The sequence below is a fragment of the Xylanimonas ulmi genome, from assembly GCF_004216535.1.
GTDB classification, from domain to species: domain Bacteria; phylum Actinomycetota; class Actinomycetes; order Actinomycetales; family Cellulomonadaceae; genus Xylanimonas; species Xylanimonas ulmi.
On record NZ_SGWX01000001.1, the window covers coordinates 3724372 to 3782042 of the forward strand.

Here is a 57671-nt window from a genome sequence, read left to right on the forward strand (position 1 = left end):
CGTCGCCTCGTAGGCGATCGCGAGCCGGCGCAGCACCCAGCGCGGGTCGAGCGGCGCCTGCGTGGTCGCGACGACGTCGCGCGCGAGCACCACCTTGTCGAGGTCGCCCGCCTGGATGCGCCCCACGGCGTCGGCGACGATGCCGGGCCAGTCGGCGGCGGCGATCGCGCCGTCGGCCTCGACGACCGCGCCGGGCGAGGTGATCGGCGTGCGGGCCGACGGGTCGAGCAGCGCCGTCGTCGGGGCGGCGTCGAGGCCCTGGGAGATCGTGGTGATCCACGCCTGGCCGCCCCGGCGCCCGACGACGACGCGCGGCGCCACGAGAACGCCGCCGTCCTGTGACGCGTCGTCGAAGGCGAAGGAGCCGAACGCGACCGGTCCCGTGCCGGGCAGGCGCACGTCGTCGCGCACGACCGCGCGTTCGAGCGCCGACTGCCAGGCGGCCGCGGCGTCCGCGAACCGGCGTCGCCCACGCACCGTGACGCGCAGCGCCTCGCCCCACCCGACGATGCCGTCGCCGCGGCGCACCCACGCCAGCGGGCGCGCGTCGGGCAACAGGCCCATCAGCGTCGCCAGGCCGTCGTCGGGCAGGTCGAGGGCGGCGGTCCTGACCACCAGCGGTCGGGCGTCGAGGCCCGGCGCGGTGGCGTCCGGCCGACCCGCGGGGTGGCCCGCAGGCTGGGGGAGTGCGGTTGCTGACATCGCCGTCCAGGGTAGCCCCGCGCGGAAGCGCTCCCGGCCCACGCCCGCGTGCGACGATGGGCGCCATGCCGCGCGCCAGTCTCGAGAAGCACCCCCGTGAGGTCGCGTCGATGTTCGACGGGATCGCCGAGCGCTACGACCTCGTCAACGACCTCGTCTCCCTCGGGCAGGACCGCCGCTGGCGTCGCCTGGTGCGCGCCGCCGTGGCCGCGCTGCCGGGGGAGAAGGTGCTCGACCTCGCCGCCGGCACCGGCACGTCGAGTGAGCCGTTCGAGCTCGACGGCGCCTGGGTGGTGCCCTCCGACATCTCGCTCGGCATGCTCACGGTCGGCAAGCGCCGCCGCCCGGACCTGCCGTTCGTCGCGGGCGACGCGACGGCCCTGCCCTTCGCCGACGGCGCCTTCGACGCCGTGACCATCAGCTTCGGCCTGCGCAACGTGGTCGACACCGCGGGCGCGCTGCGCGAGATGCTGCGCGTCGTGCGCCCCGGCGGGCGGCTGGTGGTGTGCGAGTTCTCCACACCGACCTGGGGTCCGTTCCGGACCGTGTACCTGGAGTACCTGATGCGCGCGCTGCCGGTGGTCGCGGGCGCAGTGACGCGCGACAAGGGGTCCTACGACTACCTCGCCGAGTCGATCCGCTCCTGGCCCGATCAGGCGGGTCTGGGGCGGCTCATGCTCGACGCCGGCTGGGAGCGCGTCGCCTACCGCAACCTCACGGGCGGGATCGTGGCGCTGCACCGGGCGAGCCGACCCGCCTGAGCCCGTCCCGCGACGCTCAGCGCGCGGCGGGCGTCGAGCGCGCGGCGACAGTTCAGGACCTTCGACCCCCGATCTCGGGCCCTGTGGCGTGCCCGGAATGTACGATCCAGCACGGCGCGCGGGCGAGGATTCTCCCAGGCCACTACGGGTGCGGTCCCGGCGTGGCGGTGTCCGCTATCCATGTGGGCGTCGAATGACTATGGTGGCCGAAAGGTTGTGACCCCGTTCACAAACACGTGTCGGCGTGCCACCGGCGCGTCGGGCGGGGCCCCACAGGCGATGATGCGGTCAGGAGGTGGAGCGGTGCGCGCAGGAGCGAACGACGACGCTGACGTGATCGTGGTCGGCGCCGGGCCCGCCGGGTCCTCGACGGCCCACTGGTGCGCCTGCGCCGGCCTCGACGTGCTGCTCCTGGAGAAGGCCGCCTTTCCGCGGGACAAGATCTGCGGCGACGGGCTGACGCCGCGCGCGGTCGCCGAACTGGTGCGCATGGGCGTCGACATCGACCCCGCCGACGGCTGGATCCGCAACGAGGGCCTGCGCGTCTTCGCCGGGCGGCGCTCGTGGGAGCTGCCCTGGCCCGAGGTCGCGGCCTTCCCCGGCTACGGCATGGCCCGCTCACGCATGACGTTCGACCACCTGCTCGCGCAGCACGCCCAGCGCAGCGGGGCCAAGCTGCTGGAGCGCACCAAGGTCACCGGCCCGCTCACCGACGAGCGCACCGGCCGCGTCGTGGGCGTGCGCGCCCAGGCCGCCGACCGGCGCGAGGTCGTCTACCGCGCCCCCGTCGTCGTCGCGGCCGACGGCGTCTCCTCCCGGTTCGCGACGTCGCTGGGCATCGCGCGCCGCGACGACCGCCCGCTCGGCACGGCCTACCGCACCTACTTCCGCACCGACGGCCCGAGCGGTCCGACGGCGCGGCATGCGGACTCCTGGATGGAGTCGCACCTTGAGCTGTGGTCGGGGCAGCCCGGCAAGAGCGACCTGCTGCCCGGCTACGGCTGGATCTTCGCGCTCGGCGACGGCACGGTGAACGTGGGGCTGGGCTCGGTGAGCTCGACCCCGCAGCGCCAGTCCGCCGTCGGGCACGACTACCGGGCGCTGCTGCAGCGGTGGGTCGAGGGCGCGCCCGAGGCCTGGGGCCTGAGCCCCGAGAGCCAGCTCGGCCCGATCCGCGGCGCCGCGCTGCCCATGGGCTTCAACCGTGCGCCGATGTACCGCGACGGGACGATCCTGGTCGGCGACGCCGCCGGAATGGTCAGCCCGTTCAACGGGGAGGGCATCGCCTACGCGCTCCAGGCGGGCCGAGTCGCGGCCGACGCGATCGCCCAGGCCCGCACCCGCACCAGCGACGCGGCCCGCGAGGCGGTGCTCGGGGGGTACGCCGAGCGCATGCGAGCGGACCTCGGCGGCTACTACACGTTGGGCCGGGCGTTCGTCCGGCTCATCGAGCACCCGGCGATCATGCGGTTCGGGACCCGGTACGCGTTGCCGGTCCCGGTCGTCATGCAGTTCGTCGTCAAGCTGCTGTCGGACTGTTACGAGCCGCGTGGAGGGGACTGGGTCGACCGGCTCATCTCCGCGCTGACCCGCGTGGTTCCGGCGGCCTAGGCCCGGCGACGGGCACGAGCACGATCTCAAGGAAGTGATCGAAGCGATGAGGCAGGAGCAGGGATGACCAACCCATATGTTCCGGTACTGGTGCTCATGGGCGTGGCCGCCGTGCTCGCGCTCGGCGGCGTGGCGGCCTCCGCGGTGATCGGCCCCAAGCGCTACAACCGGGCCAAGCTCGAGGCCTACGAGTGCGGCATCATGCCCACCCCGCACGCGGTCGGCGGAGGGCGCATGCCCATCAAGTACTACCTCGTGGCCATGACCTTCATCGTGTTCGACATCGAGGTCGTCTTCCTCTACCCGTGGGCCGTGAGCTTCGCGTGGCTGGCCGGCTTCGGGCTCGTCGCCATGCTCGTCTTCCTCGCGCTGATCACCGTGCCCTTCGTGTACGAGTGGCGGCGCGGCGGGTTCGACTGGGTCTGACGGGGGCGACGGAGAGGGACGGGCACATGGGACTGGAAGAGGCGCCGTCGGGCTTTCTCCTGACGACGATCGAGGACATCGCGGGGTATCTGCGCAAGGCCTCGCTGTGGCCGGTGACGTTCGGCCTGGCGTGCTGCGCCATCGAGATGATGGCGGCGGGCGCCTCGCGGTTCGACCTGTCGCGGTTCGGCATGGAGGTGTTCCGCGCGTCGCCGCGCCAGGCCGACCTGATGATCGTGGCCGGGCGCGTGAGCCAGAAGATGGCGCCCGTGGTGCGTCAGGTCTACGACCAGATGAGCGAGCCCAAGTGGGTGCTGTCGATGGGCGTGTGCGCCTCGTCGGGCGGCATGTTCAACAACTACGCGATCGTCCAGGGCGTCGACCACGTCGTGCCCGTGGACATCTACCTGCCGGGCTGCCCGCCGCGGCCCGAGATGCTCATCAACGCGATCCTCGCGCTGCACCAGCAGATCCAGGACACCCCGCTGGGCGTCAACCGGCGTGAGGCCGCGCAGGCCGCCGAGGCGGCGGCGCTGGAGGCCACGCCGACGTTCGAGATGAAGGGTCTGCTGCGGTGAGCGACGAGGTTTCGACAGGCTCGGTTGCGTCAGGCTCGGTTTCGACAGGCTCAACCTCCGGCGGTCGCCCGCAGGGCGAGGTCGTCGGCGCCCGCCACGGCTTGTTCGGCAGCGCCGGGTCGGGCGACACCTCGGGCTACGGCGGCACGGTGACGCCCATCCGGTTCCCGGGCGCGGCCGAGCGGCCGTACGGCGGCTGGTTCGACGAGGCGGTCGACGTGCTCGCCGAGGTGCTGTCCGCCGAGGGCATCGCGTTCGACGAGGCGATCGAGCGCGTCGTCGTCGACCGCCCCGGCCCGTACGCCGAGCTGACCCTGTGGGTCGCGCGCGAGCGCCTGCTGCCCGTGGCGCGCGCGCTGCGCGACGACCAGGACCTGCGGTTCGAGCTGAGCCTGGGCGTCAGCGGCGTGCACTACCCCGACGACGCCGGGCGCGAGCTGCACGCGGTCTACCACCTGACGTCGGTGACGCACGGGCGCCGGCTGCGCCTGGAGGTCGCGTGCCCCGACGCCGACCCGCACATCCCGTCGACGACGTCGGTCTACCCGACCAACGACTGGCACGAGCGCGAGACGTTCGACTTCTTCGGCGTCGTGTTCGACGGCCATCCCGGCCTGGCCCGCATCGAGATGCCCGACGACTGGCCCGGGCACCCGCAGCGTAAGGACTATCCGCTCGGCGGCATCCCCGTGGAGTACAAGGGCGCCACGGTGCCGCCGCCCGACACGCGCAGGAGCTACTCGTGACCGGCACGACCTTCCACGCCACCCGCGCCGCCGACGAGGACCTGCCCGAGGGCGCGACGCTGTACGAGGCCTCGGGCGGCGACTGGGACGAGATCGCTCGCGAGGTCGTGGGCGAGGAGCGCATCGTCGTCAACATGGGGCCCCAGCACCCCTCGACCCACGGCGTGCTGCGCCTCATGCTCGAGATCGACGGGGAGACGGTCACCGAGGCCCGCGCGGGCGTCGGCTACCTGCACACCGGCATCGAGAAGAACATGGAGTTCCGCACCTGGACGCAGGGCACCACGTTCTGCACCCGGATGGACTACCTGGCGCCGCTGTTCCAGGAGGCGGCGTTCTGCCTGGGCGTCGAGCGGCTGCTGGGCGTCACGGACGACGTGCCCGAGCGCGCGAGCGTCATCCGCGTGCTGATGATGGAGCTCAACCGCGTCGGCTCGCACCTGGTGTGCCTGGGCACCGCGGGCAACGAGATGGGCGCGACGACGGTCATGACCATCGCGTTCACCGCGCGTGAGGAGATCCTGCGGGTCTTCGAGGCGGTCACGGGCCTACGCATGAACCACGCGTACATCCGCCCGGGAGGCGTGGCGCAGGACGTGCCGGCGGACATCGGGGACCTGGTGCGCAAAGCGCTGCCCGAGGTGCGCAAGTACCTGGGCCAGCTCGGCGACCTCATGCTCGCCAACCCGATCTTCAAGGCGCGCCTGGTCGGCACAGGCTCGCTCGACCTGGCCGGGTGCATGGCCCTGGGCATCACGGGTCCTGTGCTGCGCTCGGCGGGCCTGCCGTACGACGTGCGCAAGGCGTTCCCCTACAGCGGGTACGAGACCTACGACTTCGACGTCCCCGTCTCGGACAACGCCGACTGCTACGACCGTGTCGTGCTGCGCCTGGAGGAGTGCTACCAGTCGCTCGCCATCGTCGAGCAGGCGCTCGCGCGCCTGGAGGCGACCGTGGGCGCGCCGACGATGGTCGCCGACAAGAAGATCGCCTGGCCCGCCCAGCTCGCCGTCGGCGGCGACGGGCAGGGCAACTCGCTCGAGCACATCCGGAAGATCATGGGCACGTCGATGGAGGCCCTGATCCACCACTTCAAACTCGTGACCGAGGGCTTCCGTGTCCCGGTCGGGCAGGCGTGGGCGACCGTGGAGCATCCGCGCGGCGAGCTCGGTGTGCACGTGGTGTCCGACGGCGGCACGCGCCCCTACCGGGCGCACTTCCGCGACCCGTCCTTCAACAACCTCCAGGCCGTGTCGGTCATGTGCGAGGGCGGCCAGGTGGCCGACGTCGTCGTGTCCGTCGCGTCGCTGGACCCCGTGCTGGGAGGTGTCGACCGATGACCTACGACGAGCAGACCCTGACGTCGCTGCGCGCCGACGCCGACGACGTCGTCGCCCGCTACCCCGACCCGCGCTCGGGGCTGCTGCCGCTGCTGCATCTGGTCCAGTCGGTCGACGGGTACGTCAGCAGCGACGGCATCCGGTTCTGCGCAGAGCGCCTGGGCCTGACCCCCGCCGAGGTCAGCGCGGTGGCGACCTTCTACTCGCAGTACAAGCGCCACCCCAACGGCGCCTACACCGTGGGCGTGTGCACCAACACGCTGTGCGCCGTCATGGGCGGCGACGCGATCTTCGACGAGCTCAGCGAGCACCTGGGCGTGGGGCACGACGAGACGACCGAGGACGGCGCCATCACGCTCGAGCGCGTCGAGTGCAACGCGGCGTGCGACTACGCGCCGGTCATGATGGTCAACTGGGAGTTCTTCGACAACCAGACGCCCGAGTCGGCCAAGGCCGTCGCCGACGACCTTCGTGCGGGCAGGCCCGTGGCGCCCACGCGCGGCGCCGCGCAGGTGTGCACGTTCAAGCAGATGAGCCGCGTGCTGGCCGGGTTCCCCGACGGGCGGGCGGACGAGGGCGGGATCGCGGGCGAGCCGACGCTCGCCGGCCTGCGCCTGGCGCGCGAGCGCGGCTGGACCGCGCCCCCACCCCCGCCTGTCGACCCCCCGCCGGTTGACCCCCCGCTGGTTGAGCCCGTCGAAACCCCGGCGGTCGAGCCTGTCGAGACCAAGGGGGACCCGAAGTGACCACCCTGACCCCCGTCCTGACCGACACCTGGGACGCCGAGCGCTCCTGGACGCTAGAGACCTACCTCGCCCACGACGGCTACGCCGCACTGCGCAAGGCGCTGACCATGACCCCGGCCGACCTGGTCCAGACGGTCAAGGACTCAGGCCTGCGCGGGCGCGGCGGCGCGGGATTCCCCACGGGGATGAAGTGGGGATTCCTGCCGCCCGACGACGGCAAGCCGCGCTATCTGGTCGTCAACGCCGACGAGTCCGAGCCGGGCACGTGCAAGGACATCCCGCTCATGATGGCCAGCCCCCAGCACCTGGTCGAGGGTGTGGCGATCACGAGCGTCGCGATCAACTGCCACCACGCGTTCATCTACGTGCGCGGCGAGGTGCTGCACGTCTACCGCCGGCTGCTGGCCGCGGTGCGCGAGGCGTACGACGCCGGATACCTGGGCAAGGACATCCTGGGCAGCGGCTTCGACCTCGACGTCACGGTGCACGCGGGCGCGGGCGCCTATATCTGCGGCGAGGAGACGGCGCTGCTCGACTCGCTCGAGGGTCGGCGTGGGCAGCCGCGCCTCAAGCCGCCGTTCCCGGCCGTCGAGGGCCTGTACGCGCGCCCCACGGTGGTCAACAACGTCGAGTCGATCGCGTCGGTGCCGGCGATCGTGCGCCTCGGCGCCGACTGGTTCGCCTCGATGGGCGTCGGGCGCTCCACGGGCCACGGGCTGTTCTCGCTGTCGGGGCACGTCACACGTCCGGGCCAGTACGAGGCGCCGCTGGGCGTCACGCTGCGCGAGCTGCTCGACATGGCGGGCGGCGTGCGGGCGGGGCACGAGCTGAAGTTCTGGACCCCGGGCGGCTCCTCGACGCCCATGTTCACCAGCGCCCACCTCGACGTGCCGCTCGACTACGAGTCGGTGGGCGCCGCCAAGTCGATGCTCGGCACGCGCGCGCTGCAGCTCTTCGACGAGACGACCTGCGTGGTGCGCGCGGTGAGCCGCTGGACCGACTTCTACGCGCACGAGTCGTGCGGCAAGTGCACCCCGTGCCGCGAGGGCACCTACTGGATGAAGCAGGTGCTGCGGCGCATCGAGGCGGGCGGGGGCGCCGACGGCGACATCGACCTGCTGCTCGACCTGTGCGACAACATCCTCGGCCGCGCGTTCTGCGCGCTGGGCGACGGCGCGACCTCGCCCGTGACCAGCTCGATCGAGCTGTTCCGCGACGAGTACCAGGCGCATATCGACGGCCATGGCTGCCCGTTCGACCCGGCCGCCTCGGCCCTGTTCGAGTACACCCCGAAGACCCCGAGCAACCAGCCCGGCGTGCTCGCCGGCGCAGGAGGTCACTGATGACCGCGACTGCGGACAAGACGGCGGCGGGTGGCGGCGTCGCCAGGGCCGACGGCGCGACGCCCGCCGAGCCGATCCCCGACGGCGTGACCGTCACGATCGACGACGTCCAGGTCACCGTGCCGAAGGGCACCTTGGTGATCCGGGCGGCCGAGCAGATCGGCGTCCAGATCCCGCGCTTCTGCGACCACCCGCTGCTCGAGCCCGTCGGCGCGTGCCGGCAGTGCCTGGTCGAGGTCGCCGTGCCCGACCGTGAGGGCAACGTGCGGCCCATGCCCAAGCCGCAGGCGTCGTGCACGCTCGAGGCCACGGCGGGCATGGTGGTGCGCACCGCGCACACCTCTCCGGTCGCGGACAAGGCGCAGGCCGGGGTCATGGAGCTGCTGCTCATGAACCACCCGCTCGACTGCCCCGTGTGCGACAAGGGCGGCGAGTGCCCGCTGCAGAACCAGGCGATGACCAACGGCGCGCCCGACACGCGGTTCGTCGACGTCAAGCGGGTGTTCCCCAAGCCGATCGGCGTCTCGACGCAGATCCTCCTGGACCGCGAGCGGTGCGTGCTGTGCCAGCGCTGCACGCGCTTCAGCGACGAGATCGCGGGCGACGCGTTCATCGCGCTGCAGGAGCGCGGCGCGCGCCAGCAGATCGGGGCGTTCGACGTCGACGTGCTGGGCTACGCGGCCTCGGGGGCGTCGCCCGACGGGGTGGTTTCGACAGGCTCAACCACCGGGGGGGTTTCGGCGGGCTCGACCACCGGGGACGCTCCCGTCGGGGGCGCGGCGCCCACGGAGGACGGGACCCCGTTCGCCTCGTACTTCTCGGGCAACACCATCCAGATCTGCCCGGTCGGCGCGCTGACCAGTGCGACCTATCGGTTCCGCGCCCGCCCGTTCGACCTGGTCTCGACGCCGGCCATCGCCGAGCACGACTCCAGCTGCGCCGCGATCCGCGTCGACCACCGCCGCGGCACGGTGATGCGCCGCCTGGCGGGCGACGACCCCGCGGTCAACGAGGAGTGGATCACCGACAAGGACCGCTTCGCGTTCGCGTGGCAGTCCGCGCCCGACCGCATCACCACGCCGCTGGTGCGCGACCGGGTCACGACCGCCGCGGGCGTCGAGCGAGGCGAGCTGCGCCCCGCGAGCTGGGTCGAGGCGCTTGAGCTCGCCGCCGAGGGGCTGGAGCGCGCACGGGCCGCGGGCGGCGTCGGGGTGCTGCCCGGCGGCCGGCTGACGGTGGAGGACGCGTTCGCGTGGTCGCGCTACGCGCGCACCGTGCTCGGCTCCGACGACGTCGACCAGCGCGCGCGGGCGCACTCGGCCGAGGAGACGGCCTTCCTCGCCCACGCCGTGGCCGGCACGGGCGTCGGCGTCACGTTCGGCGACCTGGAGAGGGCGCCTGTCGTGCTGCTCGCGGGCCTGGAGGCCGAGGAGGAGGGCGGCTACCTGTTCCTGCGGCTGCGCAAGGCCGTGCGCAAGCACGGGCTGCGCGTGCTGGGCCTGGCGCCCTTCGCCACACTCGGCCTGCGGCGACTGGACGGCGACCTGCTGCCCGCCGCGCCCGGCATGGAGGGCGAGTGGTTGGGCGCCGTGGCGGCGCAGGCCAGCGGCGTGGCGCTGCCCGCCGACCTCGCCCCCGCCGAGTCGGCGGCCATCACCGCGGCCGCGGCCGCGCTGGCCGAGCCCGGCGCCGTCGTCCTGGTGGGCGAGCGGCTGGCCGGGTCGCCGGGCGCGCTCGGCGCCGCGCTGCGGCTCGCCGAGGCCACCGGGGCGCGCCTGGCCTGGGTGCCGCGGCGCGTGGGCGAGCGCGGCGGCGTCGAGGCGGGCCTGCTGCCCGGCCTGCTGCCCGGCGGCCGGCCGATCACCGACCCCGCGGCCCGGGCCGAGGTCGCCCGCGCGTGGGGCGTCGCGGAGGCGGCGCTGCCGACGGCGCCGGGCCGCGACCTGAGCGGCGTCATCGCGGCGCTCGCGGACGGGACGCTCGGCGGAGCGCTGGTCGGCGGCGTCGAGCTCGCCGACCTGCCCGACCCGGCCGCCGCGCGTGCGGCGCTGGCGAGCGCGGGATTCGTCGTGAGCCTGGAGGTCCGCGCCAGCGAGGTGACCGCGCTGGCCGACGTCGTGCTTCCCGTCGCCCCGCCTGTCGAGCGCGCCGGATCGTATGTGAGCTGGGAGGGGCGGGTGCGCCCGTTCGGGCAGGCGCTCGAGTCCGCGGCGCTGCCCGACCACCGGGTGCTGCACGCCCTGGCCGCGCAGGCCGGCGTCAATCTGGGCGCCGACGACGTGCGCGCGGCCCACCGCGCGGTGGGCGCGCTGCCCGCCTGGACGGGAGAGCGCGTGCCCGCCCCCGCGCCGGTCGCCGTCGAGGCGCCGTCGGTGGACGCGGGCGCGGCGGTGCTCGCCTCGTGGCATCTGCTGCTCGACGACGGCGCGCTGCAGGACGGCGAGCCGCACCTGGCGGGCACGGCCAAGCGGCCCGTGGCCCGCCTGAGCGCGACCACGGCCGCCGCGGCCGGGGTGCGCGACGGCGAGCGGGTCACCGTGTCGACCGGCCGCGGGGCGATCACCCTGCCCGTGCGCGTCACGGAGATGGTCGACCACGTCGTGTGGCTGCCGCTGGCCAGCAAGGGGTCGCGCGTGCACGACGCGCTCGGCGCCTCACCCGGCGACGTCGTGAGCCTCGCACCCGCTCCTGTGGCCGCGCAGACCACCCCGAGCGGTGACGGAGGTGCCGCATGATCCCCGGAGTCGTCGCCGACTTCTCGCGCGACAACGGCTGGACGTTCCTGGTCAAGGCCGTGCTGATCCTCGTGTTCCTGCTGACCAGCGTGCTCATCGCGATCTGGTTCGAGCGCAAGGTCGTCGGCCGCATGCAGGTGCGCCCCGGCCCCAACGTGCACGGCCCCTTCGGCCTGCTCCAGTCGCTCTCAGACGCCATGAAGCTGCTGCTCAAGGAGGACGTCAGCGTCACCGCGGCCGATCGCGTCATCTACCTGCTGGCGCCGATGATCTCGGTGTTCTGCTCGCTGCTGGTCTTCGCCGTGGTGCCGTTCGGCCCCGAGGTGCGCCTGCCGTTCACCGACTGGTCGACGCCCGCGCAGCTGACCGACTTCCCCGTGGCGGTGCTCTACGTGCTGGCGTGCGCGTCGGTGGGCGTCTACGGCATCGTGCTGGGCGGCTGGTCGTCGGGCTCGACGTACCCGCTGCTGGGCTCGGTGCGCTCGACGGCGCAGGTCATCAGCTACGAGTTGGCGATGGGCCTGTCGCTGGTCAGCGTGTTCATCCTGTCGGGCTCGATGTCGACGTCGACGATCGTGGAGCAGCAGACCAGCCAGTGGTTCCTCATCCCGCTGCTGCCGGCGTTCATCGTCTACGTCATCTCGATGATCGGCGAGACCAACCGCCTGCCGTTCGACCTGCCCGAGGCCGAGGGTGAGCTCGTCTCGGGGTACATGACCGAGTACTCGTCGATGAAGTTCGCCTGGTTCTTCCTGGCCGAGTACATCAACATGCTCAACGTCTCCGCCGTGGCCACGACGCTGTTCCTCGGCGGCTGGCGCGCCCCGGCGCCGTTGTCGCTCATCGCGGACGGCGCCCTCAACACCGGATGGTGGCCGCTGCTGTGGTTCCTGGCCAAGGTGTGGATCCTCATGTTCGTGTTCGTCTGGGTGCGCGGCACGCTGCTGCGCCTGCGCTACGACCAGTTCATGGTGTTCGGCTGGAAGGTGCTCATCCCGGTCGCGCTCGGCTGGCTCGTGCTGCTGTCGGTCGTGCAGTGGGTGCGGCTCGACGGCCAGGTGCCGCGCGGCACGCTCGTCGCGGTGCTGGTCGGCATCGGCGTCATCGCGGTGGCGCTGCTGACCTTCTGGCCCGAGCGCCGCGAGCAGCCCCCCGCGCCCATAGCCCCGTTCGACGCGTTCGCGGGCGGCTACCCCGTGCCGCCGTTGCCCGGGCAGACGCTGCCACCGTCGCCGCGCGCGGCCCGCCGCCCCGTCACGGTCGACGCGACCCCCGCCTCCGGCGGGCCCGACGCCGAGGAGGACGCCCGATGAGCGAGTACCAGCCGCTGCGGCCCACCAAGGGTCCGGTCGGGCGCCTGTTCGCGCCCGTCGCGGGGTTCGGGGTGACGCTCGGGGCCATGTTCCGGCCCACCGTGACCGAGCAGTACCCGTTCGAGAAGGTCCCGCCCGCGCGCCGCTACCACGGCCGCCACCAGCTCAACCGCTACGCCGACGGGCTGGAGAAGTGCATCGGCTGCGAGCTGTGCGCGTGGGCGTGCCCGGCCGACGCCATCTACGTCGAGGGCGCCGACAACGCCGAGGTCGTGGCCGAGACCGGGGGCGGGCAGGTCAGCCCCGGCGAGCGCTACGGGCGCGTCTACCAGATCAACTACCTGCGGTGCGTCTTCTGCGGGCTGTGCGTCGAGGCGTGCCCCACCCGCGCGCTGACGATGTCCAACGACTACGAGCTCACCGGTCCCACGCGTGCGGGGATGATCTACGAGAAGCAGGACCTGCTGGCCCCACCCGCCGCGGGCGCGCTCGCCGGACCGCACCCGATGGTCGAGGGCACGACCGACACCGACTACTACCAGGGCAAGGTCACCGCCCCGACGGCCGAGCAGGTGGCGTGGGTGCGTGAGCACCGCCCCGACGACCCGACGCTCGCGGAAGCGGCCGACGTCGTCGACGGCCGGGCCGCGCCGCCGCAGCCGACGCAGCACACGCTGCGCCCGTCGGCCACCAAGGCCGACTACACCCGGGTCGCGGCCGAGGGCGGGCACGCGGGCGACCGCCGCGCAGGCGAGGCTCCCGAGGCGGCTGCGCTCGTGCCCGGCGCCGCCGCGCCCAGGAACGGAGGCGTGCGATGACGACGTCGGCAGGTGAGGCGGCCCTGTTCGGGATCCTCGCCCCGCTCATGGTCCTGGCCGCGCTCGGACTGCTGTTCGCCCGGCGCGCCGTGCACGCGGCCGTGTGCGTGGTCTTCGTGATGATCGCCCTGGCCGTGCTGTACGTGGCCAACGAGGCGCCGTTCCTGGGCGTCGTCCAGGTGGTCGTCTACACCGGCGCGGTCATGATGCTGTTCCTGTTCGTGCTCATGCTCGTGGGCGTCGACGCCGCGGACTCGCTCACCGAGACCATCCGCGGCCAGCGGTGGATCGGGGTCCTGTTCGGCGCCGGGCTGCTCGTCGTGCTGCTCGGTGTGCTCGGGCGCACCGACCTGCCGCCCGCGATCGGGCTCGACCTGGCCAACGCGCAGACCAACCCGACGGGCCTGGCCGCGATCCTGTTCGGCGACTACGTCCTGGCCATGGAGGTCATCGGCGTGCTGCTGGTGACCGCGGCGCTCGCGGGGCTCGTGCTCACCCACCGGCGCCGGCTCGGCGAGCGGCGCACCCAGCACACCCGGATGCGAGAGCGGGTGGCCGCGGTGGCCCAGGGCGCGCCGCTGACGCCGCTGCCCGCACCGGGCGTCTACGCGCAGAACAACGCCATGGACACTCCGGCGCTCGGCCCCGACGGGCAGCCGCTCGAGCACTCCGTGCCGCGCGTGCTGCGCATCCGCGGCCAGCAGCGCACGGCGGCCGACGTGCTCACGGCCGAGGAGACGCTGCGCGCCCGCCTCGGCCTGCCCGCGGCGGTCGATTCTCCGGTTGAGCCTGTCGAAACCACCACCCCGTCCACCCCCACCCCCACCGACGACGCGGAGGCGAGGAGCTGATGGCCGTCACCAACTACCTGGTGCTCGCCGTGATCCTGTTCTCGATCGGGGCCACCACGGTGCTGCTGCGCCGCAACGCCATCGTCGTGTTCATGGGCGTCGAGCTCATGCTCAACGCGACCAACCTCGCGTTCGTCACCTTCGCCCGCATCCACGGCGACCTCACGGGGCAGGTGCTCGCCTTCTTCGTCATGGTCGTGGCCGCCGCCGAGGTCGTCGTCGGGCTGGCGATCATCGTGACGATCTTCCGGACCCGCCGCTCGGCCTCGGTCGACGACGTCAACCTTCTCAACGGCTAGGGGGCCCTCGGATGGACACACTCGGCCTCGCGCCGTGGCTCGTCGGGTTCCCGCTGCTGGGCGCCGCGATCCTGCTGCTGGGCGGACGGCGCACCGACCGCTGGGGGCACTGGCTCGGCGTGCTGACCTCGACGGCGAGCTTCGCCGCCGGGCTCGCGCTGCTGCTCGACGTGCTCGCCCAGCCGGCCACCGACCGTGTGGGCATCGCCTCGCTCGGCACGTGGATCGACGCCGGGGCGCTGCACGTCGACGCGGCGCTGCGGATCGACCCGCTGTCGCTGACCTTCGTGCTGCTCGTGACGTTCGTCGGCACGCTCATCCACGTCTACTCCGTGGCCTACATGGAGCACGACGGCTCGCGGCGCCGGTTCTTCGGGTACCTCAACCTGTTCGTCGCCGCGATGCTGCTGCTGGTGCTCGCCGACTCCTACCTGCTGTTGTTCGTCGGCTGGGAGGGCGTGGGCCTGGCCTCGTTCCTGCTCATCGGGTTCTGGGACCACAAGGTCGAGAACGCGGTGGCGGGCAAGAAGGCCTTCGTGATGAACCGCGTGGGCGACATGGGCCTCATCGTCGCGATGATGATCATGGTCTGGCAGGTCGGGTCGGTGAGCTTCGACGACGTGCTGGGCGCCGCGGACGGCCTGGGCGCCGGCGTCGCCACCGCCATCGGGCTCATGCTGCTGCTGGCCGCGTGCGGCAAGTCGGCGCAGTTCCCGCTGCAGGCCTGGCTGGGCGACGCGATGGCGGGCCCGACGCCGGTCTCCGCGCTCATCCACGCGGCCACCATGGTCACCGCGGGGGTGTACCTGCTGGTGCGCAGCGCCCCGGTGCTGGAGGCCGCGCCGACCGCGCAGCTGGTGATCGTCATCGTCGGCGCCGTGACGCTGCTGTTCGGCGCCGTCGTCGGCTGTGCGAAGGACGACATCAAAAAGGCGCTCGCGGCCTCGACCATGTCGCAGATCGGCTACATGATGCTCGCGGCGGGCCTGGGGCCGATCGGCTACGCGTTCGCGATCTTCCACCTGGTCACGCACGGCTTCTTCAAGGCCGGGCTGTTCCTCGGCGCGGGCAGCGTCATGCACGCCATGGACGACAGCGTCGACATGCGGCGGTTCGGTGGGCTGTCTCGCGTGCTGCCCGTCACGGCGATCACGATGGGGCTGGGCTGGCTCGCGATCCTCGGCGTCCCGCCGTTCTCGGGCTTCTGGTCCAAGGACAAGATCATCGAGGCGGCGTTCGTCGGCGAAGGCTGGCGACCATGGGTCTTCGGCCTGGTCGCGCTGCTCGGCGCGGGCATCACGGCGTTCTACATGTCGCGCCTGTTCTTCATGACGTTCGCGGGCCGGCGGCGCTGGCCCCGCCACGGCGGGCAGGAGACGCACCCGCACGAGTCCCCGGCGCTCATGCGCTGGCCCATGATCGTGCTCGCGCTCGGCTCGGTGGCCCTCGGGTTCCTGCTGCAGCTCGGCGGCCGGTTCACCACGTGGCTGGAGCCGGTGACCGGGCACGCCGAGCACGGCGAGCCCGTCCTGCCGGTGTGGCTCATCATGACGGCGACGCTGCTGCTCGTGCTGGCGGGCGCGTGGCTCGCGTTCCGCCTGTACGCGATCGGGCCCGTGCCCGTCGAGGCGCCCACGTCGAACGTCCTGGTGCGCGCGGCCCGCCGCGACCTGTACCAAGACCCGCTCAACGAGACCGTCGTCATGCTGCCCGGCCAGGTGGTCACGCGCACGCTCGTGTACGCCGACCGCACCGCCGTCGACGCAGCGTTCCTGCAGCTCGCCTCGGGCGTGCGCAGATCGGGCGACGGGCTGCGGCGGCTCCAGAACGGCTACGTCCGGACCTATGCGGCCACGTCGCTCGGAGGCCTGCTCGTGGTCGCCGGCGTCGTGTGGGCCCTGGCCGGCTGAGGAAGGACACGAGACATGAGCTTCCCCTGGCTGACCGTCCTCATCGCGTGGCCGCTCGTGGCCGCGCTCGCGACCGCGCTCACCGGCCGTGGCCGGGGCCGCCCCGCCCCGGGCGGGGTGGCCTCCTACGGTCCGGGCTCGGGCGCGTTCGGCGCCCCGGCCGCGCGCTGGGTCGCGCTCGTCGGCTCGCTCGTCGAGGTGGCGCTGCTGGTCGGCGCGTTCCTCGCGTTCGACACCGCACGCGCCGCCGAGCACCAGCTCGTCGAGGCCCACTCGTGGATCCCGAGCATCGGGGCCAGCTACGCCGTCGGCGTCGATGGCGTCGGCCTGCTGCTGATCGCGCTCTCGGTGGGACTGGTGCCGCTGGTGATCCTCGCGGCGTGGCGGGAGCAGGGCGGCGACCACCCACGGCTGCGCTCCTACCTCGCCACGGTGCTGGTGCTCGAGGCGTTCATGGTCGCGGTGTTCGCGGCGCGCGACGTCTTCCTGTTCTACGTGCTGTTCGAGGCCATGCTGATCCCGGCCTACTTCCTCATCGGCGGGTTCGGGCAGGGCGCGCAGCGCCGCTACGCCGCGGTCAAGTTCCTGCTGTTCTCGCTCGCGGGCGGCCTGGTCATGCTCGTGGCGGTCATCGCGCTGTACCTGCAGGTGCCCGCGGCCGAGCGCGGACCCGAGACGTTCCTGACCGCGAACCTCGCGGCCACCGCGGGCGGCCTCGACACGACCGCCGGGCGCCTGATGTTCTGCGCGTTCTTCCTCGCGTTCGCCATCAAGGCGCCCATGGTCCCCGTGCACACCTGGCTGCCCGACGTCAGCGAGAACGCGACCCCGGGCACGTCGACGTTGCTGATCTGCGTGCTCGACAAGGTGGGCACCTTCGGGATGCTCACGCTGTGCCTGCCGCTCTTCCCCGAGGCCGCGCGCTGGGCGGCGCCCGTGATCGTGGCGCTCGCGGTCGTCTCGATCCTGTACGGCGCGATCCTCGCCATCGGGCAGAGCGACCTGCTCCGGCTGGTGGGCTACACCTCGGTGTCCCACTTCGGGTTCATCATCCTGGGCATCTTCACCTTCACCGCTACCGGCACGGCCGGGGCGAGCCTCATGATGCTCAACCACGGCATCTCGACGGGCGCGCTGTTCCTCATCGCGGGCTTCGCGATCGCGCGGCACCCCCAGCGCAGCCAGCGCATCGCCGACTACGGCGGCCTGCGCACGGTCGCCCCCATCCTGGGCGGCAGCTTCCTCGTCGCGGGCCTGTCGGCGGCGGCGCTGCCGGGCCTGGCCACGTTCGTCTCCGAGATCCTGGTGTTCCTGGGGGCGTTCGCGGCCCACCACGCCGCGGCCCTGGTCGCGGCGCCCGCCGTGGTGCTCGCCGCGGTCTACGTGCTGCTGACCTATCAGCGCATGTTCACCGGGCAGGTCCCGGCCACGCTCACGGCCGACGGGCCGGTCCGCGACCTCGACGCGCGCGAGCGCACCGTCGCCGGCGTGTTCGTCGCGGCCCTGCTGGTGTTGGGGTTCATCCCCAGCCTCGGCCTGCGCTACGTCGACCCCCCGGCGGCGACGACCGTCGAGCAGGTCGGCGTGAGCGATCCCCTCAGCGTCCACACGGAGGTGGCGGCGTGAACGACTTCATCCCTCCGCTCATCGACTGGGCGGCCATCTCGCCGGTGCTCGTGGTGCTCGGCGCGGGCGTCGTCGGCGTGCTGGTCGAGGCGTTCGTGCCCGCGCGGGCGCGGCGCGCCGTCCAGCTGACGCTGACACTGGGCGCGCTCGCGGGCGCCGTCGTCGCCGTCGGGCTGCTGTGGGACAGCGTGCACGCCGGTCCGCGCCTGGCCGTCGGCGACAGCTACGACCTGACGCCGTTCGGCCTGGCCATCCAGGGCATCGTCGCGGTGCTCGCGTTCCTGGCCGTGCTGGTCATGGCCGATCGCAGCGGCGGGCAGGACGCCTTCGCGCCCACGGCCGCGGCCGTGCCGGGCAGCCGGTACGAGGAGGAGGCGCGCCGCGCGGGCCTGCAGCAGACCGAGGTGTACCCGCTCGCGCTGTTCTCCACGGGCGGCATGCTGCTGTTCGCCGCGACCGACGACCTCGTGGTGCTCTTCATCGCGCTCGAGGTGCTCAGCCTGCCGCTGTACGTGCTGTGCGCGACCGCGCGCCGCCGCCGACTGCTGAGCCAGGAGGCCGCGTTCAAGTACTTCCTGCTCGGCGCGTTCGCCTCGGCGCTGACGGTGTTCGGCATCGCGCTGCTGTACGGCTTCGCGGGCTCGGTGCACCTGCCGGCCATCGCCGACGCGCTCGCGGGCCGCGGCGACTCCCCGCTGCAGGGCCTGCACGTCCTGGCGGTCGCGGGCATCGTGCTCGTCGCGGGCGGCCTGCTGTTCAAGATCGGCGCGGCGCCGTTCCACACGTGGACGCCCGACGTGTACACCGGCGCTCCCACGCCGATCACCGGGTTCATGGCGGCGTGCACCAAGGCGGCCGCCGTCGGCGCGCTCGTGCGTGTGCTGTTCTACCTGGGCGAGGGATTCGACGCCGCCACCCGGCACGAGGTCCAGGTGCTGCTGTGGTCGGTGGCGATCGCGACCATGGCGATCGGCACCATCGTCGGCGTCGTGCAGACCGACATCAAGCGACTGCTGGCCTACTCCTCGATCGCGCACGCGGGCTTCATCCTGGTCGCGCTCGTCGGGTTCGGCGCCGCCGCCGCCAGCGCCGTGCTGTTCTACCTGTTGGCCTACGGTCTGGCGACGGTCGGCGCGTTCGCCGTCGTGACGCTGGTGCGCGAGCGCCTGACGACCGGCGGCGGCGACGAGCACGACGCCGTCATCCTCGGTGAGGCGACGCACCTGGCGCAGTGGGCGGGCCTGGGGCGCAAGGCCCCGTGGCTCACGGCGGCCTTCGCGGTGTTCCTGCTGTCGATGGCGGGCATCCCGCTCACGGCGGGCTTCGTGGCGAAGTTCGGGGTCTTCTCCGCGGCGGTCGACGCCGGGGCGTGGCCGCTCGCGCTCATCGGCGTGCTCGCCTCGGCCGTCTCGGTGTTCTTCTACGTGCGCGTCATCGTGCTCATGGTGCTGACGCCGGCGCCCGACGCCGGGCTCGGCGATGGCGCCGCGAGGCAGGCCGACTCGGGCGCCGCGACCAGCGCGCGGGCAGGTGAGGCAGGTGGGACGGGTGGTGCGGCGGGCGCGACGGCGACGCTCGCGCGCCCCGCGGCGCGCGCCGTCGTCACGGTCATGACCGGGTGGGGTCCCGCGGCCGTCGTGGTCGCGCTGTGCGCGATCGGCGTCGTCCTGCTGGGCGTGCTGCCCGCCTCGGTTCTCGATCTTGCCGCTGGGGCGGCTAAGTTCGTGCCGTGAGCCTGCCCCCCGAGCCCAGCGTCGCGCCCGACTCCCGCTCCCGTGAGCCCGCGCCGTACGACGCGGACGCCCTGGGGGCGAACGTGGCCACCGTCATCCCGATGTCCGACTCCGCGCTCGCGGCGCGCCTGACGGAGCGGATGGGCCTGGTCGAGCAGGCGCTGGCCGACGCCGTCGCGAGCGCCGACCGGCTCGCCGACGACGTCTCGCACCACCTTGTCGCCGCGGGGGGCAAGCGGCTGCGTCCCTTTCTGACCCTCCTGGCGGGCGAGCTCGGCGACGGGTCGCGCCGCGAGCTCGTCGACGCCGCCATCGTCGTCGAGCTCACGCACCTGGCCTCGCTGTATCACGACGACGTCATGGACTCGGCGCCGCTGCGACGGGGCGCGCCCAGCGTGCACTCGGTGTGGGGCAACTCGGTCGCGATCCTCGTCGGCGACCTGCTGTTCGCCCGGGCGTCGGCGCGCGTGGCGGGGCTCGGACCGCAGGCGGTGCGCATCCAGGCCGAGACGTTCGAGCGGCTGTGCCTGGGCCAGCTTCACGAGACCACCGGACCGTCCGCGGCCGAGGACCCGGTGGCGCACTACCTCCAGGTTCTCGCCGACAAGACGGCCTCGCTGCTGGCGACCTCCGCGCGGCTGGGGGCGATGTTCGGCGGGGCGCCGCAGCAGGCGGTCGAGATCGTCGCCGCGTACGGAGAGAAGGTCGGGGTCGCGTTCCAGCTCGCCGACGACGTGCTCGACCTGACGTCGTCGGGCGCCGAGTCGGGCAAGACGCCCGGCACCGACCTGCGCGAGGGCATTGCCACCATGCCGGTGCTGTTGCTGCGCCAACGCGCCGCGCGCGCGGGGGCTGCGGCGCAGGACGTGGCGCTGGTCGCGGACCTGGACGGGGACCTGGAGTCGGACGCCGCGCTGGCCGACGTCGTCGAGCGGCTGCGGGCCCACGACGTGCTGCGCGAGACGCGCGACCTGGCGGTGCGGTACGCGCGTGAGGCGGCCGCCGAGCTGGCGCCGCTGCCCTCCGGGCCTGTCAAGGAGGCACTGGAGGCCTTCGCCGAGGCGCTGGCGGATCGCGCCGCCTGAGACGCTCGGGCGGATCAGTCCCTCAACGGCCGTCCGGGGTCCGCAAGCGCGACCGTGAGCCTGGCCCGCGCCGCCCGACCACCCCTAGCCTCCTGGGAGCAGGCCCGTGGGCGCGCCTCGCGCTCGGGGCGGAGGCTTCGGCGGTGGGAGGAGCGTGCGACCACGGGGGCGTGCAGCCGTCGCTCGCCCTGCGCCGCTCGGGTGCTCCTTGCGGACGCTCAGCTCGGCTCGCGGTCCGGGGCGGTCTGAACCGCGGACCCGCGGGTCAGGTCCCACCGGGCGAAACTGCCGGCGGGGGCCTCGAGCACCGCGGCCGCGCCACGCCGTCCGCGCGGGGCGGACCAGGGCCGCAGGACGATGACGTCGAGCACGGCTCCCTCGGGGGTGAGGAAGGCGACGTCGAGCGGGACGCGCATGCCGACGCCGTGGACCGAGGCGCAGGGGCGCAGGAGGAGCGCCGCGGGCAGGGCGCGGCGCGCGAGCATCCCGCGGGCGCGTCGCGCCCACGTGTCGGCGATCTCGACCATGGCGGTCGTCCGACCGTCGATCACGAGGCGATGCCGGGAGGGTCGCGGCATGTGACCTCCTTCACTAAGGACCTGCTAGCCTGCTAATCGCCTGAGAGTAACGTCGATCTGACCTGAGAAACATCTGTGACTCATGGGACCGAGCAACGGAGGCGCACCTGTGGACGGAACCGTCGTCGCGATCGGTGCGCCCGAGACGCTGCCGCCGACGGTGCGGGCCGTGCCGTGCGAGCCCCGGGACGTCGTGGACGCCGTGCGGTCCGTCCACGATGACGTGCTGCTCGCGGTCCGGGACGCCAAGTCTCGTCGGGTCGCTCGGTCGGTGCGTCTCGCGCTCGGCGCCGAGCGGATCGGCATCCTCCACACGCCGACGCCCTACACCGCGTGGATCGCGACGGTGCTGATGCTGGGCTCCATGCCCGCCGACGTGGCGCTGTCGAGGTCGGCCGGGGTGGCGCGCGCGGTGTCCGAGGTGCTGCGCACGCGGGTCGTCCTCTCCAATGTCGCCGCGCTCGCCAACCCGTCCCCCACGTTGCGCCAGCACCTGGCAGGGACGTTCTGGCGCACGCGATTCCTCGTGGACCTGACCGCGGGGTCGGTCACGGCCCTGTCGGGCGCGCTGGACGCCACCTCCCCGCTCGTCGTGGTCGCCCGGTCGGCGAAGCCGGTCGTCAGGGACCTGGAGGTCGGCTGGCCGGACCGGCGTGTGGATGTCGGCGTCGTCGAGGCCGGGTGGAAGGCCTCGCGGTGGGTCGAGGTGACGACCCTCGACGAGGTTCGATGGAACGAGGTCAGCGGCCAGTTGCGCCAGGAGCGCGCGCCGCAGTGCGTCTCCTGTGACCGGCCGGGATCGAGGCCGGCCTGTCTGTTCTGCGACATCCCGCTTCCGTCAGCCTCCACGACGCAGCCGGCGGGAGCCCACGCGTGAACCCTCGCAAGCGCCGAGGCGTGCTGCTGCTGACCCTGACGGGAGTCTGTGCGATCGCGGTGTTCCTGGGTGTCATGTCGTATGTCGGCTCCGTCAGCTCGCAGGTCGGCCCCATGACGAGCGTGGTGAGGCTCGCGCGGGACGTCGAGGCGTACCAGCCGATCGAACCCGACATGCTTGAGGAGGTCGACGTGCCCGAGCGATGGGTCGCCGACGGGACGGTGTCCGACGTCGCGGCGACGGCGGGCCTGGTCGCCGCAGCCCCTTATCGCAAGGGCGCGACGGTCCAGGCCGGGATGCTCATACCCCGCCCCGGCGTGCAGCCGGGGTACCGCGAGGTCGCGATCATCGTCGACGCCGAGACGGGCGTCGCAGGCAAGGTCAGCCCCGGTGACCACGTCGACATCATCGCCACGGTCGCCGGCAGCCAGCAGGAGGAGCGGCCGCGCTCCGAGCTGTGGGTCTCCAACGCCCTGGTGCTGGAGGTCGGCCTCCCGACAGACACGGAGCGGGAGGGCCTCGACGGCACGTTCACCTCAACCCAGGGAGTGCCGGTGACCTTCGCGCTGACCACACAGGACGCGCTGCGCCTCGCCTACGGCGAGAGCTTCTCGGTCAAGCTCCGCCTCGCTCTGCGGGGGGCGGGCGACGACGAGCCCACGCCCGAGGGCGAACGGGTGTTCACGGTGGAGGGGACCTGACATGAGCGCGCAGATCATCCTGGTCTCCAGCGACGCGCGGGTGCGCGAGTCCCTGACGCATGTGCTCGCCGAGGTCCGCTCGTTCGAGATCGCGGCCACCGTCGCCGACGCCCAGGGCGCGCTCGACGCGCTGGAGCGCCTTCCCGCCGCCGCGCTGGTGGTGGTCGACGCGCAGGCCGACGGCGGTCAGGGCCGCTCCGTCGCGCGCCGCGTGAGCGCGGCGGTCCCGCTCGTCGGCATCGTCATGCTGGTGCAGGACGCCGGGTCGGCGGCGCTCGCCGCGGCGATGGAGGTCGGCGCGCGCGGGGTCGTGCAGCGCACCGCGAGCCTGGACGAGATCGTCTCCCGTTTCGAGTCCGTGGCGCAGTGGACGTCCGCGGCGCGCTCGGCGGTCGAGGTCGGCCGGTCGACGGGTCGTGGCGGTCGCGTGATCGCCGTCGCCGGCGCCAAGGGCGGCGTCGGCGCCTCGGTGGTCGCGCTCCTGCTCGCGGGCGCGCAGGCGCCTGGCTCCACCGTGACGCTCGTCGACTTCGACCTCACCGCGGGTGACCTGACGGCGTTCGCGGGGGTGCACACGCGGCGCTCGATCGTCGACCTGACGGCGGTGGCGGGGGAGATCACCACGCGCATGCTGCGCGAGACGTCCTACGACGTGCCGGGCGGCCTGCGGCTGCTGCCGGCGCCGGGCCACGGCGAGCGTGGGGAGGCGATGCCCCCGGAGGTGGCGCGCGCGATCGTGACCGCGCTGCGCTTCGAGTCCGACCTCGCGGTGATCGACGTCGGCGACCACCTCGACGAGGCGGCCGCGTCGGTGCTCGAAGTCGCCGACGCGGCGTTGCTCGTGACCACTCCTGACCTGCCCGCGCTGCGCGCGGCCCGCCGCACGCTGGAGCAGTGGGACCGGCTCGCGGTGCGACGGCCTGGCGCCGTGGACCTCGTGCTCAACCGGCGCAGCAAGCGTGACCAGGTCTCGGTCCAACTGGTCGAGCGCGTCGTGGAGCGGTCAGTCGCCTTCACCGTGCCGGAGGGCGGGGAGGCCTTCGACACCGCGCTCAACACGGCCACGCTGCTGGAGGTGAGCACGCCCGTGCACGCGGCGGTCGCCGACGTCGCCGAGTCCGTGGCACACCGCCCCCTCACGACGCCCGGTCTGGAGGTCCGAGCAGACGACGAGCAGGAGTTGGAGCAGCTCCTGGGGCGAGGCTTGCGGCGAGCGTCCCGCAAGGCGCGCACGCGACGCGAGCGCCGGGTGACCGAGCAGGCCGCGGAGGCGGGCCAGGCGACGGTCGAGATGCCGGTGATCCTGACCTTGGGGCTCCTGGTGCTCCTGGTGTGCGGGCAGGCCATCTGCTGGGCTTCCGGGCTGATGGTGGCGCGGTCCGCGGCGCAGGACGGGGCGCGCACCGCCGGGATCGCGGTCGTGTACGACGCGCGCGTCGAGGCCGACGTCCTGCGTGACACGCGCGACGCGTTGCCCTCGTTCTGGCGGGGCAGGTCCCGTGTGAGCGCGGGACCGCACGAGGTGAGCGTCGAGGTGTCCGCGCCCACCGTCCTGCCCGGCGTCAGCCTGACCGCCACCTCGACCGCGAACGTCTACCGGGAGGGACGATGAGGACGGCGATGAGGGACCGGTCGCGCATGAGACGGCGGCCCGGCCAGGCCGGCCAGGCCGTGATCGAGTTGGTGGGGTTCGTCTTCCTCGTCGTGCTCGCCACGCTGCTGTGCGTCCAGGGCGTCTTCGCGGCGCAGGCCGCCTCCGCGGCGCAGGAGGCCGCGCGCAACGGGGCGCGGGCGCTGAGCCTCGGCCAGGACTGGCGCGCGGTGGTGGATGAGACGTTGCCCGACTGGGCGCGGGCCGACGTCGTCGAGGGCGGCGCCGACCGCGCGACCGCACGGGTGCGCGTCGCCGTGCGTGTGCCGATCGGGCTGCGCCAGATCACCTCGGGCGACCTGCGGTTCGAGTCCAGCGCTCAGATGCCCGTCCGGGGACGCTGATGGCGCTGCGGGACCGGCTCGCGCAGCAGCCGGGCGCGCAGGCCGAGGACCGGGACCTCGTCACGGTCTACCGCGAGCGGCTGCTCGAAGAGGTGGACGTCGACGACCTGGCGCGGCTCGCACCGCCCCAACGCAGGGTGCGCCTGGAGCGGCTGCTGTCGCGCATCCTGTCGCTCGACGGCCCGATCCTGTCGGCGGCGGAACGCGGTCAGCTCGTCCAGCGCATCGTCGACGACGCGCTCGGGCTGGGCGTCCTCGAGCCGCTGCTGGCGGACGCGTCCGTCACCGAGATCATGGTCAACGGGCCGTACGACGTGTTCGTCGAGCGCCGTGGGCGTGTGGATCGGGTGGCGACACGGTTTGCGTCGACGGAGCAGCTCTACCAGACCATCGACCGCATCGTCTCGACGGTCAACCGCCGCGTCGACGAGTCCTCGCCGATGGTGGACGCACGCCTGCCCACGGGCGAGCGCGTGAACGTGATCATCCCGCCGCTCGCGCTCGACGGGCCGTCGCTGACGATCCGCCGGTTCCCGGCGCCGTACCGGCTCCCCGAGCTGGTCGCCAAGGGCAGCCTCGACCGGCGCACGGCCGCGCTGCTGGGCGCGTGCGTGCGCGCCCGCCTCAACATCGTCGTCTCCGGCGGGACCGGATCGGGCAAGACGACGTTCCTCAACGCGCTGTCGGGCCTCCTGCCCGAGCGCGAGCGCATCGTCACGATCGAGGACGCCGCCGAGCTTCAGCTCCAGCAGCCGCACGTCGTCCGCCTGGAGTCGCGGCCGGCCAACGTCGAGGGGCGTGGCGCCGTCACGATCCGCGACCTGGTGCGCAACAGCCTGCGCATGCGCCCCGACCGCATCGTCGTCGGCGAGGTCCGTGGCGGTGAGGCGCTCGACATGCTGCAGGCGATGAGCACGGGCCACGACGGCTCCCTGGCCACCGTGCACGCCAACAGCGCGTTCGACGCGCTCGGTCGCCTCGAGACGCTGGCGTCGATGAGCGACATCGAGCTGCCCGCGAGCACGCTGCGCGACCAGGTGAACTCGGCGATCGACGTCGTCGTCCACCTGGAGCGCGCGGCGGACGGCAGCAGGCGCGTCGTGGAGGTCGCGGCGCTCGTCTCGCGGCGCCGCAGCGACTACGAGCTGACGCCGCTGGTCGAGTTCGTGCCCGATCGGCTGGGTCCGGAGCGGGTGGTGACCGGCAGGTTCGAGGGCCACCCGCTGCCCTCGACGCTGCGCGATCGACTGACGCTCGCCGGCGAAGCCCTCGGTGGCGAGGCGGCGCCATGAGCGTCGGACTGATCGCGCTGCTGCTGCTCACCACGCTCGTGGCGTGCCTCCTCGCGGTCGCCGCGCTGCAGGAGAACGCGGCGTTCGACCGTCAGGTGATCGCCTCCGCGGACCCCCTCGGCACGGCGCGTCCGGCGCTCGTGGCGAGGCTCGACGAGGCGCTGGCGCGGACCGACGCCGGTCGTCGTCTGGTCGCCTTGCTGGCAGGCGCCGGCTTGACCCGATGGTCACCGGCCGTCGTGGTGCTCGGCACCGTGGGCGCGGCGTCGGCGGCTGCGGCCGCCAGCGTGCCCCTGCTGGGCCGGGCGGGCGCCGTCGTGGCGATGGCCGCCGTCGTCGCGAGCGTCAAGGGTTGGCTCGACCGACGTCGTCGGGCGCGGGTCGAGCGGTTCATCGCCCAACTGCCCGAGGTCGCCCGTCTGCTCGCCAACAGCGCGGACGCCGGCCTCGCCGTGCGCCGCGGGGTGGAGATCGCCGCGCGCGAGATGGCCGAGCCTGCGGCGTCGGAGCTCGGGCAGGTGGCCGCGGAGCTCTCGCTGGGCCGCACGCTGCGCGCGGCGCTCGCAGGGCTCAGCGAGCGGCTGCCGTCGCGCGAGCTGGCGGTGCTCGTCCAGACGCTCACCATCCAGGCCCGCGCCGGTGGCGCGCTCGTCACGGCGCTGGCGGGGATCGCGGCCACCCTGGAGGATCGGCGCCAACTGCGCCGCGAGATCCGCACGGCGATGGTCGGCGCGTCGTTCAGCGGCTACCTGGTGATCCTCATGGGCCTCGGCGCGGTGATCCTCATCAACGTCCTCAACCCCGGCGTGCTCGACGTGATGCTGACGAACCTCGTAGGCCAGGGCGTCGTGGGCGTGTCGGCGGCGCTCTTCCTGCTCGGCTACCTCATGATGCGCCGGTTGGGGCGGGTGGAGCCGTGATCGCGCTGGGCGTCGCCGCGGCCGCCGCACTCCTGCTCCTCGTCGCCGTGCAGGGCGTGCGCCTCATGACCAGCACCGGGTTGGAGACGGTCGAAGAGCAGTACCGGCCCGCCCCCACCAGCAGGCGGGCGAAAGGGTTCGTCGGCCTCATCGACGCGCTCGGCGAGCGCGCCGTGGGAACGGCGGTGCGCGCCTATGGGGCGCAGCGGCTGCGCCGCCTGGACGTGGCGATCCGGCGCGCCGGGCGCCCCGACGGGGTGACGGTGACGGTGTACGTGCGGCGACAGGCGGGGTTCGCCGTCCTCAGCGTGATCCTGCTCGCGCTGTTCGCGCTGCTGGGCCAGCCGCTCGTCGGCGTCCCGATCGCAGTCGTGCTCACCTCGTGGATGCCGCTGTGGCTCCACGCCACGGGACGCACGCGGCAACAGGAGATCGACCGCGAGCTGCCGGACTTCCTCGACGTGCTCGGCGTCACCGTGACCGCGGGGCTCGGGTTCCGCCAGGCGCTGGAGCGCGTGTGCGAGTTCCACGACGGCGCGCTCGCCGAGGAGATGCGACGGGCGCTGCAGGAGATGGCGGTGGGGGTCTCGCGGCGCGAGGCGCTGGTGGGGTTGCGTGAGCGGTCTCGGTCCGAGGCGATCGCGTCCCTCGTCACCGCGCTGCTGCAGGCCGAGGAGCTGGGTGTGCCGTTGGTCGAGGCGCTCGCGGCCATCGCCAAGGACGTGCGCCGCGAGCGCGCCGCGGCGGCGCGCCAAGCGGCGGCCCGGGCGGCGCCCAAAGTCTCGCTCGTCGTGACGTTGACGATCCTTCCCGGCGCCCTGCTGCTCATCGTCGCCTCGGTGCTGATCGCGAATGCGGAGGTGCTGGGTGGCATCTTCTGAGGCGACGACGTCGTACGCCGTGGGCGGCGTGGTGCGGGCGCTGTGCAGCATCAGGCTGCTCGTGCTGGCGCTCGCGGGCGTCGAGGCGCTCCTGACGCCGGGCGGAGCGGCGCTCGCGCTGGTCGCGCTGGGCGCCACGCCGTTCTCCTTCGTCCCGGCCCTCAACTGGCACACCCGCGGCCCGCGCTATTTTCGCCACGGAGTGCTCCTGTCTGCGGACTTGGCGGCCACCGTCGTCGTGCTCGCGAGCCTGGGCGTGGCGCCGCTGATGGCCGCCTACGGCGCCGCCTCCGTGGCGTTGTGGGCGGTGACCACGCCGACCCGCGTGGTGTCGGCCATGTCCGTGCCCGTGGCCGCGTTGCTCGTCCCGTGGCGGAGCCTGACCCAGGGGTGGGCCTCGGCGCTCAGCGCCGTCATCACGGTGGGCGCTGTGGTGGGGATGACGTGGTCGGGCAGGGCCGTGGGCGACAGCGTGCGTCGTCAGCAGAGATTGGCCTCCGACCTGGCGCGCCAGCGGGCGCGGCGCTGCGCCGCCGAGACGCGGCTGAGCATCGCCCGCGACCTGCACGACACGGTCGCGGGCGACCTCGCCGGCCTGCGTCTGTTGGCGGGCGGCCTGCGCGCGCGGGTCGAGGCCGACGGCTTCGACGGGGAGACCGCCGCGCTCGCGCGCCAACTCGAGTCCTGCGTGCAGGCGGCGCACGGACACACCCGGCGGGCGCTGGACGGGCTGCGCGCCGAGGCGGACCCGCGCGCGCAGGTCGCCTCGATCGTCGAGCGGTGGGCGTCGCTCACCGACGTCGCCGCACGCGTCCGCCTGTCAGGCGCGTTCGACGGCGTCGCGGGGCAGACCGCCAGCGACGCGTGCGCCGTGCTGCGTGAGTTGCTGGAGAACGTCCGCAAGCACGCCGCGGCCTCTCACGTGGGCGTCGAGGTGGCGGCGTCGGATGACGGCGGCATGGCGGTGCTGGTCGAGGACGACGGCGCCGGCATGGACCCGCTGGTGGAGCGACGGGGTCACTACGGGCTGCAGGGGATCCGCGAGCGCGCCGCGTCGTCGGGCGGTGACGCGGTCTGGGGCCAGTCTCCGCTCGGCGGGGTGCGCGCCCGGGTGACACTGCGCGGGCGCGCAGCGGACGAGTCGAGCGCCCCCCTCGACGGCGAGGTGGTCCGGTGAGAGTGCTCACGGTTGATGACAACGAGATCATCCGGATCGGCCTGCGCGCGGCGTTGGAGGGCCTCGACGGCGTCGACCGCGTCCTGGACACCGCCGACCCCGACGAGGCCAGACGGCTTGTCGAGGACGGCGCCGTGGACGTCGTCCTCCTCGACGTGCAGATGCCTCAGACGAGCGGCCTCGACCTGCTCCCTCGGCTCGCGGCGCGGGTGCCGGTGGTCATGCTGACGCACCGCGACGACGCCGAGACGCTCCGCATGGCGATGGGAGCGGGAGCGTCGGGATACCTGGTCCACGGCGCGCTGGGGCCCGCGCAGATGGCCGACGCGATCCGGGTGGCCGTGGGTGGCAGCGCCGTCGTCGCCGGAGCGGCGCCGCGGTGGGACGTGCGCCCGCACGAGGACACGGACGGGCGCGACGCCGTGTCCGCCGCGGCGGCGCACGCCGGGTTGAGCGAGCGGGAGACGAGCGTCATGGTCGCGATCGCCGAGGGGCTGGGAAACGCCGAGATCGCGGGCAGTCTGTTCCTCGCGCCCAAGACCGTGAAGAACAACGTGAACCGGATCTTCGCGAAGCTCGGCGTGCGCACGCGGCCCCAGGCGATCCTGCGGTGGCAGGACCTGCTGCGCGCGTCCGCCCCGACCTCACCGCCCTGCCAGGCCCCGCCCATACGGGGCCCGAGCCGGGGCCCGCAGGCCCTGGGGGCTGATCCGCGCCGTGGTTAGCGTCGGTGACAGCCGTGGGAGGGGTTCTCGCGGGCAAGACGGACAACCGGCGCAGACGCCGGGAGGGGCGGACACCATGAGCAAGATCGCACAACAGGCCACCGCGGCGAAGATCGCCATGACGGCGTATGTGGTCGGCGCGATCGACCGGATTCGGTCGGACGAGCGCGGGCAGGGCTCGGTGGAGTACGTCGGGATCATCGTGGTGGTGGCGGCGATCCTCGTCATCATCATCGGAGCCGCGTCAGGTATCGGCGAGACGCTCGTCGACAAGATCACCGAGCAGATTGACCTGCTGCATGACTGAGCGGCTGAGTGGGTGACGCCGGCCATGGGGCGCGGCCGCGGCGGAGGGCCTGGCTCTCCGCCGCGGTGGCGTGTCCGGACCCGGTTCGGTCTCGAGAGGGAGTGGTCGGGTGCGTAGGTCGTTGATCGGGTTCGTGGTGGCAGGTGCGCTTGTCACGGGTGGGAGCGCGTGTGATGGCTCCGAGCCCGATGGTGGGCCGTCGGGTGCGCCTTCGTCGGGGCCGTCGCTCGCAGGTCCGTCGGGTGGGGTCCCGTCGCCGGGGAGCACGTCCGCGGCGCAGGACGTAGTGGTGGAGCGCGCGTACTACGGGGTCGACCTGCGGGTGACGGTTCGCCCGGTCGAAGTGCGCGACGGGGTGGCCGCGGTCTGGATCGACTACGCGGTCCAGGGCGACGCGGACGTTGACCGGGGCCGTCGGCACCTGATCGGACTGGCGGTCAGTGGCGCGGAGGCGTCGTTCACCCACGCGGTGCGGTTGGTGGAGGAGGGTCGGGTGATGCCGGTCGCCTCGACGCGCGACGGACTGGCGAGCGCGGTCGACTCGGGTTCGTTCAGGTCGGGTGAGCCGCGCACGGGGGTCTCGTTGCACGCGGCGCCCTCGGGGGAGTCGGTGGGGGTGCTGATCCCGATCGTGGGGTTTGTGGCGGATGTGCCGGTGCGTGAGGCGGGTGAGGTGTTCGACGACGTGGTCGGGCAGGTCGGGGAGCCGGCAGACGCGTCGGCGTACGAGCTGCGGTCGTATGTGGTGGGGGAGCGGTCGGCGGCGTCGGTGGAGGGGGAGACCTCGACGGTGACGTTGCGTTCGGATGTGCTGTTCGGGTCGGATGAGTCGGCGTTGTCCGCGCAGGCGGACGCGGCGTTGGCGGAGGCCGCGGAGCGGATCAAGGCGGCGGCTGCCGGGGGCGAGGTGTCGGTGGTGGGTCACACCGACGATGTGGACACCGAGGAGTACAACCAGGGGCTCTCGCAGCGGCGCGCGGCGAGTGTGGCTGATCGTCTGGGTGGGCTGTTGGGCGGGCAGTACACGATCAGCGCTGAGGGTCGGGGCGAGAGCGAGCCGGTGGCCGAAGGGACTTCGCCCGAGGCGCGTGCGGCGAATCGGCGGGTCGAGGTGGCGTTCACGGGCCGGATCTCGGTGGAGTCGGGCGTGGAGGGTGAGCTGGTGCAGACCGCGGCGCCGACGTCGTCGGGGCTGGATCCGGTGACGTATGTCGCCCGGAGCGTGGGGACCTCCTACACGGCGCGGGTGGTCGAGGTCGTGCGCACCGACGTGGGCCTGGTGGGCACGCTGAGGATCGCCTCCGACCCCGGCGACAAGTTCCCGATCGACTCGATGGGCGGCCGGGGCAGCGGCCCGGCTCACGAGCGCGGGTTTCGCGCCGTCCCGCGCGTGACGGGCGCTCACAGTCTGTCGTTGCTGACTCCTGGTGAGCGGGTGATGCCGTGGGACTACGAGGTCCCCGACGGCGTGGGGCTGGCTCAGGGGCGCCGGCTCCTGGGCGACGAGGTGGAGCCGTTCGCGTCGGGGCCGGGGTTCCTGGCGACCGTGGTCTGGCCGGACACCGGTCAGGACACGGTCACGATCGACGTGCCCGACTGGTTCCGCATCACCGACGTCCCGGTCACCGAGCCTCGGTGAGCGCCGCCGCCAGAACGCGAGGCAGGCCGTGGTGACGCGGAGCATCCGGGTGATCGGACGAGCTGGGGGGCCCGGGTCAGGGTCCCCGGGCCCTGGGCGTCCCAGCCTGCGGCCCCGAGGGTGGAGCAGATGACGGCGAGGGAGTCACGCATGCTGCTTGCGCGAGGCCAGAGCGTCGCGAGATCGTCTCCGACCCCCGCGACGTCGGAGCGTGGGGCGATGTCCGTGGCCGCCGTGCCCGCAGTGGCAGGGCTCGTGGGTCTCGCGCTCGCGCTGATCCTCATGCTCGGGTCGGCGACCGCGGACAAGCGCGAGTCCGTGACCGCGGCCGACGCCGCGGCCCTGGCCGCCGCGCAGGAGTGGGATCGGCGCCTGCGGCTGGTGTTCGACCGGCACGTCGCACTGCCTGATCCCGCCGCGTGGTGGGCGCTGGCGGGCGGTCCCGCCCTGACCGGGGCGACCCACGAGGCGATGCGGCGCAGCGCGGCCGACTATGCGAGGCGCAATGGCGCGCAGCTCGTGGGGTTCGACGTCGACGCGGCCTCCCGCACCGTGTCCGTGCGGGTGCGCCACGAGGCGACCGTGCCGAGGACCGAGGCGCGGATGCGGGCGACCGCTTCCGCTCGTGTGACGTTGCGGGGAGGTCTGTGCGTCGCAGGAGGCCGGCTGGGCTACCTCATCGACGGCTCCTGCGTGACGCGGCCGGCCCCGGCGCCGGAGCCGGGCTCGCCACCGCTGGAGGACCAGGACGGGCCTGCGGCGGTGCGCGCCTACCGGTCGGACGTCACGCTCGTCGACTGACGCGTCGGGCCCGGGCCGGGGCCCGCGGGCCCTGGTTGGCCCGTCGAGGCCGCCCCTAGCGTGACGGCATCGTCCGCCCAGACGGGTGGACCGGGAGGGCGGACGCATGCGGGCGCGGGCGAAGGGGTGTGGCGGCGACGAGCGGGGCGCGGGAGCCCTGGAGTACGTGGGCGTGGTCGCGCTCGTCGTCGCCGTCTGCCTGGCCTTGTTGATGAGGTCGACGGCGATCGGGCAGACGCTCGCCGCGAAACTGTGCGAGGCCGTGGGCGGGTCGTGCGCGACAGCGGCGTCGCCGGTGCCGCCGGCGGAGCGAGCCACGCCGCCGTCGCACCCGTGCACCGTGAGCACTGCGGTGCGCAAGGCGCAAGGCTCTGTCTCCGTGTCGTTCGTCCGCCTCGGCGGAGGGGTGGGGATGACGATCGAGGAGCGCAGCGACGGGACGTTCGTGGTGACTCTCCACGGCGACGGCTCGCTGGGCGCGTCACTCTCCGCGGGCGAGGTGCGCGGCAAGCTGCGGATCCTCGGGCAGGGAGGCGCGGTGGGCGCCAACGCCTCGGTGGGCGTGGACGAGAGACTGGCGGTCGGCGCCGAGTACACGTTCGCGTCGTCGCAGGAGGCGGCGGACTTCCAGGAGTGGGCATACCGCCAGTTCGGGAAGGACGCCGCCAAGGGGGTCGGAGCGTTGACCGGCCCGCTGCTCTCGCCGTCGATCGGGTTCGCGGTCGAGGCCGGGGCGCTGGTGTACGACCGGCTCACCGGGTACGACTACCAGCCGCCCGCGCCGTCAGCGGTGTCGGTCAGCGGCGAGTTGAGCGGCCGTGGCGCGGTGCAGGCTGGAGGGGCCGAGGCGGGCGCCACACTGAGCAGCGCGCTCGGCGCGAGGCAGGACATGAGAACCGGCGAGACCACGTTCTACAACAAGGTGTCCCTGAGCGCCGAGGCGGCCGTCTCCCTGGGCCTCAATGTCGGGGGCCACAGCAAGGGCGCCGTGGCCCTTGTCATGGCCGTCACCCTCGACAAGGACAACGTCTTGACCTCCGTGGGGCTGAACGGCCTCGCGACCGCCGACGGAGCCTACGACCTGAGCGGGCTGGCGCCCGTGCCGCTCGAGGCGCTGAGGGGGTCGGGCGGCGCGGGGCTCAACCTGCGCGCGGAGTTTGACGTGACCGACGCCAACCGGGCGCAGACGTGGTCCACGCTCGCCGACCTCGGGCTCGTGGCGACGACCGGCCCGGCGGGACCGGGACTGGCGCAGGCCGCCGCGATGCAGTGGATCGTGCGGGAGGCACGTGCGGGCGGTGACATCACGGCGCAGACGCTCGACGTGTCGTCGCAGGACCTTCTCGACGCGGCGGTGGGTGTGAAGGCGCCGTTGGTCGGCGGGGTTGGGGTCGGTGTGGGCGGCGAGACGGCGTCGCGCACCAGCACGGGCGCGTGGTACCTCGGCGACCACGGGTGGAAGCGGTGGGAGGCGTGTCGGTGATGAGCGGTCGAGGGACGCGTGCGCCGTGGCGGGTGGTGGTGGCGGCCGTGGCAACGGTGGCGGCGTGGGGCTGTGGTGGGTGCGCGGCCGCTGACGGCGAGCCGCCGCTGGAGTTCGCCACACCCCCCGGCGAGGTGCTGACGATCGAGCCGCGCTCGCTCGCGGGCGCGGAGCGCCTGGAGTTCGGCGAGATCTCCATCCTCGTGCCCGACGGGTGGCAGGTCCGCGAGGGGGAGCGCGACGAGTACGAGGAGTTGGTGATCACCGACCCTCAGGACGAGCGGAACCCGGTCTACGTGACGCTCCCGAATGACGCGGACCGGGGCCGGGAGGATCGTCTGCGCGCCGAGGCGCTCTCCAAGCTCGCGATGGGCAACCTCCTGCTGGCGGCGACCGACGTCGAGGAGCACCCGGTGCGGTGGGAGGGCTGGGAGTTCGCCCTGGGTGTCACGGCGACGCTCGACCGTGGAGACGGCGACGTCGTCGACCTCCTCGTCGTGACCGCGCTGTCCCGGTCGGGTTCGGTGGTCAAGGTCACCGCCATGGCGTCGACCGGGTCGCTCACGGGCTCGCCGGCCGAGCAGGTGCTGTCCTCGATGCAGGACGTCTCATGACCCTGAAGGACGTCGACTGGCGGACCGTGGCGACGCTGGTCGTGCTCGACCTGGTGACGTACGTGGCCGTGTACTGGGTCGTCGTCCCCCCGATCCACGAGGCGGTGCTGTTCGGGCTGCCCGCGCCGACACAGCTCGCCGTGGCGCTGACGCTCTCCACCGTGCGCCTGGTGCTGGTCGGCTGCTTCGCCGCCCGGTCGTTGCGGGCGCGGCGTGGGTTGGCGCGACGTCGCGACGCTGTGCCGTCGATGGTCGCGGGCGTCGTTGTCGCGACGGTCGTGCAGGTCGTCGCCGGGTGTCTGTCGGCAGCGCTCACGGGTGCGCCCCTGGCGCCCATGGCGGTCGTGGTCGCCGTCGCCCAGTGGCTGGCCTTTCCGCTCGTCGGGCTCCTGTTCGTCGCGCCCGGGGAGGCGGACCGGCTCCACCGAGGCGCGCGCAAGGCCCTCAACTGGCGAGTCGGTGCAGGCTGAGCGCGAGGCCCGCCCCCAGCAGCATCCACGGGCCGAGCGCGATCGCCGAGTTGCGGCTCGCCCGCCGCGTGACCAGGAGCGTGAGGGCGGCGACGCCGCCCAGGAGGAACGGCAGCGCGCCCGCCCACCACACCGTGGTCCAGCCGCACCAGCCGGCGGGCAGGCCCAGCAGCGGCGCGAGCTTGACGTCGCCGAGGCCGAGGCCGCTCCTGTTGACCAGGTGCAGGAGCCCGTAGGCGGCGCCGAGGACGACGGCGCCCGCGATCGCTGCGCCCAGCCGTGGGCCGTCCGCGGTGGCCAGGGCGGCCAGGGCCAGCAGACCGAGCGTGAGGACGATTGCGGGGAGCGTGATGGCGTCGGGCAGTCGGTGGGTGCGGGCGTCGATGACGCCGTGGGCGGCGCCCGCGACGGCGACGACGACGAAGCCCGGTGTCGCCCACCCGGGGCCGCTGGCCCAGACCGCCCACACGGTCGCCGCGGCGGCGAGGGGGACGATGGCGCGCCCGTGCCCGGCGAGCTCACCCGGCAGGCGCGCCAGGATGCGCGGCGTGCCGCGTGGTGAGATGCCCCGACGTCGATGGCTGGGAGGCGGCTGAGTGTTCGCCATGGCCGCGAGGCTACCGGGGTCGGCCGCTCACGCGGCGGCGTGCCCCACAGGCGCACGGCCGCGGCGTTGGTGAGCGCTCGCTCCGGGCGCGCCCCGCGCTCTGCTACCGTGCTCGCGAGTCCACGGCTGGGAGTTGGCGCCGAGGCGCCTGTGATCTGGCGCGAGGCGACCGGTCCGGGTGGCGCCCGGGCGCTCAGAGAGAGTGCGACGGCGACGCGCGGGCGCTGACAGGCGTCTGAGTCACAGGGAGTCACGCCCCATGCGACGGCGACGCCGCGCGCTAGTCTGCGCCCGCTCGTCGCGCGACGGGAGCCAACGGGCTTGCGCCATCAGGACGGGTAAGCGAGGGAACACGTGAGCAGCAGATCGGGGCGCCGCGTCGGCCGCAGGTCGGTCGCGTCCGGGACCGCGCTCGCGGTCCTGGCGGCCGGCCTCGTGACGGTCGCGGTGCTCTACGACGGGCAGGCGCAGGCCGAGGTGGAGCTCAACGACTCGGGCGTGTGGGTCACCAACCGGTCGGCCGGGATGCTCGGCCGCTTCAACGCGAGCTCGCAGACGGTCGACGGAACCCTCCTGGCCGGGTCCTCGTCGTTCGACGTGCAGCAGGACGCGCAGCGCGTGCTGCTGACCGAGCCCAGCACCGCCTCGGCGTCGGCCGTCGACCCCGCGCACCTGGAGCTGGGGGCGGCGCTCGCCGCGCCGACTGGGTCGCTGATCGCCTCGGGTGGCGCCACGGCGGCGGTGCTCGACGTCAAGGGCGGGCGGCTGTGGGTGACGCCGTTCGAGTCGGCGGCGAGCCTCGACCCGGACAAGACGCGGCCCACGGCCCAGGTGCCGGGCGCCAAGGCCCTGACCGTCTCGCGCGACGGCACGGTGTTCGCCGTCGGCGCCACACAGGACGGCGGCTCGCTCTACCGCGTCCCCACCCTCTCGCGCGGCACACCGCAAGAGCCCGAGCGCTCGGACCTGGACCTCAACGCCCAGTCGGACGTGCAGGTCACCGCCGTGGGCGACGACGCCGTCGTCCTCGACCGCTCGGCGGGTGTGCTCGTGCTGCCGGGCGGAGGCACGGCGCGCGTCGACGACGCCAAGCAGGCGCGGCTGCAGCAGCCGTCGCCGTCGTCGGACCACGTGCTCGTGGCGACCACCTCTGGCCTGGTGTCGCAGCCGTTGCGCGGCGGCGACGGGCAGGTGCGCCGCGCGGGCGGCCTGCCTGCCGCGCCGGTGCAGGTGGGCGGATGCGACTACGGCGCCTGGTCGCTCAGCGCCCAGGTGCTGCGCGACTGCGCGGGCACGGACTTCGACGTGGACCGGGTGCTGGACGGCGTCGCGGCCGACTCACCGCTCGAGTACCGGGTCAACCGCGACGTCGTGGTGCTCAACGACCTCGCGGCGGGCACCGTGTGGATGGCGGCCGAGGACTTCCGCAAGGTGGACGACTGGGAGCAGTCGATGCCGCAGGACGCCGAGGGCGACCCGGCCGAGTCGCAGGAGTCGACCCCCGAGCAGGTCGACCAGGTCGTCGCCGACCGCAGCCTGGAGAACCGTCCTCCGGTCGCCCACGACGACGAGTTCGGCGCGCGCCCGGGCCGCACCACGGTGCTCGACGTGCTGGGCAACGACGTCGACCCCGACGGCGACGTCATCGTCGCGCACGTCGGGGACCAGCCCGAGGGCGCCGTGGTGACGCAGGTGATGGGCGGGCTGGCCCTCCAGATGACGGCGCCCGCCGACGCGACGGGTGATCGGACGTTCACCTACACCGTGAGCGACGGGCGCGGCGGCAGTGACACGGCGTCGGCGCTGGTGCGCCTGGTCGGCGACGACCAGAACACCGCGCCTGAGCAGACGGGCGAGCCTGTGCTCACGGTCGCGCGCGGCGGCGCCGGGTCGATCGACGTGCTGCCGTACTTCCGTGACCCCGAGGGCGACGACCTGGTGCTGTCGAGCGCGACGACGCAGTCGCCCGCCGACGAGGTGCGGTTCCGCCCCGACGGGCGCGTCGAGCTGCGCGACGGCGGCGAGTCGACGGGCCGCAAGATCGTCGCGCTGACGGTCAGCGACGAGCGCGGGATGACCGTCGAGGGGCGCCTGCTGGTCGATGTCGTCGCGGGGCAGTCCCCGCCCGTCGCCGTCAACGACCACGTGACCGTGCTGGCGGGACAGGCGGTGACCGTCCGGCCGCTGGCCAATGACTGGGACCCGGATGGCGACCCGCTGCGCCTGGTCAGCGTGAGCGAGCAGGCGCCCGCCACCATCACCCCCAACTACGCCACGGGCGACTTCCGCTTCACCAGCGCCGAGCCGGGCTCGTACGACCTCGCCTACCAGGTCAGCGACGGCCCGTCGGCCACGACCGGCCTCGTGCGCGTCGACGTGCTCGCGCCGCCGACCGATCCGGCCGACCCGATCGCGGTCGCGGACCGGGTGCTGCTGCCCGCGGGCGGCAGTGCGCTGGTCGACGTGCTGGCCAACGACTCCGACCCCGCGGGCGGCGTGCTGGTCGTGCAGCGCGTCGACGTTCCCGACGACGCCGGCATCACCGTCGCGGTGCTCGCGCACCAGGTGCTGCGCGTCACCGAGACCCGCCGGCTGCCCGGGCCGGTCGTGGTGACCTATACGGTCTCGAACGGCGAGCGCACCGCGCAGGGCCAGGTGCGGGTCATCCCCATCCCTGAGCCCGACCGCGTGCGCCCGCCCGACGCCACCGCCGACGAGGTCGTGGTGCACACCGGCGACGTCGTGACGATCCCGGTGCTCGCCAACGACTCCCACCCTGACGGCCTTGAGCTGACGCTCGTGCCGGACCTGGTCGAGGAGCCGGAGGCGGAGCTCGGCACGGCGTTCGTCGCGCAGAACACGGTGCGCTTCAAGGCCGGGGGCACGGCCGGAACCGCGCACCTGGTCTACGAGGTGCGCGACCCGCACGACCAGCGTGACTCGGCGCAGGTGACGATCCGCGTCGTGGACGTGCGGGAGAACGCGGCGCCGCAACTTCCCGACGTCGAGGCGCGCGTGCTCGCCGGCGGCACGGTCCGCATCGTGCCGCGCCTCGACGGCGTCGACCCCGACGGCGACCTGGTGACGATCGAGGCGATCGCCTCGCCGCCCGCCAAGGGCTCCGCGTCGGTCGTCGACGGCGCGATCGAGTACACCGCGGGGCGCACCGAGGTGGGGCTCGACGTGTTCACCTACCGCGTCCTCGACACGCGCGGCGCGAGCGCCGTCGGCACGGTCCGGGTGGGCATCGCCCGGCCCGCCGAGACCAACCAGCCGCCGGTCGCCGTCAACGACGAGGTGCGCGTGCGCCCCGGCCGCCTGGTCGCGATCGACGCCATCGACAACGACTCCGACCCCGACGGCGACCAGATCGGGCTCGTCCCGGGTGCGATCGAGGGCGGCGAGGCGCTCGACGCGCAGGTCGCCGAGGGCATGATCGTGGTGCGCACCCCCGACGAGCCCCGGGTGCACACCTTCTACTACGGCGTCGAGGACACGTACGCGGCGCGCGCCGTCGGAGCCGTGACCGTCGACGTCGACCCGCAGGCGGCGCTGCAGGCGCCCATCGCGCGCGACGACGTCGTGGCCCCGGCCGACGTGTCAGGCTCGACGGTCACCGTCCCGGTGCTCGCCAACGACTCCGACCCCGACGGGCGGGCCGAGGACCTGGTCGTCACGGTCGACGGCGCCGCGACGGCGGCGGGCGTCACCGTCGTCGACGGCTCCCTCGTGATCCCGCTGGCGCCGCGCCCGCAGGTCATCACGTACACCGCGACCGACGTCGACGGGCTGACGGCGCGCGCGTTCGTGCGCGTGCCCCGTGACGGGACGGGGCCGCGACTGCGCGACCCGCTGGACCTCACAGTCGAGCAGGGCGCGTCGCTGGACCTCGACCTGACGCAGCTCGTCGTCGTCCAGGCCGGGCGCACGCCGAGCCTGACCGCGGAGGACCAGGTCTCGGCGGTGCCGGGCGCCGTCGCCGTCCACAGCGCCACGCGCCTGGTCTACACGGCCCCCGCCGACTTCGTCGGACAGGCGTCGGTCACCCTCGAGGTCACCGACGGCGCGCGGCGCGACGACCCCGACGGCCGCACCGCCATGCTGACCGTGCCGGTGACGGTCACGGCGCCGCAGAACCTGCCGCCCCGGTTCGACGGCGCCCCCGCGCTCGACGTCGCCGCGGGCGAGGAGTCGGCGGTCGACGTCGCGCGCTTCGTCACCGACCCTGACGGCGACCCGATCACCGTCGCGATCGCGGGCGACGTCGACGGGCTGACGACGTCGGTCTCCGGCACGCGCGTCGTGGCCCAGGCCGCCGTGGACGTGCCCAAGGGCAGCGTGATCCAGGTCCCGGTGACGGTCTCCGACGGCGTCAACCCGCCCGTGGCCGGGCAGGTCGCCGTGACGGTCGTGGCCTCGACCCGCCCGCTCGCGGTCGCCAATGACGACGCCGTCGAGGACGCGCACCAGGGCGTGGCCGTCCCGGTCGAGGTGCTGCGCAACGACGGCAACCCGTTCCCCGGCCAGGACCTGACGGTTGTCGGCGCGCAGGTCGAGACAGGGCAGGGCGTCGCGCAGGTCGACGGCGACCGCGTCGTCGTGACGCCCGACGCCGACTTCGTGGGCCGCATGGTGGTGCGCTACCGCGTCCAGGACGCGACGGGCGACCCCGACCGCGAGGTCGAGGGACGCGTCTCGCTGGCGGTGCTGGGACGCCCCGAGACGCCCCGGGCGCCGTCGGTCGAGGAGGTGCGTTCGCGCACCGTCGTGCTGAGCTGGGAGCCGCCCGTCGACAACGGGTCGGCCATCACCGGCTACACCGTGACGGCGTCGGACGGCGCCACGACCTCCTGCCCGTCGACCACGTGCACCATCGACGGGCTCACCAACAACGTCGTGTACCGGTTCACGGTGCAGGCGACCAACGACGTCGGCACGTCGGACGCGTCGCCCGCCTCACCGGACGCGCGCCCCGACGAGAGCCCCGACCCGCCGGCGGCGCCGACGCTCGACTTCGGCGACGCGAGCCTCGCCGTGTCGTGGACCAACGCCGTCTACGCCGACCGCTCGCCCATCCAGTGCGTCGACCTGGAGATCTTCCCGGCGCCGACCTCGGGCGTCGTGGTGCGCGAGTGCGTCGACGGCACGTCCCTGCGCTGGACCGGGTTGGAGAACGGCACCTCGTACACCGTGCGGGCGCGCGCCCGCAACCAGGCGCCCGAGCCCTCGCAGTGGGGCGACTGGTCGGCGCCGATGGTTCCGGCGGCGCCGCCCGACGCCCCGACGGGGGTCACCGCGACGCACGTCGAGACGGCGCTCGGCGGCCAGGTGCGCGTCACCTGGACCGCCCCGGAGGACCACGGCGACGATGTGCGCTCCTACCACGTGACGGCGTACGAGGGCGGCACGCAGCGCGCCGCGGACGACGTCACCGGCACGAGCGCGATCATGCTCGGCCTGAGCGACTCGGCCGAGTACACGTTCACCGTCACCGCCACCAACAAGGCGGGCACGTCGCCCGCGTCGGCGGCCTCGAACTCGGTCACCCCCTACGGCGTGCCCGACACGGTCACGGGCGCGTCGGCGGCCAACGCCTCGGCCCCCTCGGGACAGGCCGTCATCTCGTGGACGAACCTCGCGACGTCGGCGTTCCACGGCACGGGCGGCTACTACCAGGTGCGGATCCAAGGTGACTCGGGAGCGCGCACGGCGCCGTCCTCGCCGTACACCTACACGGGTCTGAGCAACGGGACCGCCTACCGGTTCGAGGTGCGCGCCTGCAACGCGCACACGTGCCAGCCACAGTGGACGACGGCATCGGGGTCCGTCACCCCGTACACGACCCCCGGGGCGCCGAGCGCGACCTACGGGCGCACCGGGGCGACCACGGGCCGGTTCACGGTCAATGGACCCTCCGCAGACGGCGGCAACGCCGTCCAGGAGATCCAGTTCCAGGTCAGCGGGTCGCACTCGCTGACCGAGAGCCGCACGTCGTGGCCCTTCACGGTCGACGTCGGAAACGGCTACGGCCAGACGCACACCATCACGGTCCGCGCCCGCAACGCCGCCGGGTGGGGACCCTGGTCGAGCGCCGTCAGCGGCAGGACCGACCCGAACCCGGACTCGCTTCAGGTCTCGATCACGCGCGGTGGCAGCGCCGACACCCACCCGAACTGCGTCAGCCGGGGGACGGGCACCTGCTGGTGGGTCGACCTGCACGTGTCGAACGCGCCGCCCGACTCGCTCGTGTACTGGGGATGCTGGACCACCGAGCCGTGGTCGGACGGCAGGTCTCCGCGGCAGTACGACCCGGCGTGGTCGGGCTTCAACACCCACGACGTCAACGGCGGCGACATCAGGACCGACGCGAACGGCAACGCCGTCGGCACACCCTGCGCGCAACTGTCGGGTGGTGAGGACGTCTGGGTCGTGGTGCGCAAGTACGACGGAACGCAGAACTCCATCGCGTCCAACCACCTGCGATGGTGAGGAGAGGAACGCATGAGCACGATGACCCCTGAGCAGGCCGCCTGGTTCGCCCAGACCTTCGACCGGCTCGTCGGCAACGTCGGGCAGGCGCTGCTCGGCAAGGCCGACGTGGTGCGGCTGGCCTTCACGTGCATGCTCGCGGAAGGGCACCTGCTGCTGGAGGACGCGCCCGGCACGGGCAAGACGTCGCTCGCCCGCGCGATGGCGGCCAGCGTGCAGGGCACCAACAACCGCATCCAGTTCACGCCCGACCTGCTGCCCTCCGACGTCACCGGCGTGACGATCTACGACCAGAAGGCCGGCGCGTTCGAGTTCCACCAGGGGCCGGTGTTCGCGTCGATCGTGCTGGCGGACGAGATCAACCGGGCCTCGCCCAAGACGCAGTCGGCGCTGCTCGAGGTCATGGAGGAGGGGCACGTCACGGTCGACGGCGTCGGCCATTCGGTGGGCCGCCCGTTCATGGTCATCGCGACCCAGAACCCCATCGAGCAGGCCGGCACCTACCGCCTGCCCGAGGCGCAGCTCGACCGGTTCCTCATGAAGACGTCGGTGGGCTACCCCGATCGCGCGTCGACCGTCGAGATCCTGTCGGGCGCGGCCGTGCGCGACCGCAGCCAGGGGCTCACGCCCGTGGTCACGACGCAGGCGGTCGTCGAGATGGCCGAGCTCGCCGCGACCACCTACGTCGACCCCGCAGTGCTGGAGTACGTGTCGCAGCTCGCCGAGGAGACGCGCGAGGCGCCGGAGACCCGCGTGGGCGTCTCGGTGCGTGGCGCGCTCGCGCTCGTGCGCTGCTGCAAGGTGTGGGCCGCCGCGCACGGACGCCACTACGTGCTGCCCGACGACGTCAAGGAGCTCGCGCACCCCGTCTGGGCGCACCGGTTCACGCTCGACGCCGAGGCCGAGTTCGCCGGCGCGACCGCCGACGCCGTCCTCGCGCGCGTCGTCTCGGCGGTGCCCGCGCCGCAGGAGAAGGCACGGATCGCGTGAGCCCGTCCGCGCTCGCGCCGACGCTCGCGCGCGTGGGCCGCGCGGCGGTCCGCGGCGCGGCGGCGGCGCGCGCCGTCGCGGCCCCGGTGACCGGCGCCGTGAGCGCGTACGGCCTCGCCGCGATCGCGGCCGCCGTCGTCGCCTGGGTGTGCGGGTTCGCCTACGCCTGGCAGGAGATGGCGGTCGTGGCCGTGCTGCTCACCATGACGCTGCTGGCCGCGGTGCTGTTCGTGCTCGGCCGCTTCCGCTACACGGTCGAGCTGGACCTCGCCCAGCGGCGCGTCACGGTCGGAGAGCGCGCGGTCGGGCGGCTCGACGTGCGCAACGGCTCGTCGCGCGCGCTGCTGCCCTCGGTCATGGAGGTGCCCGTGGGCCAGGGCGCCGCGGCCTTCCCGGTCCCGCGCCTGCGCCCCGGGGCGTCGCACGAGGAGATCTTCACCATCCCCACGCGCCGGCGCTCGGTCATCACAGTGGGCCCGGTGCGCTCCGTGCGCGCCGACCCGCTGGGCCTGCTGCGTCGCGAGGTGTCCTGGACGGCGCCGCAGGAGTTGTTCGTGCACCCCCAGGTGACCTCGCTCGCGGGGGCGTCCACGGGGTTCCTGCGCGACCTGGAGGGCCGGGCGACGCAGGACATCTCGGACTCGGACGTGTCGTTCCACGCCCTGCGTGACTACGTGCCGGGCGACGACCGCCGGCACATCCACTGGAAGACCACGGCGCGCACCGGCCAGCTCATGGTGCGCCAGTTCGAGGAGACGCGACGCTCCCAGCTCGCGGTCCTGCTGTCCACCCGCGCCGAGGACTACGCCTCGGACGACGAGTTCGAGCTCGCGGTGAGCGTGTGCGGGTCGCTCGGCCTGCAGGCCATCAAGGAGGACCGCGGCGTGACGGTGCTCGTCAGTGCGGGCACGCTGCGCGGGGACCACCGCACGCGGCTGCTCGACGACCTCGCGCGCGTCGAGCGCACGCCGACGCGCACGCGCCTGTCCGACGTCGCCCGCCTCGCCGGCGCCACCGTGACGAACGCGTCGGTGGTCGCGTTCGTCGTCGGCAGCGCTGTGCCCCCGGCCGACCTGCGCGCCGCGTCGGCCCGCCTGCCGCAGGACGTGCACGTCATGGCGCTGCAGTGCGCCCCGGGCGCGGCGATGAGCCGGCACACCGTCGCCGAGCTGACCGTGCTCACCCTGGGCGGCCTGGGTGAGCTGCCGCTCGCGATGCGCAGGCTGGCCGACGCATGAGCGCGCCCGAGGCAGAGCGCCCCACGTCGACGCGCACCCGCGCGGCGCGTGGCGTGCGCGGCGTGTGGGGGACGACGACGCGCGGGAGGGCGGCGCGCAGGACGGGGGATGCCCCGGCGACGGGCCCCGCCGAACGCCCACGCGCCCTGAGGCTCGCGGGGTTGGTCGACGGCGCCGTGCTGCTCGCGCTGCTCGGCGCGGTCGCCGTGGGCTTCGGCCCCGTGTGGGGCTCGACGGGCTACCTGCGCCCGGCGCTCGGCGGCGCCGTGCTCGGCCTCGCGGTCGCGTGGCTCGCCGCGGCGCAGCGCTGGTCGGCGCTGACGACGGCGGCCGCCGTCGTCGTCGCCTACCTCCTGGCGGGCGGCGCGCTCGCGCTGCCCGCCACGACGGCGGCGGGCGCCGTGCCCACCCCCGAGACGCTCGGCGGGCTGGCGCTCGGCGCGGCGCACGGCTGGAAGGAGTTCGTGACGACGGCGCCGCCGCTGCACTCGTTCCCCGGCCTGGCCGTCGTCCCGCTGCTGGTGCTCTACCTCGCGGGCGTGCTCGCGGGCGTCGTCGCCTGGCGGGCCCGCGTCGCGGCGTGGGCGCTGGTCCCCGTGGCGGCCGCGCTGGTCTCAACGATCCTGCTGGGCTCGGTCGAGGCAGCGTTCCCTGTGCCGCAGGGCCTGGTGATCGGCGTCGTCGGCCTCCTGTGGGGCGCGCTGCGGGTCATCGAGGGCCGCGTGGGGCGGCACACCGTCACGACCGAGGCCTCGCGCGAGGCGACCCGGCGCCTGCGCTGGTACCGGTTCCGCACGGGCGCCGCGATCCTGGGCGTCGGGGCCGTGGCCGCGGCGTTCGCCGCGCCCGCCATCGCGCCCGCACAGCCACGCACCGTGCTGCGCGAGATGATCGTGCCGCCGCTCGACCTGCACGAGTTCGTCAGCCCGCTGACCTCGTTCCGCAAGTACGCCAAGGACGAGCGCGAGACCGAGCTGCTCACGATCACGGGCCTGCCCGCCGGGCAGCGGGTGCGGCTCGCGACGCTCGACACCTACGACGGCGTGGTCTTCGACGCGTCGAGCGACCAACCCGGGTCGGGCACGTACACGCGGGCCGGCGACGAGATCACGACCGCCGACCCGGCGCCGCGCACAAGGCTCGACGTCCAGGTGCTCGACTACACCGGGCCGTGGATCCCGGACGCCGGGTCACTGACGGGCATCACGTGGACCGGCGCGCGGGCGCGCGCTCTGGCTGACGGCTCGTACTACGACTCCGTGACCCACACCGCGATCACGACGCAGGGCCTGGCGTCGGGCGACACCTACCGCCTCGACGCCCAGTTGGCGCCGCAGCCCACCGAGGGCGACCTGCGTGCGTCCACGATCGAGATGGACACGCCGCTGCCGACGCTCGACGCCTCGCTCGTGCCGGAGTCTGCCGCCGCGAAGGCGGCGCAGTTCATGGGCGAGGAGACCGACCCGGTCAAGCGCCTGTTCGCGCTGCGCGACGGACTGGTCGCCTCGGGCGTCTACTCCTCCGGGCTTGAGGATCAGGCGCCCTCGCGCTCGGGTCACTCGGCCGCCCGCATCGACGTGCTGCTCGCGGGCGACGAGATGATCGGCGACGACGAGCAGTTCGCGGTCGCGCTGGCCCTCATGGCGCGCGAGGCGGGCATCCCCGCCCGCGTCTCGATGGGCTTCTACGCCGACCCGAAGCAGGACACCCGCCAGGACGGCGAGCCGTACACCGTCGTCGGAGGCGACGTGCACGCCTGGGCCGAGGTGCCGTTCGCGGGTTACGGCTGGGTGGCGATCGACGCCGTGCCCGACGAGGACAACAAGATCCAGCCCGAGCCCCAGAGCGAGCAGGTGCCCAAGCCGCCCGTGCTGCAGGAGCCCGAGCCCCCCGAGGAGCCCGCCGACGACGTGCCCGGCGACGTCAGGGAGGACCGGCAGGAGGAGCGCGTCGAGGCGTTCGACTGGGCGTGGCTCGGCCTGGTCGCCGTCAGTGTGGGCGTGCCGCTGCTGGTGATCCTCGTCCCGCTCCTGCTCATCCTCGCGCTCAAGCGACGACGGCGGACCCACCGGCGCCGGGCCGAGCGCCCGTCGGACCGCGTCTCGGGCGGGTGGCGCGAGGTGCTCGACGTCGCCACCGACCTGGGCGTGGCCGTGCCGCGCCGCGGGACGCGGCGTGAGAGCGCGCACGCGCTCGCGGACGCGCTCGCGGCGCCTGCGACGCTGGGGCTGGCCTACCGCGCCGACGCGACGGTGTTCGCCGCCGGCGAGCCCACCGACGTCGAGGTCGACGCGTACTGGGCGGACGTCGACGCCTATGTCGACGGACTGCGCACGCGTCTGGGGCGTCGGCGGCGCCTGCGGGCCGCGGTGTCGCTGCGCTCGCTGCGCGGCGAGGCGGGGTGGGCTGCCCTGCGCGGGATGCTCCGGCGGCCGCCGACCGTCGCGCCCCGCGCGACCCGCCCGACCGCGCCGCTCGCGTCGCCGACAACCTCCCTTGATCCCGACGGAGAGCGCTCATGACGACCGCCTGCCCCGCGTGCGGCGCGCCGCAACCCGCTGAGGCCACCTACTGCCCGGTCTGTGGGCTGCCCCGCGCGCCCGAGCACGTCGCCGCCATCACGACCGAGCCCGAGCGACTTGGGCTCACCCGCGTCGACGACATGGCGGGCGAGGTGGGCGCCGCGGGCGCGGCGGGCGCGGTCGCCAGGCGCCGGTATGCCGGAGTCGGCCGCCGGATCGCGGCGCACGTGATCGACTCGGTCGCCCTGTCGGTGGTGGTCGGGCTGGTGTTGGCCGTGGGCGCGGTGCTGACGCTCAGAGACATCGACCTGGACGACAGGGAGGCGGTCCTCGCGGCGATGGGGGTCTGGGCCGTGGGCGCGGGCGCGGTGACCCTGGGGCTCGGGCTCGCGATGTCGTGGTGGGAGGGCGCGACCGGCGCCGCCCTTGGTGGGCGGGCGCTGGGCGTGCGCACGCTTGACGCGGGCACCGCGCGGCCCCTCGGCTTCGGGCGCGCGCTGCTGCGCAACGCCGTCATCGGGGTCGCCGGCGTCGTGCCGGTGGCCGGGACCCTCCTGATGCTGCTCAGTCCGCTGTTCGACGCGAGCGGGCGGGCGCAGGGCTGGCATGACAAGGCCGCGCGCGCCGTCGTGCTGCGAGCCGCGCGTGGAGCGGCGGCTGCGCCGACAACGGCCGACGCCTTCGGATCTGCGCAGGGCTCCGCGTCGGGCATCGTGCCGGGCGCCGCGGCGCCCGCGACCGTGGGGACCGCAGGCATGGCGCGCACGGCGACGACCGCGAGCGCCGTTCCCGATCCCTGGGCGTTCCCCATCCCGGCCGCGCCCCAGACTCCTGAAAGGGCGCGAGGCCTGTCGGGGGCGCAGGACCCGCGAGCCGATCAGGGCTCGTCTGGCGCTCCGGACCTGCCAGGCGCGCACGCCGCGCCGGAGGCTCTCGCGAGCGCGGCGCCGCCGTCCGGCGCGGCGCTCACACCCGCGCCGACCGGTGTCGTCACCGGCGTGCCACCGGCGCTGAGCCAGCCGCCCGCGCCCAACCTGCCGCAGACGCCGGGCCCGCCGCAGGCGCCCGACCAGCCGCACGTGCCCGACGCTCCCAGCGCCGCCACCCCGCCGCCCACTCCCGTGACCACCTCGGCTCCCGCGCCGGCGCTCACCCCCGTCTCCGACCCGGCCCCTGAGCCGCACCCGGAGCCTCCCGAGGACGGCTGGGACGAGACACGGCTGTCGACCGCCGACGTCGCCCGGCTCGCGGCGGCTCCCGCGCGGCAGTTTGAGCTCGTGCTGCCCGACGGCTCGACCGTGCTGGTGGCGGGCCCCACGCTGGTGGGCCGCGACCCGCAGTCCGCGGACGGCGCGTGGACGCTCGTTCCGGTCGCCGACCCGCAGCGGTCGGTGTCCAAGACGCACGCCGAGGTCGGCGTCGACATCGCAGGTCTGTGGGTCGCGGACCGGGGGTCGACCAACGGCACCGTCGTGTCGGAGCCGGGGCGCCCGCCCCGTGTGGTCGAGCCGGGCGCCCGCGCCCGCGTGCGGGTGGGCGGGGCGATCCATCTGGGACAGGTGCGCGTCGGGGTGCGGGAGGCGATCCGATGAGAGGCCAGGAGCACTGCGGCGTCGTGCTGCGGTGGGGTGTCATGACCGACACGGGGCGGCGCCGCGCGCTCAACGAGGACCACTTCGTCGCCTCGGCGCCGGTCTTCGCGGTCGCCGACGGCATGGGCGGCCAGGACGCGGGCGACCTGGCGAGCGCAGCCGCTGTCGCGGCCCTCGGCGCGCTCGGCGGGCTGACCGCGGTGTCGCAGGCCGACGTCGAGGACGTGCTCGGCCGGGCGCACGCCGCGGTGCGACGGATCGAGACCCAACCCGGCCGCGAGGCGGGGACGACGGTGACGGGCGCCGTCGTCGTGCCAGGGCCGATCGGGCCGCAGTGGTTGGTGGTCAACGTGGGCGACTCGCGCACCTATCTGCAGGCGCAGGGCAGGCTGGAACGGTTGACCGTGGACCACTCGGAGGTGCAGGAGATGGTCGACGCCGGCGTCATCACCCGCGCACAGGCGCGCACGCATCCGCGCCGCCACGTGATCACGCGCGCCCTCGGTGCGCCCGCCGCGCCGCGCGCCGACTTCTGGTGGCTTCCCGTCGAGGCGGACGACCGGCTGCTCGTGTGCTCGGACGGCTTGACGAGCGAGCTCGACGACGTCGAGATCGCCGACATCCTGAGGGCCGAGGCCGATCCTCAGGCGGCGGCGCGCGCGCTGGTCGCCGCCGCGTTGGCGGCCGGAGGGCGCGACAACATCACCGCCGTCGTCGTGGACGCCCTGGAGGTGGCGGGCGCGGTGGACGACTGCGACGACGACACGCGGCCCCGACCAGCGGGCGCCGTGTCGGGAGGTGGCCGGTGATGGCGAGACAAGCGCGCGAGACGGCGGTGCGGTACGCCCCCGGGGCGGGCTGTGCGGTGGTGCGTGGTGAGGTCGTCGTGGTGCTGCCGAGCGCCCCGGAGCCCGCGTCGATGGGCCGCCTGTGGGACGCGCTCGACCCCGCGGCCGATCCCGGCGTCCTGGAGGCGTTGGGGGTGCTGACGGCCGACGCCGACGCGCTGACCCGCGTGCCGCCATTCGCGATCGCGGTGTGGCGCGGGGGACAGGCGCACGTGCTGGCGCGCGGAGCGTGCGCGGTGGCCGCCGAGACCGCCGACGGCACGGTCGTGACGGTCGACGGCGCGGGCGTGGCGACCTGGGCGGAGCGCATCGTGCCCGACGTCGTCGGCCTGGCGGTGCGCGCCGGCGGCGGCGAGGGGCTGCGCGCGCCCGCGGACGCGTGGCCGCTGGGGTCGGGAGTGGTGGCCGCGGGCGCCGTGTGGCTGGGGCCCGGGCGCCTGGCCGAGCCCGCGGCGTCGGAGCCTGTCCCGGCCGTGCCGGAGCCTGTCCCGGCCGTGCCGGCGCCCGTTCGCGACGGCGCCCCGCCCGTTCGCGTCACCCCGCCCGTGGTCACTCACGTGCCGTCGCACGTCGCGGAGCCGCAGGTCGACGCCGGCGCGTCCCCGTCGCCACCGGAGGAGACGTACGGCCACCTGTGGGGGGAGACGGTCCTGCACAGCGTCGAGGCGGCTGCGGTGCGCGCCGACGACGACCTCGCCGAGGCAGGACTGCTCGGATCAGCGGACGACGTCGAGCCCGCGCGCCTTCCCGAGCACACGCTCCCGCCAGAGCACACGCGCCCGCCCGAGCAGACGCAGGCGCCGGACTGGACCCAGGCTCCGGGCGACCTCGACCACGACGGGCACACCGTGCTGTCCTCGGCGCTCGCGGGGCTGCGCGCCGCCCTACCCCCGCAGGTCCCCGACGTGGCTGCGGGCGCCGCGCCCCGGCCCAGCGCGCCGCAGATCCTCGCGCGCTCGTGCGCCTTGGGGCACGCGAACCCGCCGTCGCGTGACATCTGCCGCGTGTGCGGTCAGGCCCTGACCGCCGACGCCGCGCTCGCCGAGCGCCCGCTGCTGGGCCGGATGCGCGTCTCGACGGGTGAGGCCGTCGACCTTGACCGGGCCGTCGTCGTCGGGCGCCGCCCACGCGCGCCGCGCGCCTCGGACGGCGCCGACGCCCGCCTCGTCACGGTGCCCAGCCCGAGCCAGGACATCTCGCGCTCGCACGTCGAGGTGCGCCTCGACGGTTGGCACGTGCTGGTGTGCGACATGGCCACGACGAACGGCACGACGCTGCTGCGCGAGGGCCGCCCGCCGCACCGCCTGCACCCGAACGAGGGTGTGCTGGTCGTCGACGGCGACGTCGTCGACCTGGGCGACGGCGTCACCCTGACGTTCGAGGAGATCTGGTGAGCAAGCGCCCGCCCTCGCCGCCGCCCCGCATCGACGGGTTCGAGTACGTCGAGCACATCGGCTCGGGCGGGTTCTCCGACGTCTTCCTGTACGAGCAGCGCCGCCCGCGACGGCGCGTGGCGGTCAAGGTGCTGCTCGCCGAGCGGTCGTCGGCGCAGCGCGCGGCGTTCGACGCCGAGGCCGACCTCATGGCGGCGCTGTCGACGCACCCGTCGATCGTCACGATGTACGAGGCGGGCATCGCCGCGGGTGGCCGCCCCTACCTCGCGATGGAGTACTGCCCGCGGCCCAACCTCGGCGCGCGCTACCGCGCAGAGCGGCTGTCGGTCGCCGAGGCGCTGCGCATCTCGGTGCAGATCGCCGGCGCCGTCGAGACGGCTCACCGGGCCGGGATCCTGCACCGCGACATCAAGCCCGCCAACATCCTGGTCACCGAGTACGGGCACCCGGCGCTCACCGACTTCGGCATCTCGTCAGGTCTCGACGACGGGCGCACCCCCGAGGGCATGTCGATCCCGTGGTCGCCGTGCGAGTCGTTCGGCGACCCACCCGTCTCGGGCGTGGCGAGTGACGTGTGGGCGCTGGCCGCGACGACGTACACGCTGCTGGCGGGGCGCTCGCCGTTCGAGGTCCCCGGGGGGCCCAACGGCAGCGCTGACCTCATCGCGCGCATCGAGCACGCGCCGCTCGCGCCCACGGGCCGCGACGACGTCCCGCCGTCGCTCGAGCGCGTCCTCGCGACAGCGATGGCCAAGCGCCCGCAGTCACGCTATGCGTCGGTGCTGGCGTTCGCCCGCGCCCTGCAGCACGTGCAGAACGAGCTGCGGCTCGCGGTGACGCCCATCGACCTGCTCGACGAGCTCGTCGCGGCCGCGCCCCAGGAGGCCGACGACGACGAGGGCACGCGGCTGCGCTCCGTCGCGTCGATCGACCCGTCCGCCCCGCCCTCGCCGCAGGCGCTGGCGCCGTCCGTGGCCGGTCTGGAGGCGACGGTGCACCGTGCGCCCGCACGCCCGGCCCCGCCCGCGCTCGGCGCCGTCGTCGCGCCCGGTCCCGACGAGCGCACGACGCTGCGCGGCGACGTCGCCGCGCCCTCCGCGCCCGCCAGGAACGCCGGGCCCGCCCATCCCGCCCATCCCGCCCATCCCGACGCGCCCGACGCCCCCGCTGGGCCCCGGGGCCGCGCGGGCCGCAGCGACGCGCGCACGGGCCTGGGCGTCGTCGTCGGCGCGCTCGTGCTCACGCTCGCGGTCGCGGGCGGGCTGTGGGCGGCCCTGCGCGACCCGGGCGACGGCGCGGCGGACGGCGCGCGCGCCGACGGCTCGGGGCAGACGGCCGGAGGGGCGCCGACCGTCACCCTGCCGCAGGACAATCTCGGAGCGCTCGTGCCGCCCGTGCGCGACCTGGTCGGCGCCGTCCAGGGCGCCGAGGCGGTCTTCACCTGGGCGCCGCCGCGTGATCCGGTCGAGGGTGACCGGTACGCGTGGGCGCTGCTGACCCTGACCGGAGAGCCCGAGTTCAGGCTCATCGACGACCCGACGGTCACCGTGCCGCTCGCCGAGAGCGGGCCCACCTGCGTGCGGGTCGTCGTCGAGCGTGACGGCCGCTTCTCCGCCACCCCGCAGGAGGCGTGCACGCCATGACGACCACCTCGACGACCACACCGGACACCGCCGGGTCGGCCGGCCACCTCACGGTGGAGTTCTGCGGGGAGTGGCACCGCCTCGACCCTGACGGGCCACCGTTCGAGGTGGGCCGCGACGGCGACCTGGAGATCGACGACAACCCGTACCTGCACCGCCGGTTCCTCGTGTTCTCGCACGAGTCGGGCATCTGGTGGATGACGAATGTCGGCACACGGCTGTCGGCCACCGTCTCCGACGCCGCCGGTGGCGTGCAGTCCTGGGTGTCGCCGGGCAACCGCCTGCCGCTGGTCTTCCCGTCGACGTCCGTGGTGTTCACCGCCGGACCCACGACGTACGAGCTCAGGCTGGTCCTGGAGGGCGGTCCCTACCGCGACGTGCGGGCCGAGGCGCCCGACTGCGGCACGATGACGATCGGCGCGGTCCCGTTCACGGTGAGCCAGCGCCAGCTCATCGTGGCGCTCGCCGAGCCGCTGCTGCGGCGCGACGGCACAAGCCTGGCGGAGATCCCGGCGTCGGCCGCGGCGGCGGAGCGTCTGGGCTGGACCACCACGCGCTTCAACCGCAAGCTCGACAACGTGTGCGACAAGCTCGACCGCATCGGTGTGCGTGGGTTGCGCGGCGGCCCGGGCACCCTCGCCACCAACCGCCGCGCCCGGCTTGTCGAATACGCGGTCGCGTCGCGGCTCGTGACGGCCGACGACCTGCCGCTGCTCGACCTGCGCGACGTGGAGGAGGCGTGAGCGCCCGGCCAGGCGGGGTCTGGGCCGCCTGGGTGGTGGGGGCCGGCGCGGTGGCCTTGGTCGTCATGGTGGCGCTCGGCGTGCTGCCGCACACCGGAACCGGTCGCCCCCTCGACCCCTGGCACGCGCTGGTGGACGTCCTGGCGGCGCCGCGCACCTGGCTGGTGACGGGCGCCGCGGCGGCGGCGGGCGCCGTCGTCGGCGCCGCGCACGCGATCGTGATCCGGCGACGGGGCTGAGCGGCCCGGCCGCGCGAGACAGGGAGACGGGATGCACCTCAAGGCCACACTGCACCGGGCCGACGGCACGTGTGACGACATCGTCGTGACCGCCGACGCCGGCGCGACCATCGGGGAGATCGCCCAGACGCTCGCGCGCGTCGACCCCCGCGGCGGGCACGGCGACCCCGCGGCGCCGCGCACGCTCGAAGCGCGGCTGCCCGGCCAGGACGCGGCGGTGCGTCTGCCGCCCGAGGCGGCGCTGGGCGAGGCGTGGATCGGCTCGGGCGCCGACGTCGCCGTCGTCGACACGGCCCTGCCCGCGTTCTCCCGCGCCGGCGCGGGCGGCGCACGCGCGGTGCTGCGCGTCGAGGGCGGCGACGTCGTCGCACTGCCCGAGGGCAGCTATGTGGTGGGCCGCGCGCCCGAGTGCGACGTCGTGCTCACCGACCCGCTCGTGTCCAAGCGGCACCTGCGCGTCGACGTGGGCGACCAGGTCGACGTCGTCGACCTGGGCTCGGCGAACGGCACCCTGGTCGACGGAGTGCCGATGCCGCGCCTGCGCGTCGACCGCTCACAGCGCGTGCTGGTCGGTGACACGGTCCTGGTGGTCGAGCGGCGCGGGGACGGCGAGCGACTCAGCGGCGTCGCGCCCAAGGCCGGACCGGTCGCGTTCACCCGCTCGCCGCGCGTCGAGGAGCGGTACGCGGGCCAGGAGTTCGAGGCGCCCGAGGCGCCCGACGAGCCGGAGCCGCGCGAGTTCCCCGTGCTGCTGCTCATCGCGCCCATCCTGCTCGGCATCGCCATGTTCCTCGTCATGAAGCGGCCGACCGCGCTGCTCATGGTCGCCATGTCGCCCGTCATGATGGCGATGAACTACCTCACGCAGGGGCGCCAGGGGCGCAAGCGGGTCGAACGGCAGGTCAAACGGTTCGACGAGCGCCTGCGGTCACTGCGCGAGGCGCTCGCGGCCGAGCGTGAGGTCGAGCGCTCGGTGCGGCTGCGCGAGGCGCCCGCGACCCAGCATGTGTTCGTCGAAGCGATGCGCCACGGTCCGCTGCTGTGGACGCGCCGCCCCGAGCACTGGAGCTTCCTCAACGTCCGTTTCGGCCTGGGCGCCATGCCCACGCGCAACGTCGTCAAGACCACCGACAAGGGCCGGCTCCTGAAGGAGCATCAGGATCAGCTCGACGCCGTCACCACCGCCTACGGCTCCGTCGACGGCGTGCCCGTGGTCGAGAACCTGTACGACGCCGGCGCGTTGGGGTTCGCGGGGCCGCCCGCGCGGGTCGCGGGGGTCCTCAACGCGGTGCTCGTGCAGCTCACCGGCCTGCACGCGCCCAGCGAGCTCGTGGTCACCGCGGCCGTGAGCCCGGTGTGGACGCGCCCGCTGCAGTGGCTCACCTGGGTGCCGCACACCTCCTCGCCGCAAAGCCCCGTCGAGGGTCTGCACCTGGCCGACTCGGCGGGCGGCGCCAGCCGCCTGCTGGCCCAGCTCGAGGAGCTCGTGGCGCAGCGGCTCAAGGCGGGCGCGGCGCGTCGCCGCGGTGCCGTCGACGAGGCGGGCGCGGCGATCGAGCGCGGCGCCGGCGTCGGGTCGGGGGAGGAGTCGGGCACGCACTCCCAGGTGCCCGCGGTCGTCGTGGTCGTCAGCGACGACCTCGACGCCGATCGTGCGCGGCTGGTGCAGCTCGCGGAGCAGGGGCCCGACGCCGGGGTGTACCTGCTGTGGATCGCCTCCGACCCCGCGCGCCTGCCCGCCGCGTGCCGCACCTTCGTCGACGTCAGCGCCGCGCGCCCCCGCGTGGGCCTCGTGCGACTGGGCCGCTGGGCCGACGACCTCGCGCTGGAGGAGCTCGACGGCGCCGCCGCGCTCGACTTCGGGCGTCGTCTGGCGCCGGTGTTCGATGCGGGCGCGCTGGTCGACGACGCGACCGACCTGCCCCGCGCGGTGTCCCTGCCCACGCTGCTGGGGCACGAGCTGTTCGAGTCGGCCGACGCCGTGCTCGACCGGTGGCGGCAGAACCAGTCGGTGTACGACCGCACGGGCGCCGCCCCGGGCCGACGCCGGGCGGGATCGCTGCGCGCCGTCGTCGGCTCGGCCGGCGTCGACGCCCAGCACCTGGACCTGCGCGCGCAGGGCCCGCACGCGCTGGTCGGCGGCACGACCGGGTCGGGCAAGTCGGAGTTCTTGCAGGCGTGGGTGCTGGGCATGGCCGCCGAGTACAGCCCTGACCGTGTCACGTTCCTGTTCGTGGACTACAAGGGCGGGTCGGCCTTCGCCGACTGCGTCAGCCTGCCGCACTGCGTGGGCCTGGTCACCGACCTGTCGCCGCATCTGGTGCTGCGGGCCCTGACGTCGCTGCGCGCCGAGCTGCACCACCGTGAGCGGCTGCTGCACCGCAAGAAGGCCAAGGACCTGCTCGAGCTCGAGAAGCGCGGCGACCCCGAGACGCCGCCCGCGCTCGTCATCGTCATCGACGAGTTCGCGGCGCTGGCGGGCGATGTGCCCGAGTTCGTCGACGGCGTCGTCGACGTCGCGCAGCGGGGCCGCTCGCTCGGCATCCACCTCATCATGGCCACGCAGCGCCCGGCGGGCGTCATCAAGGACAACCTGCGGGCCAACACCAACCTGCGTGTGGCGCTGCGCATGGCCGACGCCTCCGACTCGACTGACGTCGTCGAGGTCCCCGACGCCGCGTTCGTGGACCCCGGCATCCCCGGCCGCGGCCTGGTCAAGACCGGCCCGGGCCGGGTGCAGGCCTTCCAGTCGGCGTACGCGGGCGGATGGAGCACGCGCGCGCCCGAGCGGGCGAAGGTGCTGGTGTCCCAGTTCGACTTCGGGCGCGAGACGCGCTGGGAGGAGCCCGCCGACGACGCGGCGTCCCACGCTCCCGAGGACCTGGGGCCCAACGACCAGCAGCGGCTCGTGGCGCGCGTGGTCGAGGCGTTCCGCCGCGGCGGCCTCGCGGCGCCGCGCCGCCCGTGGCTCGACTCGCTCGCCGACGTCTACGACCTGACGTTGCTGCGCCAGCGCACCGACGCCGAACTGCTGCTGGGCGTGGCCGACCTGCCCGAGCGCCAGGCGCAGCAGCCGGTGTACTTCCGCCCGGACCAGGACGGCAGCCTGGGCGTGTACGGCACGGGCGGCGCCGGGAAGTCGACGGCGCTGCGCACCCTCGCCACGGCGGCGGGCGTCACCCCGCGCGGCGGCCCGGCGCACGTGTACGGGCTCGACTTCGCGAGCGGCGCCCTGCGCATGCTCGAGTCGTTGCCGCACGTGGGGGCCGTGGTCAAGGGCGAGGACGCCGAACGGGTCGTCTCGCTGCTGCGGATGCTGCGGACCGAGCTTGACGCCCGCGGCGAGGCGTTCGCCGCCGTCAGCGCCGCGAGCATCACCGAGTACCGCCAGATCACCGGGCGCCACGACCTGCCACGCCTGCTGCTGCTCATCGACGGGTTCCCGGCGTTCCGCGACGACTGGGAGGTGGGCGCCGGTCGCGCCGAGTGGTTCGACACGGTCCGCGACGTGATGTCCGACGGCCGCGCGCTGGGCCTGCACGTCGCGTTCACGGCCGACCGCTCCGGCGCCGTGCCGACGTCGGTGCGCTCGCTGGTGCAGCGCAACGTGCTGCTGCGGATGAGCGACGAGGGCTACCTCGCGTTCAACGCCCCGCGCGACGTCATCACGCCGTCGTCGCCGCCGGGGCGCGCGCTGGTCGACGGGCTCGAGGTGCAGGTCGCCGTCGTCGGCGGCGCGACGACGGTGGCGGGGCAGGCTCAGGCGACCGAGCGGTTGGCCGAGTCGATGCGCCGGGCCGGGGTGACGCCCGCCGCCCCGGTGCGGGTGCTGCCGCAGGCGTACCGTGCCGCCGAGCTGCCGGCCACCGTCGGCGGGCGCCCGGTGCTCGGCCTCGACAACCTGGCGCTCGCACCCCTCGGGTTCGACCCGCGCGGCACGATCGTGGTCGCGGGCCCGCCCGGCTCCGGACGCAGCAACGCGCTGGCGGCGATGGCCCAGGCGGTGCTGCGGGCCGACCCCGCGGCCCGCTGCTACCTGATCGCGCAGACCCGCTCGCCGCTGGTCGGGCAACTGCCGTGGGCCGACGTGGCCGAGGGCGTCGAGAAGGTGATCGAGCTCGCCAAGGACCTGCTGGCCGCCGTCACCGACGAGGAGACCGAGCCGGGCGTCGTCGTCGTGGTCGAGGGCATCAACGAGTACCTGCAGACGCCGGCGGACAAGCCGATCCAGGAGCTGACGAAGGCCATCCGCAAGAGCGACCACCTGCTGATCGCGGAGGCGG

46 protein-coding genes (2 of these 46 only partly in view) are annotated in these 57671 nt (G+C 74.2%); 43 read left to right on the forward strand and 3 right to left on the reverse strand.

Annotated elements, in window-relative coordinates:
* A protein-coding gene (locus tag EV386_RS17040) for an isochorismate synthase (protein WP_130416473.1) crosses the window boundary here: on the reverse strand, window positions 1–702 show its 5' portion. Its footprint begins 666 nt before the window's first position; 702 of the gene's 1368 nt are visible here — the first part of the coding sequence; it begins with the start codon at window positions 700–702; the stop codon falls past the left edge of the window.
* A 65-nt stretch (window positions 703–767) separates the two neighbouring features.
* Here EV386_RS17040 and EV386_RS17045 point away from each other — a divergent pair, with 65 nt between their 5' ends.
* The 17 genes from EV386_RS17045 (at window position 768) to EV386_RS17125 (ending at window position 20623) form a co-directional block, all read left to right on the forward strand.
* Window positions 768–1463, forward strand: coding sequence for a demethylmenaquinone methyltransferase (locus EV386_RS17045; protein WP_130416474.1), 696 nt, complete (start codon window positions 768–770; stop codon window positions 1461–1463).
* Between the two features lie 303 nt (window positions 1464–1766).
* On the forward strand, window positions 1767–3074 hold the full coding sequence (locus EV386_RS17050) for a geranylgeranyl reductase family protein (protein ID WP_278025458.1): 1308 nt from the start codon (window positions 1767–1769) through the stop codon (window positions 3072–3074).
* Between the two features lie 63 nt (window positions 3075–3137).
* Complete coding sequence (locus EV386_RS17055; RefSeq protein WP_130416476.1) at window positions 3138–3500, forward strand: NADH-quinone oxidoreductase subunit A; 363 nt, start codon at window positions 3138–3140, stop codon at window positions 3498–3500.
* A 26-nt stretch (window positions 3501–3526) separates the two neighbouring features.
* A complete protein-coding gene (locus tag EV386_RS17060) occupies window positions 3527–4078 on the forward strand; it encodes a NuoB/complex I 20 kDa subunit family protein (RefSeq protein ID WP_130416477.1) in 552 nt (183 codons plus the stop codon).
* On the forward strand, window positions 4075–4824 hold the full coding sequence (locus tag EV386_RS17065; protein ID WP_130416478.1) for an NADH-quinone oxidoreductase subunit C: 750 nt from the start codon (window positions 4075–4077) through the stop codon (window positions 4822–4824). Before EV386_RS17060 ends, EV386_RS17065 begins: the two co-directional genes overlap by 4 nt.
* Entirely contained in the window at window positions 4821–6164 is a 1344-nt protein-coding gene (locus tag EV386_RS17070; RefSeq protein ID WP_423218985.1) for an NADH-quinone oxidoreductase subunit D, read from the forward strand. The genes EV386_RS17065 and EV386_RS17070 overlap by 4 nt, the downstream gene beginning before the upstream one ends.
* On the forward strand, window positions 6161–6910 hold the full coding sequence (gene nuoE / locus EV386_RS17075; RefSeq protein ID WP_130416479.1) for an NADH-quinone oxidoreductase subunit NuoE: 750 nt from the start codon (window positions 6161–6163) through the stop codon (window positions 6908–6910). The genes EV386_RS17070 and nuoE overlap by 4 nt, the downstream gene beginning before the upstream one ends.
* A complete protein-coding gene (gene nuoF, locus EV386_RS17080; RefSeq protein ID WP_130416480.1) occupies window positions 6907–8253 on the forward strand; it encodes an NADH-quinone oxidoreductase subunit NuoF in 1347 nt (448 codons plus the stop codon). Before nuoE ends, nuoF begins: the two co-directional genes overlap by 4 nt.
* Complete coding sequence (locus EV386_RS17085; protein WP_130416481.1) at window positions 8253–10988, forward strand: NADH-quinone oxidoreductase subunit G; 2736 nt, start codon at window positions 8253–8255, stop codon at window positions 10986–10988. Before nuoF ends, EV386_RS17085 begins: the two co-directional genes overlap by 1 nt.
* Window positions 10985–12301 (forward strand): NADH-quinone oxidoreductase subunit NuoH, encoded by a 1317-nt coding sequence (gene nuoH, locus EV386_RS17090; protein ID WP_130416482.1) that lies wholly within the window; start codon window positions 10985–10987, stop codon window positions 12299–12301. The genes EV386_RS17085 and nuoH overlap by 4 nt, the downstream gene beginning before the upstream one ends.
* Window positions 12298–13119, forward strand: coding sequence for an NADH-quinone oxidoreductase subunit NuoI (gene nuoI, locus EV386_RS17095; RefSeq protein WP_130416483.1), 822 nt, complete (start codon window positions 12298–12300; stop codon window positions 13117–13119). The genes nuoH and nuoI overlap by 4 nt, the downstream gene beginning before the upstream one ends.
* Entirely contained in the window at window positions 13116–13970 is an 855-nt protein-coding gene (locus EV386_RS17100; protein ID WP_130416484.1) for an NADH-quinone oxidoreductase subunit J, read from the forward strand. Before nuoI ends, EV386_RS17100 begins: the two co-directional genes overlap by 4 nt.
* Window positions 13970–14269: an NADH-quinone oxidoreductase subunit NuoK gene (gene nuoK / locus EV386_RS17105; protein ID WP_130416485.1), complete on the forward strand. Its 300-nt coding sequence runs from the start codon at window positions 13970–13972 to the stop codon at window positions 14267–14269. The genes EV386_RS17100 and nuoK overlap by 1 nt, the downstream gene beginning before the upstream one ends.
* A gap of 11 nt (window positions 14270–14280) precedes the next feature.
* The gene (gene nuoL / locus EV386_RS17110) at window positions 14281–16179 is read left to right on the forward strand and encodes an NADH-quinone oxidoreductase subunit L (protein WP_130416486.1); all 1899 of its coding nucleotides are present in this window, start codon (window positions 14281–14283) and stop codon (window positions 16177–16179) included.
* Between the two features lie 15 nt (window positions 16180–16194).
* Complete coding sequence (locus EV386_RS17115; protein ID WP_130416487.1) at window positions 16195–17805, forward strand: NADH-quinone oxidoreductase subunit M; 1611 nt, start codon at window positions 16195–16197, stop codon at window positions 17803–17805.
* Window positions 17802–19538, forward strand: a complete 1737-nt coding sequence (gene nuoN / locus EV386_RS17120; RefSeq protein WP_130416488.1) for an NADH-quinone oxidoreductase subunit NuoN — start codon at window positions 17802–17804, stop codon at window positions 19536–19538. Before EV386_RS17115 ends, nuoN begins: the two co-directional genes overlap by 4 nt.
* Window positions 19539–19639: 101 nt before the next feature.
* The gene (locus EV386_RS17125) at window positions 19640–20623 is read left to right on the forward strand and encodes a polyprenyl synthetase family protein (RefSeq protein WP_130417017.1); all 984 of its coding nucleotides are present in this window, start codon (window positions 19640–19642) and stop codon (window positions 20621–20623) included.
* 218 nt (window positions 20624–20841) lie between these two features.
* Here EV386_RS17125 and EV386_RS17130 read toward each other — a convergent pair whose 3' ends face one another.
* Window positions 20842–21201, reverse strand: a complete 360-nt coding sequence (locus EV386_RS17130; protein ID WP_207216564.1) for a DUF192 domain-containing protein — start codon at window positions 21199–21201, stop codon at window positions 20842–20844.
* 109 nt (window positions 21202–21310) lie between these two features.
* Between EV386_RS17130 and EV386_RS17135 the strand changes: the two genes are divergently transcribed.
* From EV386_RS17135 to EV386_RS17205, 15 genes are all read left to right on the forward strand, one after another.
* On the forward strand, window positions 21311–22078 hold the full coding sequence (locus EV386_RS17135) for a hypothetical protein (RefSeq protein WP_130416489.1): 768 nt from the start codon (window positions 21311–21313) through the stop codon (window positions 22076–22078).
* Window positions 22075–22779: a Flp pilus assembly protein CpaB gene (gene cpaB / locus EV386_RS17140; protein WP_165399986.1), complete on the forward strand. Its 705-nt coding sequence runs from the start codon at window positions 22075–22077 to the stop codon at window positions 22777–22779. The genes EV386_RS17135 and cpaB overlap by 4 nt, the downstream gene beginning before the upstream one ends.
* A 1-nt stretch (window position 22780) precedes the next feature.
* A complete protein-coding gene (locus EV386_RS17145; RefSeq protein ID WP_130416491.1) occupies window positions 22781–24391 on the forward strand; it encodes a CpaE/TadZ family protein in 1611 nt (536 codons plus the stop codon).
* Window positions 24392–24417: 26 nt separating this feature from the next.
* A complete protein-coding gene (locus EV386_RS17150) occupies window positions 24418–24774 on the forward strand; it encodes a pilus assembly protein (protein ID WP_130416492.1) in 357 nt (118 codons plus the stop codon).
* Window positions 24774–26066 carry a TadA family conjugal transfer-associated ATPase gene (locus tag EV386_RS17155; protein ID WP_130416493.1) on the forward strand — a complete coding sequence of 431 codons (1293 nt, stop codon included), beginning with the start codon at window positions 24774–24776 and terminating at the stop codon, window positions 26064–26066. Before EV386_RS17150 ends, EV386_RS17155 begins: the two co-directional genes overlap by 1 nt.
* Complete coding sequence (locus EV386_RS17160) at window positions 26063–26986, forward strand: type II secretion system F family protein (RefSeq protein WP_130416494.1); 924 nt, start codon at window positions 26063–26065, stop codon at window positions 26984–26986. The genes EV386_RS17155 and EV386_RS17160 overlap by 4 nt, the downstream gene beginning before the upstream one ends.
* Window positions 26983–27867, forward strand: a complete 885-nt coding sequence (locus tag EV386_RS17165) for a type II secretion system F family protein (protein WP_207216565.1) — start codon at window positions 26983–26985, stop codon at window positions 27865–27867. The genes EV386_RS17160 and EV386_RS17165 overlap by 4 nt, the downstream gene beginning before the upstream one ends.
* Window positions 27854–29044: a sensor histidine kinase gene (locus EV386_RS17170; RefSeq protein WP_165399987.1), complete on the forward strand. Its 1191-nt coding sequence runs from the start codon at window positions 27854–27856 to the stop codon at window positions 29042–29044. The genes EV386_RS17165 and EV386_RS17170 overlap by 14 nt, the downstream gene beginning before the upstream one ends.
* Window positions 29041–29769: a response regulator transcription factor gene (locus EV386_RS17175; protein ID WP_130416496.1), complete on the forward strand. Its 729-nt coding sequence runs from the start codon at window positions 29041–29043 to the stop codon at window positions 29767–29769. The genes EV386_RS17170 and EV386_RS17175 overlap by 4 nt, the downstream gene beginning before the upstream one ends.
* Window positions 29770–29845: 76 nt before the next feature.
* Window positions 29846–30076: a hypothetical protein gene (locus tag EV386_RS17180; RefSeq protein WP_207216566.1), complete on the forward strand. Its 231-nt coding sequence runs from the start codon at window positions 29846–29848 to the stop codon at window positions 30074–30076.
* A gap of 289 nt (window positions 30077–30365) precedes the next feature.
* Complete coding sequence (locus tag EV386_RS17185; protein WP_130416497.1) at window positions 30366–31715, forward strand: OmpA family protein; 1350 nt, start codon at window positions 30366–30368, stop codon at window positions 31713–31715.
* 219 nt (window positions 31716–31934) lie between these two features.
* Window positions 31935–32516, forward strand: a complete 582-nt coding sequence (locus EV386_RS17190; RefSeq protein WP_130416498.1) for a hypothetical protein — start codon at window positions 31935–31937, stop codon at window positions 32514–32516.
* 106 nt (window positions 32517–32622) lie between these two features.
* A complete protein-coding gene (locus EV386_RS17195) occupies window positions 32623–33999 on the forward strand; it encodes a hypothetical protein (RefSeq protein WP_130416499.1) in 1377 nt (458 codons plus the stop codon).
* Window positions 33999–34613, forward strand: coding sequence for a hypothetical protein (locus EV386_RS17200; RefSeq protein WP_165399988.1), 615 nt, complete (start codon window positions 33999–34001; stop codon window positions 34611–34613). The genes EV386_RS17195 and EV386_RS17200 overlap by 1 nt, the downstream gene beginning before the upstream one ends.
* A complete protein-coding gene (locus EV386_RS17205; protein ID WP_130416501.1) occupies window positions 34610–35083 on the forward strand; it encodes a hypothetical protein in 474 nt (157 codons plus the stop codon). Before EV386_RS17200 ends, EV386_RS17205 begins: the two co-directional genes overlap by 4 nt.
* Here the strand turns inward: EV386_RS17205 and EV386_RS17210 are convergent.
* A complete protein-coding gene (locus EV386_RS17210) occupies window positions 35058–35690 on the reverse strand; it encodes a prepilin peptidase (protein WP_130416502.1) in 633 nt (210 codons plus the stop codon). The two genes, EV386_RS17205 and EV386_RS17210, sit on opposite strands and share 26 nt — an antisense overlap.
* Window positions 35691–36044: 354 nt before the next feature.
* Here EV386_RS17210 and EV386_RS17215 point away from each other — a divergent pair, with 354 nt between their 5' ends.
* The 11 genes in view from EV386_RS17215 to EV386_RS17265 are tightly spaced (at most 31 nt apart) and all read left to right on the forward strand, a layout consistent with a single transcriptional unit that may run on beyond the window.
* The gene (locus EV386_RS17215; protein WP_130416503.1) at window positions 36045–42179 is read left to right on the forward strand and encodes an Ig-like domain-containing protein; all 6135 of its coding nucleotides are present in this window, start codon (window positions 36045–36047) and stop codon (window positions 42177–42179) included.
* 12 nt (window positions 42180–42191) lie between these two features.
* Window positions 42192–43169, forward strand: coding sequence for an AAA family ATPase (locus EV386_RS17220; protein ID WP_130416504.1), 978 nt, complete (start codon window positions 42192–42194; stop codon window positions 43167–43169).
* Window positions 43166–44407 carry a DUF58 domain-containing protein gene (locus EV386_RS17225; RefSeq protein WP_130416505.1) on the forward strand — a complete coding sequence of 414 codons (1242 nt, stop codon included), beginning with the start codon at window positions 43166–43168 and terminating at the stop codon, window positions 44405–44407. Before EV386_RS17220 ends, EV386_RS17225 begins: the two co-directional genes overlap by 4 nt.
* Complete coding sequence (locus EV386_RS17230; RefSeq protein WP_130416506.1) at window positions 44404–46929, forward strand: transglutaminase-like domain-containing protein; 2526 nt, start codon at window positions 44404–44406, stop codon at window positions 46927–46929. The genes EV386_RS17225 and EV386_RS17230 overlap by 4 nt, the downstream gene beginning before the upstream one ends.
* The gene (locus tag EV386_RS17235) at window positions 46926–48521 is read left to right on the forward strand and encodes an RDD family protein (RefSeq protein WP_130416507.1); all 1596 of its coding nucleotides are present in this window, start codon (window positions 46926–46928) and stop codon (window positions 48519–48521) included. Before EV386_RS17230 ends, EV386_RS17235 begins: the two co-directional genes overlap by 4 nt.
* A complete protein-coding gene (locus tag EV386_RS17240; RefSeq protein ID WP_130416508.1) occupies window positions 48518–49330 on the forward strand; it encodes a PP2C family protein-serine/threonine phosphatase in 813 nt (270 codons plus the stop codon). The genes EV386_RS17235 and EV386_RS17240 overlap by 4 nt, the downstream gene beginning before the upstream one ends.
* The gene (locus EV386_RS17245) at window positions 49330–50763 is read left to right on the forward strand and encodes an FHA domain-containing protein (RefSeq protein WP_130416509.1); all 1434 of its coding nucleotides are present in this window, start codon (window positions 49330–49332) and stop codon (window positions 50761–50763) included. Before EV386_RS17240 ends, EV386_RS17245 begins: the two co-directional genes overlap by 1 nt.
* Window positions 50760–52406 (forward strand): serine/threonine-protein kinase, encoded by a 1647-nt coding sequence (locus EV386_RS17250; RefSeq protein WP_341272829.1) that lies wholly within the window; start codon window positions 50760–50762, stop codon window positions 52404–52406. The genes EV386_RS17245 and EV386_RS17250 overlap by 4 nt, the downstream gene beginning before the upstream one ends.
* On the forward strand, window positions 52403–53149 hold the full coding sequence (locus tag EV386_RS17255) for an FHA domain-containing protein (RefSeq protein WP_130416510.1): 747 nt from the start codon (window positions 52403–52405) through the stop codon (window positions 53147–53149). Before EV386_RS17250 ends, EV386_RS17255 begins: the two co-directional genes overlap by 4 nt.
* Window positions 53146–53388, forward strand: coding sequence for a hypothetical protein (locus tag EV386_RS17260; protein WP_130416511.1), 243 nt, complete (start codon window positions 53146–53148; stop codon window positions 53386–53388). Before EV386_RS17255 ends, EV386_RS17260 begins: the two co-directional genes overlap by 4 nt.
* Before the next feature lie 31 nt (window positions 53389–53419).
* Window positions 53420–57671, forward strand: the 5' portion of a protein-coding gene (locus EV386_RS17265; RefSeq protein ID WP_130416512.1) for an FtsK/SpoIIIE domain-containing protein. 215 nt of this gene lie beyond the right edge of the window; the window shows 4252 of its 4467 coding nt (coding positions 1–4252); the start codon lies at window positions 53420–53422; its stop codon lies beyond the right edge, outside the window.

Excerpts from the sequence above, each read along its gene's own strand:
- nuoI (WP_130416483.1), top strand. The coding sequence starts at position 12,298 with ATGAGCGAGTACCAGCCGCTGCGGCCCACCAAGGGTCCGGTCGGGCGC.
- EV386_RS17125 (WP_130417017.1), top strand. The coding sequence starts at position 19,640 with ATGTCCGACTCCGCGCTCGCGGCGCGCCTGACGGAGCGGATGGGCCTG.
- nuoH (WP_130416482.1), top strand. The coding sequence starts at position 10,985 with ATGATCCCCGGAGTCGTCGCCGACTTCTCGCGCGACAACGGCTGGACG.
- EV386_RS17145 (WP_130416491.1), top strand. The coding sequence starts at position 22,781 with ATGAGCGCGCAGATCATCCTGGTCTCCAGCGACGCGCGGGTGCGCGAG.
- EV386_RS17160 (WP_130416494.1), top strand. The coding sequence starts at position 26,063 with ATGAGCGTCGGACTGATCGCGCTGCTGCTGCTCACCACGCTCGTGGCG.
- EV386_RS17150 (WP_130416492.1), top strand. The coding sequence starts at position 24,418 with ATGAGACGGCGGCCCGGCCAGGCCGGCCAGGCCGTGATCGAGTTGGTG.
- EV386_RS17085 (WP_130416481.1), top strand. The coding sequence starts at position 8,253 with ATGACCGCGACTGCGGACAAGACGGCGGCGGGTGGCGGCGTCGCCAGG.
- EV386_RS17045 (WP_130416474.1), top strand. The coding sequence starts at position 768 with ATGCCGCGCGCCAGTCTCGAGAAGCACCCCCGTGAGGTCGCGTCGATG.
- EV386_RS17055 (WP_130416476.1), top strand. The coding sequence starts at position 3,138 with ATGACCAACCCATATGTTCCGGTACTGGTGCTCATGGGCGTGGCCGCC.
- nuoK (WP_130416485.1), top strand. The coding sequence starts at position 13,970 with ATGGCCGTCACCAACTACCTGGTGCTCGCCGTGATCCTGTTCTCGATC.
- EV386_RS17220 (WP_130416504.1), top strand. The coding sequence starts at position 42,192 with ATGAGCACGATGACCCCTGAGCAGGCCGCCTGGTTCGCCCAGACCTTC.
- nuoL (WP_130416486.1), top strand. The coding sequence starts at position 14,281 with ATGGACACACTCGGCCTCGCGCCGTGGCTCGTCGGGTTCCCGCTGCTG.
- EV386_RS17230 (WP_130416506.1), top strand. The coding sequence starts at position 44,404 with ATGAGCGCGCCCGAGGCAGAGCGCCCCACGTCGACGCGCACCCGCGCG.
- EV386_RS17100 (WP_130416484.1), top strand. The coding sequence starts at position 13,116 with ATGACGACGTCGGCAGGTGAGGCGGCCCTGTTCGGGATCCTCGCCCCG.
- EV386_RS17195 (WP_130416499.1), top strand. The coding sequence starts at position 32,623 with ATGCGGGCGCGGGCGAAGGGGTGTGGCGGCGACGAGCGGGGCGCGGGA.
- EV386_RS17155 (WP_130416493.1), top strand. The coding sequence starts at position 24,774 with ATGGCGCTGCGGGACCGGCTCGCGCAGCAGCCGGGCGCGCAGGCCGAG.
- EV386_RS17245 (WP_130416509.1), top strand. The coding sequence starts at position 49,330 with ATGGCGAGACAAGCGCGCGAGACGGCGGTGCGGTACGCCCCCGGGGCG.
- EV386_RS17115 (WP_130416487.1), top strand. The coding sequence starts at position 16,195 with ATGAGCTTCCCCTGGCTGACCGTCCTCATCGCGTGGCCGCTCGTGGCC.
- EV386_RS17210 (WP_130416502.1), bottom strand. The coding sequence starts at position 35,690 with ATGGCGAACACTCAGCCGCCTCCCAGCCATCGACGTCGGGGCATCTCA.
- EV386_RS17190 (WP_130416498.1), top strand. The coding sequence starts at position 31,935 with ATGTCCGTGGCCGCCGTGCCCGCAGTGGCAGGGCTCGTGGGTCTCGCG.
- EV386_RS17255 (WP_130416510.1), top strand. The coding sequence starts at position 52,403 with ATGACGACCACCTCGACGACCACACCGGACACCGCCGGGTCGGCCGGC.
- EV386_RS17130 (WP_207216564.1), bottom strand. The coding sequence starts at position 21,201 with ATGCCGCGACCCTCCCGGCATCGCCTCGTGATCGACGGTCGGACGACC.
- EV386_RS17200 (WP_165399988.1), top strand. The coding sequence starts at position 33,999 with ATGAGCGGTCGAGGGACGCGTGCGCCGTGGCGGGTGGTGGTGGCGGCC.
- EV386_RS17240 (WP_130416508.1), top strand. The coding sequence starts at position 48,518 with ATGAGAGGCCAGGAGCACTGCGGCGTCGTGCTGCGGTGGGGTGTCATG.
- EV386_RS17060 (WP_130416477.1), top strand. The coding sequence starts at position 3,527 with ATGGGACTGGAAGAGGCGCCGTCGGGCTTTCTCCTGACGACGATCGAG.
- EV386_RS17235 (WP_130416507.1), top strand. The coding sequence starts at position 46,926 with ATGACGACCGCCTGCCCCGCGTGCGGCGCGCCGCAACCCGCTGAGGCC.
- nuoE (WP_130416479.1), top strand. The coding sequence starts at position 6,161 with ATGACCTACGACGAGCAGACCCTGACGTCGCTGCGCGCCGACGCCGAC.
- EV386_RS17180 (WP_207216566.1), top strand. The coding sequence starts at position 29,846 with ATGAGCAAGATCGCACAACAGGCCACCGCGGCGAAGATCGCCATGACG.
- EV386_RS17205 (WP_130416501.1), top strand. The coding sequence starts at position 34,610 with ATGACCCTGAAGGACGTCGACTGGCGGACCGTGGCGACGCTGGTCGTG.